The sequence below is a fragment of the Micromonospora sp. NPDC002717 genome (assembly GCF_040295705.1).
GTDB lineage: Bacteria > Actinomycetota > Actinomycetes > Mycobacteriales > Micromonosporaceae > Micromonospora.
In genome coordinates, this window is sequence record NZ_JBEOVW010000031.1 from 1 (window position 1) to 57671 (window position 57671).

44 protein-coding genes (1 of these 44 running past the window's edge) are annotated in these 57671 nt (G+C 74.2%); 15 read left to right on the forward strand and 29 right to left on the reverse strand.

Features of this window, described 5'->3' with window-relative positions:
- The 3 genes from ABT006_RS29685 to ABT006_RS29695 form a co-directional block, all read right to left on the reverse strand.
- The coding region (locus tag ABT006_RS29685; RefSeq protein ID WP_350711721.1) for a hypothetical protein at nucleotides 1-727 on the reverse strand (727 nt) is incomplete at its 3' end.
- Nucleotides 728-736: 9 nt separating this feature from the next.
- Nucleotides 737-1030, reverse strand: a complete 294-nt coding sequence (locus ABT006_RS29690) for a WXG100 family type VII secretion target (RefSeq protein ID WP_350711723.1) — start codon at nucleotides 1028-1030, stop codon at nucleotides 737-739.
- Complete coding sequence (locus ABT006_RS29695; protein ID WP_350711724.1) at nucleotides 1027-1335, reverse strand: hypothetical protein; 309 nt, start codon at nucleotides 1333-1335, stop codon at nucleotides 1027-1029. Before ABT006_RS29695 ends, ABT006_RS29690 begins: the two co-directional genes overlap by 4 nt.
- A gap of 170 nt (nucleotides 1336-1505) precedes the next feature.
- On the opposite strand from ABT006_RS29695, the gene ABT006_RS29700 reads away from it, so the two are divergent.
- Nucleotides 1506-4007 (forward strand): WD40 repeat domain-containing serine/threonine protein kinase, encoded by a 2502-nt coding sequence (locus tag ABT006_RS29700; protein WP_350711726.1) that lies wholly within the window; start codon nucleotides 1506-1508, stop codon nucleotides 4005-4007.
- Nucleotides 4008-4021: 14 nt separating this feature from the next.
- Nucleotides 4022-8311: an FtsK/SpoIIIE domain-containing protein gene (locus ABT006_RS29705; RefSeq protein ID WP_350711727.1), complete on the forward strand. Its 4290-nt coding sequence runs from the start codon at nucleotides 4022-4024 to the stop codon at nucleotides 8309-8311.
- 115 nt (nucleotides 8312-8426) lie between these two features.
- Here the strand turns inward: ABT006_RS29705 and ABT006_RS29710 are convergent, their stop codons facing one another.
- The 6 genes from ABT006_RS29710 to ABT006_RS29735 form a co-directional block, all read right to left on the reverse strand.
- On the reverse strand, nucleotides 8427-10814 hold the full coding sequence (locus tag ABT006_RS29710) for a WD40/YVTN/BNR-like repeat-containing protein (protein ID WP_350711729.1): 2388 nt from the start codon (nucleotides 10812-10814) through the stop codon (nucleotides 8427-8429).
- A 135-nt stretch (nucleotides 10815-10949) separates the two neighbouring features.
- The gene (locus ABT006_RS29715; RefSeq protein WP_350711731.1) at nucleotides 10950-11417 is read right to left on the reverse strand and encodes a hypothetical protein; all 468 of its coding nucleotides are present in this window, start codon (nucleotides 11415-11417) and stop codon (nucleotides 10950-10952) included.
- Between the two features lie 17 nt (nucleotides 11418-11434).
- On the reverse strand, nucleotides 11435-12316 hold the full coding sequence (locus ABT006_RS29720; protein ID WP_350711733.1) for a carbohydrate ABC transporter permease: 882 nt from the start codon (nucleotides 12314-12316) through the stop codon (nucleotides 11435-11437).
- Complete coding sequence (locus ABT006_RS29725) at nucleotides 12313-13323, reverse strand: ABC transporter ATP-binding protein (protein WP_350711734.1); 1011 nt, start codon at nucleotides 13321-13323, stop codon at nucleotides 12313-12315. Before ABT006_RS29725 ends, ABT006_RS29720 begins: the two co-directional genes overlap by 4 nt.
- Entirely contained in the window at nucleotides 13320-14621 is a 1302-nt protein-coding gene (locus tag ABT006_RS29730) for an ABC transporter substrate-binding protein (protein ID WP_350711736.1), read from the reverse strand. Before ABT006_RS29730 ends, ABT006_RS29725 begins: the two co-directional genes overlap by 4 nt.
- Complete coding sequence (locus ABT006_RS29735) at nucleotides 14618-15472, reverse strand: carbohydrate ABC transporter permease (protein WP_350711738.1); 855 nt, start codon at nucleotides 15470-15472, stop codon at nucleotides 14618-14620. The genes ABT006_RS29730 and ABT006_RS29735 overlap by 4 nt, the downstream gene beginning before the upstream one ends.
- 278 nt (nucleotides 15473-15750) lie before the next feature.
- Between ABT006_RS29735 and ABT006_RS29740 the strand changes: the two genes are divergently transcribed.
- A complete protein-coding gene (locus ABT006_RS29740; protein WP_350711740.1) occupies nucleotides 15751-17661 on the forward strand; it encodes a Xaa-Pro dipeptidyl-peptidase in 1911 nt (636 codons plus the stop codon).
- Between the two features lie 167 nt (nucleotides 17662-17828).
- On the opposite strand, the gene ABT006_RS29745 is transcribed toward ABT006_RS29740, so the two are convergent.
- The 4 genes from ABT006_RS29745 to shbA form a co-directional block, all read right to left on the reverse strand.
- Nucleotides 17829-19058 carry a PucR family transcriptional regulator gene (locus tag ABT006_RS29745; RefSeq protein WP_350711742.1) on the reverse strand — a complete coding sequence of 410 codons (1230 nt, stop codon included), beginning with the start codon at nucleotides 19056-19058 and terminating at the stop codon, nucleotides 17829-17831.
- A 346-nt stretch (nucleotides 19059-19404) separates the two neighbouring features.
- Nucleotides 19405-19941, reverse strand: coding sequence for a hypothetical protein (locus ABT006_RS29750; protein ID WP_350711743.1), 537 nt, complete (start codon nucleotides 19939-19941; stop codon nucleotides 19405-19407).
- Between the two features lie 195 nt (nucleotides 19942-20136).
- Nucleotides 20137-20943, reverse strand: coding sequence for an anti-sigma-D factor RsdA (locus ABT006_RS29755; RefSeq protein ID WP_350711745.1), 807 nt, complete (start codon nucleotides 20941-20943; stop codon nucleotides 20137-20139).
- Entirely contained in the window at nucleotides 20940-21518 is a 579-nt protein-coding gene (gene shbA / locus ABT006_RS29760) for an RNA polymerase sigma factor ShbA (protein ID WP_350711747.1), read from the reverse strand. The genes ABT006_RS29755 and shbA overlap by 4 nt, the downstream gene beginning before the upstream one ends.
- A 327-nt stretch (nucleotides 21519-21845) precedes the next feature.
- Between shbA and ABT006_RS29765 the strand changes: the two genes are divergently transcribed.
- Complete coding sequence (locus ABT006_RS29765; RefSeq protein ID WP_350711748.1) at nucleotides 21846-23378, forward strand: pyridoxal phosphate-dependent decarboxylase family protein; 1533 nt, start codon at nucleotides 21846-21848, stop codon at nucleotides 23376-23378.
- 49 nt (nucleotides 23379-23427) lie between these two features.
- On the opposite strand, the gene ABT006_RS29770 is transcribed toward ABT006_RS29765, so the two are convergent.
- The 4 genes from ABT006_RS29770 to ABT006_RS29785 form a co-directional block, all read right to left on the reverse strand.
- Complete coding sequence (locus tag ABT006_RS29770) at nucleotides 23428-23829, reverse strand: DUF2267 domain-containing protein (RefSeq protein ID WP_350711750.1); 402 nt, start codon at nucleotides 23827-23829, stop codon at nucleotides 23428-23430.
- Between the two features lie 141 nt (nucleotides 23830-23970).
- The gene (locus ABT006_RS29775) at nucleotides 23971-27381 is read right to left on the reverse strand and encodes an eCIS core domain-containing protein (protein WP_350711752.1); all 3411 of its coding nucleotides are present in this window, start codon (nucleotides 27379-27381) and stop codon (nucleotides 23971-23973) included.
- A 3-nt stretch (nucleotides 27382-27384) separates the two neighbouring features.
- Entirely contained in the window at nucleotides 27385-28230 is an 846-nt protein-coding gene (locus ABT006_RS29780; protein WP_350711754.1) for a LamG-like jellyroll fold domain-containing protein, read from the reverse strand.
- A 30-nt stretch (nucleotides 28231-28260) separates the two neighbouring features.
- Nucleotides 28261-28659, reverse strand: a complete 399-nt coding sequence (locus tag ABT006_RS29785; RefSeq protein ID WP_350711756.1) for a hypothetical protein — start codon at nucleotides 28657-28659, stop codon at nucleotides 28261-28263.
- Between the two features lie 191 nt (nucleotides 28660-28850).
- Between ABT006_RS29785 and ABT006_RS29790 the strand changes: the two genes are divergently transcribed.
- From ABT006_RS29790 to ABT006_RS29815, 6 genes are read left to right on the forward strand one after another with little or no spacing between them, the layout of a single operon-like run.
- On the forward strand, nucleotides 28851-30386 hold the full coding sequence (locus ABT006_RS29790; RefSeq protein ID WP_350711757.1) for a phage tail sheath family protein: 1536 nt from the start codon (nucleotides 28851-28853) through the stop codon (nucleotides 30384-30386).
- A gap of 9 nt (nucleotides 30387-30395) precedes the next feature.
- Nucleotides 30396-30917 (forward strand): phage tail protein, encoded by a 522-nt coding sequence (locus ABT006_RS29795; protein ID WP_350711759.1) that lies wholly within the window; start codon nucleotides 30396-30398, stop codon nucleotides 30915-30917.
- A gap of 43 nt (nucleotides 30918-30960) precedes the next feature.
- Entirely contained in the window at nucleotides 30961-31680 is a 720-nt protein-coding gene (locus tag ABT006_RS29800; RefSeq protein WP_350711760.1) for a hypothetical protein, read from the forward strand.
- Complete coding sequence (locus ABT006_RS29805; protein ID WP_350711762.1) at nucleotides 31677-33047, forward strand: hypothetical protein; 1371 nt, start codon at nucleotides 31677-31679, stop codon at nucleotides 33045-33047. Before ABT006_RS29800 ends, ABT006_RS29805 begins: the two co-directional genes overlap by 4 nt.
- Entirely contained in the window at nucleotides 33044-34300 is a 1257-nt protein-coding gene (locus tag ABT006_RS29810; protein WP_350711763.1) for a Pvc16 family protein, read from the forward strand. The genes ABT006_RS29805 and ABT006_RS29810 overlap by 4 nt, the downstream gene beginning before the upstream one ends.
- Nucleotides 34297-36174, forward strand: coding sequence for an ATP-binding protein (locus tag ABT006_RS29815; protein ID WP_350711765.1), 1878 nt, complete (start codon nucleotides 34297-34299; stop codon nucleotides 36172-36174). The genes ABT006_RS29810 and ABT006_RS29815 overlap by 4 nt, the downstream gene beginning before the upstream one ends.
- 45 nt (nucleotides 36175-36219) lie before the next feature.
- Here ABT006_RS29815 and ABT006_RS29820 read toward each other — a convergent pair whose 3' ends face one another.
- From ABT006_RS29820 to ABT006_RS29870, 11 genes are all read right to left on the reverse strand, one after another.
- Nucleotides 36220-38133 carry a WD40 repeat domain-containing protein gene (locus ABT006_RS29820; protein WP_350711767.1) on the reverse strand — a complete coding sequence of 638 codons (1914 nt, stop codon included), beginning with the start codon at nucleotides 38131-38133 and terminating at the stop codon, nucleotides 36220-36222.
- 132 nt (nucleotides 38134-38265) lie between these two features.
- Nucleotides 38266-41322 carry a DUF6519 domain-containing protein gene (locus tag ABT006_RS29825; protein ID WP_350711768.1) on the reverse strand — a complete coding sequence of 1019 codons (3057 nt, stop codon included), beginning with the start codon at nucleotides 41320-41322 and terminating at the stop codon, nucleotides 38266-38268.
- 5 nt (nucleotides 41323-41327) lie between these two features.
- Nucleotides 41328-43574 carry a phage tail protein gene (locus tag ABT006_RS29830; RefSeq protein WP_350711770.1) on the reverse strand — a complete coding sequence of 749 codons (2247 nt, stop codon included), beginning with the start codon at nucleotides 43572-43574 and terminating at the stop codon, nucleotides 41328-41330.
- Nucleotides 43571-46063, reverse strand: coding sequence for a hypothetical protein (locus ABT006_RS29835; protein ID WP_350711772.1), 2493 nt, complete (start codon nucleotides 46061-46063; stop codon nucleotides 43571-43573). Before ABT006_RS29835 ends, ABT006_RS29830 begins: the two co-directional genes overlap by 4 nt.
- On the reverse strand, nucleotides 46060-48651 hold the full coding sequence (locus ABT006_RS29840) for a baseplate J/gp47 family protein (RefSeq protein WP_350711773.1): 2592 nt from the start codon (nucleotides 48649-48651) through the stop codon (nucleotides 46060-46062). The genes ABT006_RS29835 and ABT006_RS29840 overlap by 4 nt, the downstream gene beginning before the upstream one ends.
- Nucleotides 48648-49022, reverse strand: a complete 375-nt coding sequence (locus ABT006_RS29845) for a GPW/gp25 family protein (RefSeq protein ID WP_350711775.1) — start codon at nucleotides 49020-49022, stop codon at nucleotides 48648-48650. The genes ABT006_RS29840 and ABT006_RS29845 overlap by 4 nt, the downstream gene beginning before the upstream one ends.
- Nucleotides 49023-49343 carry a hypothetical protein gene (locus tag ABT006_RS29850; protein ID WP_350711777.1) on the reverse strand — a complete coding sequence of 107 codons (321 nt, stop codon included), beginning with the start codon at nucleotides 49341-49343 and terminating at the stop codon, nucleotides 49023-49025.
- On the reverse strand, nucleotides 49340-49837 hold the full coding sequence (locus ABT006_RS29855; protein ID WP_350711778.1) for a phage baseplate assembly protein V: 498 nt from the start codon (nucleotides 49835-49837) through the stop codon (nucleotides 49340-49342). The genes ABT006_RS29850 and ABT006_RS29855 overlap by 4 nt, the downstream gene beginning before the upstream one ends.
- Nucleotides 49838-49877: 40 nt before the next feature.
- The gene (locus ABT006_RS29860) at nucleotides 49878-51011 is read right to left on the reverse strand and encodes a hypothetical protein (RefSeq protein ID WP_350711780.1); all 1134 of its coding nucleotides are present in this window, start codon (nucleotides 51009-51011) and stop codon (nucleotides 49878-49880) included.
- Nucleotide 51012: 1 nt separating this feature from the next.
- A complete protein-coding gene (locus tag ABT006_RS29865) occupies nucleotides 51013-51279 on the reverse strand; it encodes a LysM peptidoglycan-binding domain-containing protein (protein WP_350711782.1) in 267 nt (88 codons plus the stop codon).
- A gap of 43 nt (nucleotides 51280-51322) precedes the next feature.
- Nucleotides 51323-51976: a hypothetical protein gene (locus ABT006_RS29870; protein WP_350711784.1), complete on the reverse strand. Its 654-nt coding sequence runs from the start codon at nucleotides 51974-51976 to the stop codon at nucleotides 51323-51325.
- A 207-nt stretch (nucleotides 51977-52183) separates the two neighbouring features.
- Between ABT006_RS29870 and ABT006_RS29875 the strand changes: the two genes are divergently transcribed.
- Entirely contained in the window at nucleotides 52184-52966 is a 783-nt protein-coding gene (locus ABT006_RS29875; RefSeq protein ID WP_350711786.1) for an AfsR/SARP family transcriptional regulator, read from the forward strand.
- A gap of 33 nt (nucleotides 52967-52999) precedes the next feature.
- Here ABT006_RS29875 and ABT006_RS29880 read toward each other — a convergent pair whose 3' ends face one another.
- Nucleotides 53000-54259, reverse strand: a complete 1260-nt coding sequence (locus ABT006_RS29880) for a Gfo/Idh/MocA family protein (RefSeq protein ID WP_350711788.1) — start codon at nucleotides 54257-54259, stop codon at nucleotides 53000-53002.
- Between the two features lie 149 nt (nucleotides 54260-54408).
- Between ABT006_RS29880 and ABT006_RS29885 the strand changes: the two genes are divergently transcribed.
- The 4 genes from ABT006_RS29885 to ABT006_RS29900 all read left to right on the forward strand — a co-directional run.
- A complete protein-coding gene (locus ABT006_RS29885; RefSeq protein ID WP_350711790.1) occupies nucleotides 54409-55650 on the forward strand; it encodes an ABC transporter substrate-binding protein in 1242 nt (413 codons plus the stop codon).
- 62 nt (nucleotides 55651-55712) lie between these two features.
- Complete coding sequence (locus ABT006_RS29890) at nucleotides 55713-56618, forward strand: carbohydrate ABC transporter permease (RefSeq protein ID WP_350711791.1); 906 nt, start codon at nucleotides 55713-55715, stop codon at nucleotides 56616-56618.
- Nucleotides 56615-57517 carry a carbohydrate ABC transporter permease gene (locus tag ABT006_RS29895; protein WP_350711793.1) on the forward strand — a complete coding sequence of 301 codons (903 nt, stop codon included), beginning with the start codon at nucleotides 56615-56617 and terminating at the stop codon, nucleotides 57515-57517. The genes ABT006_RS29890 and ABT006_RS29895 overlap by 4 nt, the downstream gene beginning before the upstream one ends.
- On the forward strand, nucleotides 57514-57671 hold the 5' end (the start) of the coding sequence (locus ABT006_RS29900; protein WP_350711795.1) for a hydroxyacid dehydrogenase. Its footprint extends 847 nt past the window's final position; only the first 158 of its 1005 coding nucleotides appear in the window; it begins with the start codon at nucleotides 57514-57516; its stop codon lies beyond the right edge, outside the window. Before ABT006_RS29895 ends, ABT006_RS29900 begins: the two co-directional genes overlap by 4 nt.

Consider the following 57671-nt stretch of genomic DNA (forward strand, 5'->3'; position numbering starts at 1 on the left):
CCGCCTTGGCGGTGCGGAACACGTCGGCGTTCTCCAGGTACGCCGAGACGATCTTGGCGCCCTTCGGCTGCGTCTGCCGGGTCGGCGTGGTCCGCCGCGACCGGTGGGCGGGAAGGCGGGGCGCGGCGGCGAGGACGGCCTGGGCGCAGCGGTTCGCGGCGTCCCGGTGGCGGTGGGCGGCCTCCGCCACCGCCCGGCAGGCGGTCTGCCGTTCGAACTCACACATGCCCGCTTCGCGGCCGAGCGCCACGGCCCACTGCCGTTCGGGCTCCCGGAGGCCCTGGCTCAGGTGCGCCGCCGACGCCGCGTCGAGCCCGCGCCAGATGCCGCCACCCTGGAAGGACACGGGCACCACCTGACAGAACCGCTGCAACAGCGCTTGGTAGCGCTCGTGCGCCTGGGTGCCCTGCCGCAGGGCGAGCCGGGACGCCGTCCGGACCTGATCCAACTCCTGGGCGTAGCCGGACAGGGCGGCCGCGCAGGCGTCGTATGCCGTGGTCAGCGTGGCGGCGTCGTCGGGAAGTTCGGCGAGCATGACGTCGAGGACGTCGGCGTAGTCACCCCACAGACGGAGGCGGGCCCGGTCGACGGCCACCCCACGGAGCCGCTGGCCGGCCTTGCGGGACTGGTCGGCCTGCTGCCGCAGTCGATCGGCCAGCGCACGAACCTGTTCCGGTGACCCGGGCGTCGGATCGGTCCGTTGGTCGACGACCAGCCAGTTCTCCATCTGCGGCGGTCAGCCGAGCCCGCCGGCGAGGCGGTTGTCCAGGTCCTGGTATTCCCGGACAACCTCGTTGAGGAACGTCGACATGCCCTCCAGGCCGTCGATCATGTTCTGCGCGCCGGTGGACCACTGCTGGTACGAGTCCTGGAACCGCCCGGAGGCGAGCTGCGTCCGGAACTCGCTGCCCACGAGTTGGTCGATCATGGACTTGAGCGCCTGGAGTCGCTGGGTCATCTCCACCTGCCCGGACCTCAGCTGCGACGCCGCCCGCTGCAGCCCGTCGTAGCCGACATTCACATCCGTCATGTGTCGCTCCTTCTGCTGGTGTGGTCGGGAATCGCCTGGCGGTTCAGCATCTCGTCGAGCGAGACCTGCCCGTCGGCGGCCCGGTCGAGCCACCGCGCCAGGCGTCGCAGCGACTCGTCCAGGTCGTGGTGGGACCGTGCCGCGGCATCGGCGAAGCGCTGCAACGACTCCGCCACCGCGTCGGATCCGGCGAACCCCGGGGCGTCGGGTCGTTGCCAGGTGGCCGCCGCCTCGGACCGGACGGCGTCCAGGCCCCTGGACAGCTGACGCATCCCCTCCGGATCCAGGCTGAAGCGTTCCGCCATCGGTCCTGCCGCCTCCTGACATCCGTCGCCGACCGGCTGTCACCCGGCACCGCCCGATGGTGCCGGATCGGCTGGTGACGCCGGTGCCCCGGCCGTGCTGGGGGCGTTGCCGCCAGGGCCGTCCCGGTACTGTCCACAGTGACTCTACGGGCTGTCGGCAAGGAGTGGGCGTGCAGGATTCCCGGTCGTCTCAGCGGCTGGTGGCGGGGCGGTACCGGCTCGCCGAGGTGCTCGGCCGCGGGGGGATGGGAGTGGTCTGGCGCGCGACCGACGAGCTGATCGGCCGGGCGGTCGCGGTGAAGGAGATACGTGCCGACCCGGCCCTGCCGGCCGAGGAGCGCGCGCTGTTCGGGCAGCGGGCACTGCGCGAGGCGCGGACGGCGGGGCGGATCAGTCACCCGGCCGTGGCCGCCGTCCACGACGTGGTGCCCGCCAACGCCGACGACGAGGCGGTCTACATCGTGTCGGAGCTGGTGGAGGCGCCGAGTCTCGCCGACGTCCTGGAGCATGCCGGGGCGCTGCCGCCGGCCCGGGTGACCACGATGGCCGTGCGGATCCTCGACGCGCTGGCGGCGGCGCACTCGTCCGGTGTCGTCCACCGGGACATCAAGCCCGGCAACATCATGGTGCTGGACGGCGACTACGTGAAGCTCGTCGACTTCGGCATCGCCCAGGCCGACGAGGACAGTCGGCTGACCCGCAACGGCGTGATGGGCTCCACCGGCTATCTCGCGCCGGAGCTGTTCCACAGTGCCGAGCCGACCCCGGCGACGGATCTGTGGTCGGTCGGCGTGACTCTGGTGCAGGCGGTCAACGGCGAGGCTCCGTTCGACCGCGCCTCCACCGCGGCGACGATCCGCGCGGTCCTCCACGACGACCTGCCGGCCGTACGTTGTGATCCGCCGCTGGCCACCGTGATCGCCGGACTGCTCGCCCGGGACCCGGACCGACGGATGACGCTGGAGCAGGCCCGCACGCTGCTCGCCGGCGCCGATGCCGGCGCTGACGCCGCGTCCGTCCGGCCGGCCGGCAGCGGAACCGGCGGGCCCATGGCCGGGGCCGCCGACTGGGAGCAGCAGCCCACCACCCTGCACGGGAGGACCGCCCCCGGGGCAGAGCCACGCGGGCCGGTCCGGCTCGCGCCGCCCGACCCGGACGCCGCCTTCCAGGTGTCGCCGCCGCAGTCGATCCGCCGCGCCAACCTGCTGGCTCTCGTGGTCCTGCTGGCACTGTCCGGATGGGCAGGCTGGATCCTGCTGCACGAAACGCTGAGCATGCCGCTGATCACCGTCATCGTGGCGGTGGCGGCCGCGTGGGCCGTCGGAGCGAGCAGTGTGCACTTCCCGTGGCAGGGCCGGCTGAAGATCACCGAGGAGGCGCTGGTACTCCAGGGCACAGCGGCCCTGACGGCGCAGGGGCGGTCCGATGTCGTCCTGCGCTGGGGCGACGTGAGCGAGCTGATCGTGGCCCCCGCCACGGCAGGGTCCGTGGATCGAACGAGGATCACCGTCGGCTTCGCCACCAAGGCCGCGGCCGCCCCGCTCTCCGTGCCGCCGTTCAAGGGCTACCTGCGGCAGCGGGTCAACGACGGTCCGATCTGGGTCGTGGGGGACGTCGTCGCCGACCCCGAGGAGATGGCGGAGACGGTCGAGGCCGCCGTCCCGGACCACGTCACCGTCGCGGACGAGACGGGCAGCGCCGCCGGCCGGCCCCCGGCGGCCAACCGTCACGTCAACCCGCGCCGGGGTGGCCTGGTCCTGTGGATCCTGCTCGTCCTGGGCCTGATCGGGGGAACCTACTACTACCGTGACCAGGCCCGGGACCTGGTCACCCTCACCGAGGACGCGACGTCGGTGGTGGCGTACGGGCCGGACGGCACTCTGCTCGGCAGCGCCGCCGAGGACACGATCACCGTGTGGAACGTGGCCACCGGGCATGCCGTCGCCATCCTGTCCGGCCACGGCGACGAGGTCACCTCGTTGACCTTCAGCCCGGACGGGAAGTTGCTGCTCAGCGGCGACGACGGTGGGGCCGTCAAGCTGTGGGACGTCAGCACCCAGCGCAACACGGCCACCCTCGCCGTCGACGACAGCGAATTTCGGATCGTCTCGGCGCGTTTCAGTCCCGACGGCACCGCGTTCGCCGTCGCCGACTATGCCGGGAACGTCGCGCTGTGGCGGCTGGCCAACCTGGGCAGGCCAGTTCCGGTCGATGCCGAGGGCATCGACGTCGGCGTCATCCGGTTCAGCGCGGACAGCCGGATCCTGCTCGGCGTCGACGAGGAGAAAGGCGTCCGGCGTTTCTGGCAGACGACCAGCGGCGCCAGCGTCCGCCCTTCCGGCACCTTCGGTCCCATGGCGACCGTGCGGCCCGACAACTCCGTTCTCATCCGGGATGCGGGCTCCGACCGGATCCTGACCACCCTGCGCGGCAACACCAACAGCGTCACCGCCACCGCCTTCGGCCCCGGGGACCTGTTCGCCACGCGCAGCTGGGACGACATCCGGGTGTGGCGGACGACGACCGGGCGCACGGTGCGGGTCCTGGGAACCAACCTCTTCCGGCTCAGCGGTCCCGACTGCGATTCGCTGGCGCTGAGCCCCGACGGCGAGACCCTCGCGTGCGGGGGCGACGACGGGCTCCGGCTGTGGGCGTTCGGGGCAGAGCGGTGACGATGATCCTCCGGGTGACGGTTCGGGACGCCGGGACGGGGCTCTGCACGGACGCCGAGGTGATCGCGGAGCCGGACACGAACGTGGGTGCCCTGCTCTCGGCACTGCCGGTGCCTGTCGACGGCCGACCGTGCTTCGTCGGCGCCGTCCGACTGGACGGCCGCTCGACGGTGGCCGACAGTCCGCTGGTGCCGGGTGCGGTCATCAGCGTGGGCGGGCCCGGTCCCGCCGGTCGCCCGGTCGGCTCCGGCGCCGGCGGCGTGCTGGAGGTGGTGGGCGGCCCGGACGCCGGCCTCGCCGTGGCGCTGCCCCCGGGCCGGCACTCGCTCGCCCGGAGCTCCCGGGCTTCGGTGCCGCTGCGCGATTCCGACGTGTCCCGGCGCGGCCACGCCGAGGTGGTCGTCCACGCCGACGGCACCGCCGAGGTCGTCGACAGCGGTTCCAGCAACGGCACCTTCGTCGACGGGGCGCGGATCGCCGGGCGGACGAGGCTGACCCCGCGCGCCGTGCTGCGGGTCGGAGCCGACGAGCTGCGGTGGAGCCCCGCCAGGGCCGGTGCCCTGCGGGTGGTGCGCGCCCCGGACGGGCGACTCGACTTCGACCGGGCCTTCGACCCGGCCCCGGTCGTGCCGAGTGTCGAGGTGACCCTGCCGGTCCACCAGCCCGCGATGCGGGGTACCGCCACGATGGCCCTGCTCGGCGCGGGGGTGGCCGTGGTGGCGGCGCTCGTCACGCAGCAACCGATGCTGTGGCTGGGCGCGGCCGCGGCCGTCATCGGGTACCTGGTGATGAGCTCGCAGGAGGAGAAGCAGGGCCAGGAGCGGGAGAAGGCCTTCACCGACGCGAAGCAGGCCGTCCAGGACAAGATCACGTTCCAGGTGCGGGAGGAACAGAGGATCCGTCACCTGCTCGCCCCCGGGCCGAGCCGGATCGCCGAGACGGCTACGGGGGAGCGTGCCGACCTGTGGACGCGGCGATCGGATTCGCCGCACGGCCTGACCCTGCGCGTCGGCACCGCCGACCAGCCGGCCTCCGTGACGGTACGCGGGGAGCCCTGGCCCGGCTTCGAGCCCCCGACGGTGCGGGCCGTGCCGGTGACCGTCGACCTGCGGGTCACCGGTGTGCTCGGCGTCGTCGGGGCCGACCAGCCCGTGGCCGACATGCTGCGGTGGCTGCTGATCCAACTGGCCACCCTGCGCGGTCCCGACGACCTGCGCCTGGTCGTGATCACCGCACGGGACTCCGACGGGCTGGGCTGGACGCGATGGTTGCCGCACGTCGACGCCGGGGCGGGGGAGGCCGTGCCGTGCTGGATCGGCAACACCGCGCAGACGCGTGCCGCCCGGGTGGGGGAGCTGCGCCGTCTCGTCGCCGCCCGACGCGCCGACCGGGTCGCCGCGCCCGGCGGTCAGGTCGGCACGGAGGTCGTCGTCGTCCTGGACGGCGCTCTCGCCCTGCGGGAGCTGCCCGGCATGGACGTGGTCCTGCGCGACGGTCCGGCGGTCGGCGTGTACGTGATCTGCGCCGACCGGCACAGCATGAACGAGTGCCGGGGCCTGTGCGAGGTGGGCGAGCGCTCGGTGAAAGTCACCCGCAGTCCGGACGACCCGCCCGTCACCGGCCGGCCGGACGCCCTCGACGACGCGACAGCCGACCGGCTGGCCCGCTCGTTGGCGCCGATGCGTGACCGGGCCACCCTCGCCGCCGCGCAGCACGCCGTCCCGGGCCGGGTCCGCCTGCTCGACCTGCTGGGCCTGGACGTGCCGACGGGCGACGACGTGCTCGCGCTCTGGGGCGACGGTCGAGGGCCACGCACCCGGGTGGTGCTCGGCGCGGACGCCGGCGGGCCGGTGCACGTCGACCTGGCTGAGCAGGGCCCGCACACGATCCTCGGTGGCGCCACCGGCGCCGGCAAGAGCGTCCTGCTGCAGACCCTGGTCACGGCCCTGCTGCTGACCAACCGGCCGGACGAGCTCAACATGGTGCTGGTGGACTTCAAGGGCGGCAGCGCCTTCCTGCCCTTCGAGCGCTGTCCCCACGTGGTCGCGCTCATCCGTTCCACCGGGGAGACCGTCGCCGACGTCTTCGACGACGCGGCCGCGGCGCGGGTGCTGGCGTCGATACGCGCGGAGGTGAGCCGGCGCGAGTCCCTGCTGGCCCGCTACGAGGGGGAGATCGACCGCTACTGGGAGAAACGTCACGCACAGGCGCAACTGCCGCCGTTGCCCAGACTCGTCATGATCTTCGACGAGTTCGCGCGGGTGCTCGACGCCGCTCCGGACTTCGTCCGGGAACTGGTGAACGTCGCCGCCAAGGGACGGTCCCTGGGCATGCACCTCGTGCTGGCCACCCAGTCGTTGCAGGGCAAGCTCTCGCCGGAACTGAAGAACAACGTCTCGCTGCGGATCAGCCTGCGCCAGAACGAGGCCGCCGACAGCACGGAGGTGCTCGGCGTGCCGGACGCCGCCGCGATCCCCGGTGCACTCCGTGGACGCGCGATGATCTTCTGCACCACGGCCGAGACCCGGGTGCCGCAGGAGTTCCAGTCCGGCTACCTCGGCGACCCACCGCGCTCCGGCGTCGTCGTGGCCTCCGTCCGTGCCCTCGAACGGGGCGACCTGGGCGTGCCGCGCGCCGTCGAGAGCACCCGCCCCGGGGACGCCGCGACCGACCAGGACCTGGCGATCGCCGCCGTCGAGGAGGCCGCCCGCACAGCCGGGCTGTCCGCTCCGTTCCGGCCGCTGCTGCCCCCGCTGCCCGCGACCCTGACCCTCGACGACCTGCCCCGCCGGCAGACCGCCGCCCCGCCGGCCACCGCCGTACCGCTCGGCCTGGCGGACGAACCCGGGCTGCAGGCGCAGCCGGCGGAGTTCCTCGACCTCGCCGCCGCCGACCGGCTGATGGTCGCCGGTGGTCCCCAGTCGGGCCGTACGACGTTCGCCCGGACCCTGGTGACGAGCCTCGTCACCCGATTCGCACCCGACCGGGCGCACCTCTACCTCATCGAGCGCCGACCTGGCGGGCTCGCCGACTTCGCCGACCTGCCGCACTGCGGCGGAGTGTTCACCCCGGCGGATGCCGACCGGATCCGCCGCCTGATCATCTGGCTCGACCAGGAGACCAGGCGGCGCGCGGCCCACGGGCCCGGCCCGGACGACAGTCCACGTCCCCACGTCGTGGTCGTCGTCGACGGCTGGGAGCACTTCGAGGACCACGGCGACCCCGACTTCGTGGAGACCCCGCTGCTCGCCACGCTCCGCGGCGTCGTCACCGCGGGAGCCCCCCTCGGTGTGCACGTCATCCCCCTCGGCGGCCAGGACATGCTCAACCACAAGCTGCCGAGCCTGTACAACCGGCGGCTGCTCCTGCCGTTCCCGAAGGAGGACACCCGGCGCGCGCAGCTGAGCTCCGCGATGGCCAGTCCACCCCCGCTGCCCGGCCGCGCCGTCGACGCCGGCAGCGGCCGTCACGTCCAGGTCTGTCAGCCCACGCCGTCCGCCGCGCGTCTCGTGGCCGAAGCCGGTGCTGTCGCCCGGGACGTCGACCCCGCCCGGCTGCCCCGACGGTTCCCCGCGCTGCCCACCCGGATCACCCTCGACGAGTTGGCCCCGCCCGACGCATCCCCGAGCGCCACCTGGATTCCCCTCGGTGTCGGCGGGGCCGACAACACCACCGTCGGCGTCGACCTCTTCGAGGCCGGGCCCCACCTGCTCATGGTCTCGGGGCCGCCGGGGGCCGGTCGCACCACCGCCGCCGCCACCGTTGCCCACGGCCTCCGCCGACGGGGTGTCGGCGTGCTCGCGGTCGCGTCGTCCCGGTCGCCGCTACCGCGACTGGTTCCGGACGATCCGCGGGTACGGGTGCTCACCGGAACGGCCATCGCGGACACCGACCTGCGGGCCGCCGCCGCGGCCTTCGCCGACACCCCCTTCGCCGTGATCGTCGACGACGCCGACCAGGTCTCGGTGCTCCCGACCGAGCAGGGGTTCGCCAGCGCGCCCACCCTGCTGGAGGAGATCGCCCAGCCGGCTGCCCGCGGTGGTCGCGCCCTCGTCCTGACCGGAGACGCCGCACCCGTGCTCACCGGCTTTCCCAGCCCGCTCGCCCGGCTGATCAACACGGTCATGAACACGGGCACCCGCCTGCTGCTCACCCCCGAGAACCGCGCGACGGCGCTCGCGCACAACGTGGCTCTCGAACCGGACCAGTACTTCACCGATCCACCCGGGCGGGGCTACCTGTCGACCGGCCGGTCGCCGGCTCTGCTGCACCTGGCCGTGCCCGCGGCGGACCAGGCCCGGTAGCGGCGGTCGGCAGCGCCACGACCTCGGTCGCCCGGTCCGCGCCACCCGGCCCCGTGACGGGCAGGGGCGGGGGTGGACGGGCTGCCGCCCGTCACCCCCGCCCCTGTTCAGCGGGTCACGCCGCGCGGCACGAGGCGAGCACGCCGACCACGCCGACGCCCGGGTCGCGCAGCGGCAGCCGGGTCGACGCCGCCGGGCACCGCGGCACGGTGAGGTCGTAGACGCCCCGCCCGAACGTCGCCGCGGTGAGCTGCCGGGTCGGCTCGTGGTAGCGCAGGTACATCACGGCCGCCGCCGGCAGTTCCCCGCCGAGGGAGGCCCACTCGCCGCCGTTCCACGCCGACACGAACACCCCGACGTCGGTGCCGACCAGCAACAGGCCGTCGGCGGTCGGCACCACGGAGTTGACCGGCGCGTCGGGCAGCCCCCCGCCGATGTCCGTCCAGGTGCGGCCGCCGTCGCGCGTCATCATGACGTGCGCGCGGTCGCTGCCGGAGCGGAACGCGGAGAACGTGGCGTAGGCGATGTTCGCGTCCGTGGGGTGCGCCGCCACCCGGGTCACCCACGTGCCGGGCAGTTGCGCGGGGTCGACCTGGGTCCAGGTGCCCCCGAGGTCGTCGGTCCACCACAGCCTGCCGTCGTCCGTGCCGACGTAGAGCTTGTCGCCGTCGGTGGGAGCCGCCGCGATCGTGGTGATCGTGCCCCACGGGTAGCCCGACGGGTCGTTCGGCCCGCCGCCGGTGAGGTCCGGGCTGATCGCCGTCCAGGTGCGGCCGTTGTCCGTCGACCGGTTGACGACGTTGCCCGCGTAGTACATGACGTCCGGGTCGCTCGGGTCGAACTGCAGCGGGGTGAGCCAGTTGCGGCGGTCCGAGGTCGTCTGGCCGGGGCCGATGGACTGGCGCGGCGCGGCGCCGGCGTTCTCCGAGCGGTAGCAGGAGCCGTACTGGCTGCAGCCGAAGACGATGTTCGGGTTCTCCGGGTGGATGATCACCTGGAGACCGTCGCCGCAGCCGATGGCGTTCCACGGGCCGCCCACGCCGTTGTAGCCACGGTTGCAGCCGTTGTCCTGGGCGCCGCCGACCTTCAGCGCCGGGTCGGTCTGCGCGACGTCCACGGTGTAGAACTGGGTGTACGGTTCGTACGTGGACTTGACCCAGCCGCTCACCCCGTTGTTGTCGGAGCGGTAGAAGCCGCCGTCGTTGCCGAGGTAGGCCCGGCCCGGCACCTTGGGATCCCAGCGCAGCACGTGCTGGTCGGCGTGCATGCCGCCGACGTTGCCGAAGCTCTGCCCACCGTCGGTGGAGCGGCGCAGGTTGACCCCGGTGAGGAACACGTGGTCGGAGTCGGCCGGGTCGACGAACAGCTTGCCGAACCACCAGCTGAAGGTGGACTGGGACGCCTGGTTGGCGTTGACCGGGGTCTGCGTCCAGGTGTCGCCGCCGTCGTCGGAGCGGTAGAAGGCGCGGAACGGGCCGAGGGCGGTGCCGACGTACGCGTACAACCGGTCCGGGTCGCTCGGGGCGAGGGCGAGACCCCAGCGGCCCTGGTCGGCGTCGGTCGGCAGCCCGGTGGTCATCCGCTCCCACGTCCGTCCGCCGTCGTCGGAGCGCCACAGGCTGGAGCCGGGCCCGCCGTAGGTGCGCTGGTGCGGCTCGCGCAGGTGGTCCCACATCGCCGCGTACACCCGGTTCGGGTTCTCGGGGTCGATGACGACCTCGGTGGCGCCGGTGGTGGCGTTCGGCGGGGCGAGGGCCTGCCGCCAGGTGTCGCCGCCGTCCTCGGAGAGGTAGACGCCCCGCTCGCCGCCCGGCACGAACAGGTTGCCGGCGGCCGCGGCGAAGATCCGGTCCTGGTTGCCCGGGTCGATGGCGAACCGGGCGATGGCGTGGCTGTTCTCCAGGCCGACGCGCTGCCACGTCCGGCCCCGGTCCCGCGACCGGTAGACGCCGTCGCCGCCGAAGGTGATCGAGCCGCCGCCCGGCTGCGCCTCGCCCGTGCCGGCGAAGAGCACACCGTCGGTGGTCATCGCGACCGCGCCCATGCTCTGCATCCCGCCGTCCGGCCAGGCCGGCTCGAAGGTGGCGCCCGCGTCGGCGGAGCGCCAGACGCCGCCGGAGGCGGCGGCGATGAAGATCTGGTTGGCGACCTGCGGATCGACGGCGATGTCGACCACCCGGCCGCCGATGTTGCTCGGGCCGAAGAAGCGCCACTGCTCCCCGGCGAGGTCGCGGTAGGCGCTGCGGGTGCGGGCGGCGAGCTGGTTCGCCTCGCCGCGGGCCTTCGCGTACTTGGCGACGGACAGGTCTGTGCTGCCGTCGCTGAGCCGCTGGGCGGTCATCCACTCGGCGGGCAGCTCCATCGGCCCGGTGGGGCTGCTGGTGGCCAGCGACTCCTCGCCGCGGGCCGACGGTATCGAGGTCGTCAACGCGGCCGCCGTCAGCAGCGCCAGGGCTGCTGCCACCGGCAGGACGCGTCTACCTCGGACGAGGGTGGGACTCATGCGGATCTCCCGTCCGTGTGCAGGTGCGACCGAGATCCGGTCGTGCGTCGCACGGTAGACAGCACGGTGACCGGCGTCACCCGGCAACTGTTGGGATTCCGGTCGTCGGGTTAGGACACCTGTCGAGCGCCGTCACTATCCGCGCTGGAACTCCGGCAGTCCCGCGTCCTCCGAGTCCGGCCCCACCACCGCGGTCAGCGTGGTGCCGTCGGCGCAGAGCGCGCCGGCCCGCAGGTACATCCGCCGCTGCTGCGCCCGCGTCAGCACCTCGGCCTCGAAGACCTCGTCCTCGACGCGCAGCAGCTCGACGTCGGTGCGGCCCTCGTAGTGGGCACGTACGTCCAGCGGGGTCATCCGGACGGTGGCCTCGACCGTCGTCAGGGCCCCCTGCTCCACCACCGAGGTGACCCGTGCGCCGTCGGGCAGTACCAGGCCGGTGACCCGGGCGTCGACCTCCGGCTCGGTGTCCAACGGCACCCGGTCGCAACTGGGCAGGTTCGCCAGCATCCCGGGGCCCCGCCCCGTCGCCTGCGGGGCGTCCGTCCCGCCGCAGGCGACGAGCAGCGGGATCGTGGCGGCGACCGCGAACACCCGGAGTCTCACCGCAGCAGGATGCCACCTCATCGCAGCACCCGCCAGCGGCGCACCATCAGCAGCAGGGCGGTGATGATGACCGCCGTGAGCGCCATCAGCGCCGTCGAGATGAGCGCGCCGTACGCGAAGCCGGAGAACTCGAAGGCCTGGTCGAAGATGTAGACGGGCAGGTAGAGCGTGGCGTTGGCGGGCCGGCCGTCGGTGAGCACGTACGCCGGGACGAAGTTCACCTGGAGGGTGAGGATTGTGTCGCGGACCGCCAGCAGCACCAGCACGGGAGCCAGCAGCGGCAGCGTGAGCCGGCGTAGCTGGCCGAACGGGCCGCAGCCCTCCAGCGCCGCCGCCTCGTAGAGCCGGCCGTCGAGCATCCGGCGGGCGGCGAGGACGACGACGAAGCCCTCGCCGATCGGGAACGCCAGCATCAGCACGACCGCCACGCGGGCGGTGGTCGGGTCCGACAGCCAGGTGAAGCCGGGATGGCCGAACAGCCCGAGCACCTGGTTGAGCGGGCCGTAGAGCGGGTTGAGCACCCACAGGAACAGCACGGCCAGCGCGACGTCGGGAACGACCGTCGGCAGGTAGACCGCGACCCGGAACCACCGCCCGCCCGGCCGGGGCGCGGCGAGCAGCAGCCCGAGCCCCACCGCGGCGAGCAGCCGGACCGGCACGGCCAGCGCCACGTGCGTCAGGGACGCCCGCACGCTGTCGAGCAGGAAACCGTCGGCCAGCATCCGGCGTACGTTGGCCAGGCCCACGAACTGCGGGTCCCGGGTCAGCCCGGTGTGGTCGGTGAACGCGTACCCGACGTTGAGCAGCGCGGGCAGGGCGACCAGCAGCGCGACCGCCACGGCGTACGGGGCGAGGAACACCCAGGCGGTGAGCTGCCGGCCGCCCCGGATCGCCTTCACCGGCGTCGCCCGGTGGCGGTGTCGAAGCGGTGGACACGCTCCGGGTCGGGGCGCAGCCGCACCGGGTCGCCCGGCCGTACGCCCGGCCGCGGGCCGGTCCGCACGACGAGGCGGGTGCCGTCGGGGCACCGGGTCAGCAGGACGGCCTCGCTGCCGAGCGCCTCCACCGCCTCGACGGTCGCCTCGACCGGGCCCTCGGCGTCGAGCGCCAGGTCCTCCGGCCGTACGCCGAGGGTCACGTCGGGCCGGCCGCCCAGCGTGCCGCCGCCGGGCACCAGGTTCATCGGCGGGCTGCCGAGGAAGCCGGCCACGAAGGTGTCGGCGGGCTCGTCGTAGACCTGCTGCGGCAGCCCGACCTGCCGGATCCGGCCGCCGTCGAGGACGACCACCCGGTCGCCGAGGGTCATCGCCTCGGCCTGGTCGTGCGTGACGTGGACGGTGGTGGTGCCGAGTTCACGGTGCAGGGCGAGCAGGTCGGCCCGGGTGGCGAAGCGTAACGGCGCGTCCAGGCTGGCCAGCGGCTCGTCGAGCAGGTAGACGCTGGGCTCGCGCAGCAGGGCGCGGGCCAGGGCGACGCGCTGGCGCTGCCCGCCGGACATCTCGTCGGGGTGCCGGTCGAGCAGGTCGGCGATCCCCAGCCGCTCGGCGGCGGCGTGGGCCCGCCGGTCGGCCTCGGCGCGGGGGACCCGGCGCACCCGCAGGCCGAACGTCAGGTTGCCCAGCGTGGTGAGGTGTGGGTAGAGGGCGTAGTCCTGGAAGACCATCGCCACGGCCCGCCGGTGCGGCGGCACCCGGGCCACGTCCTGGCCGTCCACGAGGACCCGGCCGTGGTCGGGGGTGTCCAGTCCGGCGATCAGCCGCAGGACGGTGGACTTCCCGGAGCCCGACGGCCCGACCAGGGTGATCATCTCGCCGGCCCGCACGTCCAGGTCGATCCCGTCGACGGCGGTCGTCCGCCCGTACGCCTTGGTCAGCGACTCCAGCCGGATCGCCCCGCGTCCGGTCACCCGCCCGCTCCCGTCGGCAGGGCGAACAACGGCCGGCTCTGCTCCTCCAGCCGGCGCAGCCCCTCCTCGCGCCCGACCCGGCCGTAGAACACCTCCGCCAGCAGCGTGCCCGCCTCGCGTTCCACCCGGGACCAGGTGGCGGTGCGCGGCGTGGTGCGCAGGTGCGGCGCGGCGTCGAGGTAGACCCGCGACGACCGCGGCGGCGCGGCCGGGTCGAGGAACGCCGGGGAGTTGGCGACGTCGAGCCGGGACGGCACGGTGCGGCCGGACTCGGCGAGGATCCGCTGGCCGGCCGGGCCCATCGCGAACTCGATGAACCGCCAGGCGTCGCCGTGGTCGGGCAGGCCGGCGCCCATGCAGTAGGCGTCGCTGTGCAGGATCGACGCGGGTACGCCGCCCGGCGCGACCGGCAGCGGCGCCACGTCCCAGGTGAAGCCGTCGATGGTGCGCAGCGTGGGCACGGCCACCCGGCTGTTGAGGTACATGCCCAGGGTGCCGCGCAGGAACCGGGCCTCGCTCGACTCGCTCTGCTCCTCGGCGTCCGGCGGCACGACGTGGTGCCTGAGTTGCAGGTCGAGGAACCAGTCGACGGCCCTGCGGGTGGCCGGGTCCCGGGTGAGGGTCAGGGCGGTGGGGCGGGCCGGGTCGTCGACCAGCTCGCCGCGGTTGGACCAGACGAACGGCGCGAGCCGGGGCACGGACGGCTCCACGCCCACCCCGTAGCGGCCGTCGCGGGTCAGCGCGCGGGCGGCGGCCAGGAAGTCGTCCCAGGACCAGCCGGCCTTCGGCAGCGGCACGCCGGCGGCGGCGAAGAGGTCGGCGTTGTAGTAGACGACCAGGGAGGAGAGGTTCTGCGGCAGGCAGGTCAGGGCCTTGCCGTCGAAGCGGAAGGCGTCCAGGGCCTGCGGGCTGAAGTCGCTCTCCTTGAGCACGGTGCTGCGCTCCAGGTAGGACTGCGCCGGCTCGATCGCCCCCTGCGCGGCGAACTGCCCGTAGCGGCGGTAGTTGAGCAGGAACACGTCCGGCGGCTTGCCCCCGGCGAACGAGGTGGTCAGCCGGGCCATCAGCTCGTCCTGGCTGGCGACGGGGGAGAGGTTGACGTCGACGTCGCGGTGGGCCTCCTCGAACGCGGCCACCATCGTGCGGTAGCCGGCGACCTCCTCGGCGTCGCCGAACAGCACGACGGTGATGCCCGACGCGTCGTCGGCGCGGTCACCGCCGCCGCAGCCCGCGGCGTAGCCGGCCAGCAGGGCGGCCATGACCAGGCCGATCCACCGTCGTGCCCGGGTGTTCGTCACCGGCGTCCTCCAGATCTCAGTGCGGCCAGGGGGTCGTCGTGCAGCAGGATCCGCTGGGCCAGCAGGAACACCAGCACGCACGGGACGGTCGCGACCACGCAGCCGGCCATCAGCAGCGGCCAGTCCGTGGGGTTCAACAGCCGCAGGAACTGCAGGCCGAGCGGATAGGTGTAGCGGTCGCCGCTGTGCAGGTACAACAGCGGGTCGATGAAGTTGGCCCAGTGGAACGTGAAGGCCAGCACGGCCACCGCGAGGGTCGCCGGGCGTACCTGGGGCATCGCGACGCGGCGCCAGACCGTCAGCCACCCGGCGCCCTCCAGGCGGGCAGCCTGGAGTTGGGTCTCCGGCACCCCGCCGAAGCTCCAGGCGTAGAGCAGCACCAGGAACGGGCTGCCGGCCAGCACCGCCGGGGCCAGCAGCGGGACGTACGTGTCGACCACGCCGGCCAGGCGGAACAGCTCGAAGCGGGTCGCCCACACGGCCGTTGCCGGGACGAGCAGCACCGCCAGCAGGCCGAGGACCGCCCGCCGACGGGCCGTCGGCGCGAGCAGCCGCAGCCCGAAACCGGTCAGCGACGCCACGGCGACGGTCAACGGCACGGCGAGCGCGACGACCAGCGCCGAGTTCGCCAGGTAGCGGAACAGCGGGATCAGCTCGGGCAGCCGGGCGTAGGCGGCCACCGTCGGCTCGGGCGGGAGGAGTTCGAGGGTACGCGGCGGGGGCAGGCCGGCGGGGCGCAGCGAGCCGACCACCATGAACCACAGCGGGGCGGCGAACAGCGCCGCGAACAGGGCCGGTACCACGAAACGCCCGATGATCCGCGGGATCGTGGCGCGACCCGACAACCGCACGTCGCCGAACCTATGGCCGGCGCGCCGTCCGGTCATCGGGCACCTGTTGGAATCGCGTGCCGCCGCCTCCTACGCCTGTCGTACGCCGACGGCGGGCGGCGGGGGCCGGGGTGCCTGCGACAGACGTAGGAGCCGGGGGCGCGCACCTGCCACACGTGTCCGATGACCGGCCGCGTGCCCATTCGTACGCTTCGATCACACTGCCGGCCCGGCGACCTCCTGGACCTCCCGCCGGAGCGCGGCGGACCGACGGCGGGTGCCGGAACGGGAGGAGCGCGATGCGAACCACGAGAACCTGGTGGCGGGCGGCGGTGGTGGTCGTGGCGACCGTGGCCGTCGGCCTGCCGGCGGCCACCGCGACGGCGCGGCCCGCCGCGGAGAGCCTCGGGCCGGTCGTCGAGGGCGGGGTCACCCAGCCGGTGTTCGGCTACGGCGACGCGATCCGCGAGCGGGTCTTCGTCACCTCCGACGTCGACACCGACGCCGACGGCGCGCGCGACGTCGTCGCGATGGACATCATCCGGCCCCGGGCCGGCGACGGGCTGCGCGTGCCGGTGGTGATGGACGCCAGCCCCTACTACTCGACGGTGTGCCGGGGCAACGAGGGGGAGTGCAAGGCCGACCTCGACGGCGACGGCCTCAACGACCGCTGGCCGCTGTACTACGACAACTACTTCGTCCCGCGCGGGTACGCGGTGGTGCTGCTGGACATGATCGGCACCAACAACTCGACCGGCTGCCCGGTCACCGGCGGCCGCGCCGACAACGTCAGCGCGCCGACGGCGATCGACTGGCTCAACGGCCGTCGCCCCGGCCGGGACGCCGCCGGCCGCGCCGTCGTCGCCGACTGGCACAACGGTCGGACGGGCATGATCGGCAAGTCGTACGACGGCACGCTGGCCAACGCGGCCGCGGCCAGCGGGGTGGACGGCCTGGCCACCATCGTGCCGATCTCGGCCATCTCCAGCTGGTACGACTACTCGCGCAGCAACGGCCTGGTCACCCGGGCCAACAACTACTCGGGCAGCCTCGCCAACACCGTCACCGACCCCGACCGCAGGGCGCACTGCGCGCCGGTGCGGGACCGGCTCGGCGACGGCGTCGACGACGTCACGGGCGACTACAACGACTTCTGGGCCGAGCGGGACTACGTGCCGCACGCCGGCCAGGTGCGCGCCAGCGTCTTCGTCGTGCACGGCCTCAACGACAACAACGTCCGGCCGGACCACTTCAGCACCTGGTGGAACGCCCTGGCGGCGCACGACGTCCCCCGCAAGCTCTGGCTGACCGGCACCGGCCACGTCGACCCGTTCGACTTCCGTCGCGCCAGGTGGGTGGACACGCTGCACCGGTGGTTCGACTACTGGCTGTACGGCATCGACAACGGCATCATGGCCGAGCCCGCGGTCGACGTCGAGCGCGCACCGGACGTCTGGGAGTCCCACCGCACCTGGCCGCTGCCGGGCGCCCACCCGACCCAGGTGTTCCTGCGGCCCGGTGTCGACGGGGCGGCCGGGGACCTGTCGGTGAGCCCGCACGCCGGCAACGCCTCGGCGACGTTCCAGGACACCCCCTCGATGAGCCAGACCAACGCCATCCGGCACCCGTCGGATCCGCTGGCGAACACGGAGAACCGGCTGGTGTTCCTGTCCGCGCCGCTGCGGGCGCCGCTGCACGTCTCCGGCTCGCCCGTCGTGAAGATCAACGCGTCGGTCGACGGCACGGACACCAGCTTCGCCGGCCTGCTCGTCGACTACGGGACGCGGCCGAGGTTCAGCACCTCCGGCGACGGCATCCGTACGCTGGCCGGGGAGGACTGCTGGGGCGGCGAGGCCACCTGGGGCGGGCACGCCGAGGAGGCCTGTTACCGGCAGACGGAGAAGACCGTGGCCAGCAACCCGCAGGAACTGGTCACCAAGGGCATCCTCGACGGCCTCAACCTGACCTCGCTGACCGCGTCGACACCGCTGGTGCCCGGCGTCAAGACGGCGGTCGACGTGCGGCTGCTCCCCGAGGACTACGTCTTCGACGCCGGTCACCAGATCGGCGTGGTCCTGCTCGGCTCGTACTCGGGCTACAGCAGCCGGGCGAAGCAGAACCGGGCCGACATCACCGTGCACTTCGACCGCAGCCGGATTGAGTTGCCGGTCGTCGGCGGCCGGCCGGCGGCGGTGCGGGCCGGCCTGTAGGAGGCCCGGGGACGGGACGCGCGGTGCGCCGGGCGTCCCGTCCCGCCCGTCGCCACCGGTCCGCGTCCCAACGGGCCGCTCGCCGCTCGGCCTCAGCCCTCCACCCGGCCTCAGCCCTCCGCCCGGCCTTGGCGCGGCCTCAGCCCTCGGCCGGTCTCAGCCCGGCCTCAGCCCTCCGGCCGGTAGCGGCCGGTGAGCCGGCCCAGCTTCAACGCCAGGTGCAGGCAGAGTCGCTCGTTGCCGTCCTTCAGGTCGGTCTCGGCGAGTTCCTCGATCCGCTGCAGCCGGTAGTAGAGGGTGGTGCGGTGCAGCCGCAGATGCTCGGCGGTGGCGTGGGCGTTGCCGGCCAGGTCCAGATAGCGTTCCAGGGTGTCCAACAGGACAGGGTTCGCCTGCTCGCGGAGCAGCCGCTCAAGCCCCGGGTGTACGTCGGCGATGTCGAGGTGCCGGTCGTCCAGCCGCGACAGCACCCGGTAGATGCCCAGGCCGGACCAGGAGACCACGCGGCCCAGGGCGGGCAACCGGACGCCCACCCGGGCGGACTGCAGCGCCTCCGCGTACGACCCGACGGCGTCGGCCAGGCCCGAGCGCGCCTGCCCGACGCCGACGACGGTGCGCTCGACCGAGGCGAGCCCACGGATCGCCTGCTGGAGGTTGTCGTCCAGGAGTTTGGCGGCGACCTCGGGGGAGGGGCGGCCGGCCCCCCGGTCGCCGCAGAGCAGCAGCACGCCGTGGTCGTCGCGCACCACGTGCAGCGCCTCCCGGGTGCCGATCCAGCGCCGGGTGCTGACCAGCGCCTGCTCCAGCGCGAAGCGGGCCGTCTCGTCGGGCGCCTGGCCGCCGGGCGTGACGAGCTGCGCGACGAGGGCGGTCGCCGGCCCGTCCCCGACGATGAGCCCGGCCTCCCGCAGCGCCCGCACCGACCGGTCACGGGTCGTCTCGCTGTCGGACAGCAGCGTGCGCGCCGCCTCCGTCTCGCGTCGGGAGGCCAGCTCCCCGAGCAGGTTCTCCCGGTAGAGCGCCAGCGACAGCTCGCTCACCAGCCCGGTGGCCTCGATGTCCGCGCCGGTCATGGTGCCGTCCGGGTCGATGAACCACACGAAGCCCAGGAGCAGGTCGTGGTGCCGGATGGGCACGCAGACCCGGGGCAGGAGGTCGAGTTCCTTCGACGGCGGCGTACGCACCGGCTCCCGGGCCTCCAGGATGCCGACGTCGCGGAACCAGGCCATCACCTCGGGCGTGGTCTGCCGGCGCAGGATCGACGCCTTGCGGACGTCGTCCATCAACCCGGTGTGTTCGCTGTAGACGACCAGGCGCTGACGCCGGTCCTCGATCAACGCCGGACGCCCGACGTGGGCGGCGAGGGCGTCGACGATTCGCTGCAGCTCACCTTGCATGTGACCCTCCGGTCGCCTGACCTGTGCCACCGGTGCCGCGCACGGCGGTGCGGCCTGTCCGTGATGTCTCCGTGCCGCGAATCGTTTCCTCCTCGACCGGACCCGATCATGATCTGATCAGCTCGTCAATGGATGAGCGCGGTCGGTGGTCCTTCTCGTTACAACGGTCGCTGTGCGGCGTCGCGCCGACGGCGTCCCGTGACGCGGCCGGAGGCCCGCAGGATGCCGTGACGAGCGGATCGGCGTCGGGAGTGCGTTGCCCGGCGGGGCCACCCCGGCCCGCTGTGGACGGAGGTCCGGCGCCCCGCACACCCGTCTCACCGAGGCGGCCGGACGCCCACGTCGATCACCTCGTGCAGGTGGTGCCCCCGGTTCGCGGACCGGCCCGCCGCGTCCGCCGCGTCCGGCCGGCCGCCGAGCAGGACCGCCCGTCGGGGGCCTGCGCCCCGCACGGCCGACCGGGCGCAGGTGCGGGGTGCCAGGAGTCGCGATATCCGCGTACGAACGCCAGCGCGTCGGCCACCGACGTGGTGACAGCCTCCACCCCCTGCCCCACCAGCGCGTGCAGCGGCGCGAACGGCGGACGTGGCCGGCCGGGCGGAGCGTCGGCGACGAAGACCGCGCGCAGTCGGCCCCCGGTGCGGTTCCACGCCGACACCTGGACTACCTCCCGCTGCACGTCCCCCACCAGGAACGGCCCCTCGGACGACACGGTGCAGTCCCAGTCGGCCTCGTCGATCGCGCCGACCACTGCTCGGAACAGGCCGGGAAGTCGGGCGGCGGAGTCAGGGTGCGGGTCAGGCAACAACAGGATCACCCCATCCTCGGGCAGTGCGCACTGGTCGAGGGCCGCCACCGAACCGCAGCGCACCCGTGTTGTCATCGCCGGGGCACCGTGATTCGAAACATTTTTCGGATGTGACGAATCACATAGAAGAATTGCATCCCGGCCCTTGCCGACTCGGGCGATCGCCGTCGCTATGCACGCGCTGACCGGAGCCCGTCGTCCCCTGGCGGTGCCCGGTGCCGAGACCGCCGGCGCGTGGCGGCGGCCCGGCCGCCGCTCGGGTCGCGCTGCCTAGTCGAGGAGCCGGCCTGCGGGGAAGGACGTCTCGGGCAGGGGTGGCAGGCGCGTCGGCGAAGCCGGGTCCGGGCGTAGCCCGGGCTGCTCGGGACGCCCGGGCAGGGGGACGACGATGCCCGGGGCGGGCGATCGGTCAGGTGTGGGCTTCCCGGGCTGCGGCGTGGCGGGCGTGGCGGGTGCCGTCGGCCCGCCGTCACCTGAGGGCGCCGGGGGCGAGGCGCCCGTGGCCGGCGCGCCGGGCGTCGCCACCGTTTCCAGCAGCGCGTTTTGCAGGGAGTCGAGTTCCGCGCCCAGGCGGCGGACGGCCGTCGGGTCGTCGATCGCGGTGAGCTGCGTCCGCGCCTCCTCGGCCAGGGTCCGGGCCTCGTCCAGCCGCCCTGCGGCGGCGGCGGTACGGGCGCGCTGGATGGTGTGTTCGACAAGCCGCACATCCGCCTGTTCCGGATAGAGCACCCTGGTCACGGACCACAGAGGGCTGGTCGGCCCGGCGTGCCTGCTGCCCACTCCGAGCCCGGCGGAGATGACGGCGAGCGCGACGACGGCGGCGGCGAGGCGCAGCACCCGCCGGCCGAGCAGTGCCGACCGGGCCTTCCTCGTCGGCGCGGGCCCGACGGCGGGCCTGAGGGGGTGGTCGTCACCATCGGCGATGTCGACGTCGCCGCGCCAGGCGGCCAGCATCTCGGCGAGGTCGTCGCCCGCCGGCCCCGGCTCGCCGCGGCCGAGCGCGTCGAGCAGCTCGTCGTCCCGGGCGATCGTCGCCAGGTCCCGCTCCTCGCCGCCGTCGCGGGTCTGCTCCCTCATGCCGCCACCTCGTCGAGTGTGTCGCCTGCCAGGGTACGAAGGCGGGCAAGGGCCCTTGACTGCGTTACCCGGACGGCGGCGGCGGACATGCCGACGACGGTGCCGACCTCCTCGGCGGAGAGACCCACCGCCACCCGGAGGACCACGATCTCCCGCTGCACGTCGGGCAGGCGGTTGAGCAGCACCGACAGTCGGCGGGCGAGGTCGGTGGCGACGGCCTGCTGCTCCGGCCCGGGCTCAGTGGCCGGCCGGTCGAGAGGCGTGTCGGCCACGGTGACGGAGGCGGCCCGTACGGCCGCGCGCTGCGCGTCGGCCACCTTGTGCCCCGCGATGGCGTAGACGAACGCCGCGAAGGGCGTGCCCTGCTCCCGGTAGCGGGGCAGCGCCCGCAGCACCGCCAGGCAGATCTCCTGGGCGACGTCGTCGGCGGTCACGTACGCGCCGCCGATCCGGCCCAGTCGCGCGCGGCAGTATCGCACCAGCCCCGGACGGATGTCGCTGAGCAGGGTCGCGACGGCTGCCCGGTCGCCCTGGGTGGCCCGGCGGACGAACTCGGGCTCGATCGTTGTGGTCATCGCGTCGCGGAACACCTTCGTTACCAGCGGATTACGGGGCACGCTATCGAGCCCGGCACCGTTTGCCTAGCGCACGTTCCGTGCCCGCGGCCTTCCGGGTGGTAGTTGTCGCGGTCGGGTTGGTCGCGCCGATGTCTCCAGTAGGGAGTCCGGGGAGGCAAGCGTGGGCGTCGAGGTGGGGCGGCCGGCGACTCCAAGGAGGAGGAGTCCACCCGTGGCCAGTCATGCGTGCCGCCCTCGTGGAGAACAAGCGGGGTCGGGGTCGGCGTCGTGGCGGGGCCACCGCACCGGAATTGGCCGGCGCGGCCGCCGGCGTCGGGTGGCAGGGTGGGGCCACCCGAGGTGCGCGGCCCGTGCCGGGCGACGACCGGCCGGGCGACGACCGGTGAGGAGGCCACCACCGTGACCGATCCGCTGCGCGACGGCGACGCCGACGCCGTGCTGCGTCAGGTGTACGAAGCCGCCGCCCCCTACCTGTCGTCCCTGCCGGACCGGCTGGTGCACGATCCGGGCACCGAGTCGCTGCTGCGGGAGCTGTGGCAGCCGGCCGGCGACGGAAGGATGCCGGAGCGGGGCGAGGGCGCCGCCGCCGCGGTGCGCCGGCTGCTGCGGGTCGGCACGGACGCCGCCACGCACTCGGCCGGGCCGCGGTTCTTCCACTTCATCATCGGCGGGGCGACCCCGGCGGCGCTGGCCGGCGACTGGACCGCCGCGCTGCTGGACCAGAACGCCGCGTTCCGCGCCTCGTCCCCGCTCGCCGCCGAGACGGAGACGATCGCGCTGACCTGGCTGCGGGAGCTGTTCGGCCTGCCGGAGCGGTTCGGCGGTGCGCTGGTCGCCAGCGCCACCTTCGCCAACGTCACCGGGCTCGCCGCCGCCACCCACTGGTGGGCCGAACGGCACGGGGTGGACGTGGCGGCGCGGGGGCTGGCCGGGCTGCCACGGATGCCGGTGCTCTCCGGCGGGTACGTGCACGCCAGCGACCGCAAGGCCCTGCAACTGCTCGGGCACGGGCGGGACTCGGTCGAGGTCCTCGCCCGCGACGGCGTGGGCCGGGTCGACCTCGCCGCGCTGGAGCGCCGGCTCGCCGAGATCGACGCCCCGGCGGTGCTGATCGCCAGCGCGGGCGAGGTGAACGCCGGTGACTTCGACCCGGTGGCGGAACTGGCCGACATCGCCGAGCGGCACGGCGCGTGGCTGCACGTCGACGGCGCGTTCGGCATCTTCGCCGCCCTGTCCCCGCGCACCCGTCACCTGGCGGAGGGGATCGAGCGGGCCGACTCGATCGCCGGCGACGGCCACAAGTGGCTCAACGTGCCCTACGAGAGCGGGTTCGCCTTCCTGAAGGACCCGGCGCGGCTGCCGGCGGCGTTCGGCATGCCAGGCGCGGCGTACCTGCCGGGGGAGGGCAGCGCGCTGCCGTCACCGTCCGGCGGGCCGGACTACGCACTGCTCGGGCCGGAGTCGTCGCGCCGGGCCCGGTCGCTGCCGATCTGGGCGACCCTGGCCGCGTACGGCCGGGACGGGCACCGGGCGATGGTCGAGCGGCACCTCGACCTGGCGCAGCGGTTGGCCGGGCTGGTCGACGAGGCGCCGGAGCTGGAGCGGCTCGCCGACGTGCCGCTGAACATCGTCTGCTTCCGCGCCAACCCGCCCGGCATGCCCGGGGAGGCTCTCGACGACCTCAACCGGCGGCTGGGCGCCGCGCTGCTGGCGGACGGCCGGGTCTACGCCGGCACCACCCTGTACGACGGGCGGGTGGCGCTGCGGCCGGCGATCGTCAACTGGCGCACCACCGAGGGCGACATCGACCTGCTCGTCGACGTGGTCCGTGAGCTGACGGCCAAGCTGACCGGTTGACGGGGGCCGTGGGCCGGTTCGCCGCGCTCGTGGTCGACCCGGTTCGCCGCTAACGGCCGCGCCCGCCGTCGTATCTCCCCGCCGAGTCGGTGAGTTCCCAGAACTCGGCGGGGAGATGGGTGATGACGTCGTCGTAGTCGCCGGGCGGGATGGCCCCGCGGAGGGTGTCGAACACCGCCCGCATGCCGGCCTTCGCGGTCGTCCCGTCGACGTCGGCCCGTCCGCTGACCTGCTGGACGAACGCGTCGACCCCGAAGCGCTGTGCCTTGTCCCTGGGCGCGAACGCGTAGGCCCGCAACTCGTCGGGTAGCCGGGCGGAGAGGTCGCGCGCCTCGCCCCCGTCGATCCGCTCCGCCAGGGTCGTGAGCGTGGCGCGCGTGATGGCGGTGGCCTGCTCGGGCGACGTGCGCAGGCGTTTCGCCACCGAGTCGATGAACTCGCTGTTGTCCACCTTCCGGGCCTCCCTCTCCGACGGGTAGCAGCGTCTACCCGGGTGCCGGCGCGGCAAACGGCCGGGCCCGGCGCGCCGCCGAACGAGCCGCCCGGCGTGGCCGGGGTCCACCGAATCCCGGTCGGCGGGCCGGCCGGCTCCTCAGCGCCCGCGGACGGTCGCCTCGATCCAATTCTGGATCGTCCTGGTCAACGTCGCGTCCCGGGCCGTCCAGGTGGCGACGACGTCGGGACCGTAGAAGGTCGACGACTGCCGCCACGCCGCCCAGCTACGCTCACCCTTGGAGCTGTTCGCGGAGGCGTCCATGACGACGAGGTTGTCCCTGCGTACGGCCAGGGCGGCGCGTTCGGTGGCCCTGAGCTTGTCGAAGCCCGTCATCTGGGAGATCCGGTTCAGCGAGACGACGTGGTCCACCTCGAGTCCCTGGGGCGGCGTCCGCAGGGGGCCGACCTGGTCGGTCTTCACCTTCGCCAGCATGTCGGCGCGTTCCCTCGACGCGCCGAAGACCTGCCGCATGCGGATGGTCGGGTCCAGCCGCGCCTGTTCGGCCAGGCGCTCGGCCTTGCCGAGCGCCTCCTCGGCCCGCCGGATCAGGCCCTCGCCGGCCGGCCGGCCGGTCCGCAGGTCGAGGCCGTCGTACTCCGCGAGTTCCTGGTCGATCTCGCGGATCCGTGCCGTGTCCCGGCTGCCCGCCGCCTCCTGGCGCAGGGCAGCCCGCTCGGCCTCCAGTTCTGCTCTCGTCCGCCGCAGCGAGGCGAGCTGCCCGCTGGCGGCCGTGAGGCTGGTTTCGGCCAGGACCTGCTCCTGGGTGGGCGGTCGCCACGCCCTCATGTCCTTCAGCAGCGCCGCGAACGCCTCCTCGTCGGGCCGCTCGGCGGCGAGCCGGTCGACGTACCGCAGGATCGTCGCCTCGTCCATCCGGCGCCGCTCACCGGTGCTGATGATCCGCCGCACCCGGCGGAACGCGGCGGTGATCTCGGCGCGGCCGGCGCGGGTCACCTTCGTCACGTCGCCCATGAGTTCGAGCATCCGGGCGTCCCGGCGCAGGTCGGCGACCGTCTGTACGCCTCTGCGCGCGGCGTAGTACATGACCTTGACCAGCGGCCACGGGTCGGCGAGGCCGCCGGAACCCAGCAACCGGCCGGCGGCCTCGCCGACCGCCCTGCGGAAGCCGAGTTCCGCCGCCGCGCGCGCCTTGAGCGCGTCCTTGAGTTCCCGGTTCAACCCCTCGGCCGCCTCGATCTTCGCGGTGAGCGTCCTGAGCCGGGCGGCGGCCGACTCCGTGTCGGACGCGGCGGCGAACTCGCGCAGCGGCGCTTCGAGCGACGAGAGGCCCTTCGCCGACATCCTGAGCAGCGTGGCCGTCGTCACGCCCAACTCGAAGGCCGCGGAGGCGACCGCGATGCCGACCCAGACCAGCGACGGTTCCTCCTGGATGAACGACAGCCGGTACTCGACGGCCTGCCGCTGGTACTCCCGGACCGCCTCCAGGGCCTGGTACGCACTGAGCGTGGTGCCCCCGATCAGCGCTGCCGCGGCGACCCACCCGCCGCCGGGCACGAGGGCGGCGAGCACGAGGGCGATGACGCCGAGGACGACCGTGGAGAACAGGTGCGCCGACTGCGTCGCCGCGACGGTGTCCCGGACGATCCAGGCATGGATCGTGCCGTCGCCGATCCCCTGGCTCTTCTTCGTGGCCTCGACCAGATCGGGCAGGCTGAAGATCCGCTCGGGGTCGGCGGTGAACTCTCCGCGGGCCTTCGCCGTGTCGGCCAGCCGTTCCTCGACGACGTCGAGCAGGTACTGCCGCGCGGCGGGGGCGTCGAGCCCCGCGAGCCTCTCCCGGTCGGTGCCCCGGCCCAGCTTCTCGGGGTCGACGAGCGGGTCCCCGCCGGAGCCGGCGACCACCGCCGTGCTGGCCGACGCCCGCAGCGTCCGGGCCTCCGCCTCGTACCGCTCCGCCTCCGGCCGGGCCCGGTTCCGTTCGGCGGCGGACTCCGCACCGGCCCGGGTCGTCCGGGCCAGCGACTCCTTGGCGGCCGCGGCGCGGTAGTCGGTGCGCGCCGTCGTCCTGGCGATGCCGGCGACCATCGTCTGGACGTAGCCGGTGCTCCGCAGCTTCCGGCGTTCCTCGTGGAGCTGATGGTCGTACCGGGCCAGCACGTCCAGCGCGATGGCGACCGCCTCCGCCCGGAACCGCACCCGGTAGGTCTCCACGGCGGCGGCGAACTCCGCCTCGTCGGCGAAGCCGTGCCGGGCCAGGGCGGCGTCGAACTCCACGTTGAGCCTGTCCAGTTCGGCGATCGGCCCGCTCTGGTGCGCGGCGCCGGCCGACGCCTGGATGACCCTCCTGCGCTGGTCGTTGCGGCGTTCCCGGAGCCGGTACAGGTCCTCGCACCCGAAGAGGGTGGCCTCGGCGGCCTCGGTCCGCGCCGTCTCGGTCTCGCGGACCTGCTGGTCGAGCAGGTACCGCTCGATGGAGGCGTCGAGTTCCGCCCAGGTCGTCGCCGCGGCGGCCGTGCTCCGGTAGTCCGCCCGTTGCGCCGTCGTCAGGCCGCTCAGCTTGTGCGCCAGCGCGAGGACCGTGGCGTAGTCCTCCGGGGCCAGCGGCCGGTCGCCGGAGAGGAGGATCTGCCGGACGTCCTCGGGCAGCTCGGCGAACTGGCGGCGCTGCTCGCGCTCCCGTACGACGTCGGCCCGCACCCCCAGCCACCGCCGGCGCAGGACGGCGTCGCCCGGGCCGGTGCCGAGCTTCGTGCCGGGCGCGATCTCGTTCTCCCGCCAGAACCGCACGTCCGTCTCCGTGTCGACCTCGGCCCGTTCGGCCTCGGAGAGCTGTTCCATCGCCGCCTGCGTCACGTCGACCACGGAGAGCACGATGACGCCACGGCGGACGTCCTCGGCGGTCGCCGCCCGCCCACCGGCGGTGTCGAAGTGCCACAGCGGAAGGCGCCGGTCGACCTCCTGCTCGTTGCTGGTGCCGTAGTACTGCCGGACGAACTCGCGGAGCAGTTCCGGCGGCGACATGACCCGGGTCACCCGGAGCCGGAACGGACGCGCGGTGTGTCGACCGGCCGGTTGCGGCGTCTCGGGCTTGAGGTGGAGCCGGCCCCGGCCGTCGCCCCGGGCCTGCTGCGCCACGTGCGCCAACTCGTGCGCGAGGAGGCGCCGCCCGGCGTCCGACCCGGGCGGCGCCCCGTCGCCGAGGACGACGTGCCGACCTGCGGTGTACGCCGCGGCGCCCAGCGCCGCCGCCGACGCGGCCGCCTCCCGCCCGGCGTGCACCCGGACCTGGCCCAGGTCCCAGCCCAGCCGGGGTTCCATCGTCGCCCGCGTCGCGGCGTCCAGCGCGGCGCCGGTGGAACCGAGCGGGACCGCCGGCCCGTCGAGGTGCCGCATCGGGCGGACCGGGCCGGCGGCGCCGGTGGAGCGCCGGTCGGCAAACCGGTCGGCCTCCGACTCCAGGCCCGGGTCGGGTGTCACGGCCGGCGGGACGGGACGGCGCCGCACTGTCGGTGCCTCGGTGCGGTCGGGGCCGTCGTGCGTGCGCATCCGTCAGGCATCCCCGGTGCGGTCGGCCGCCTCGGTCCGGGCCGGCACGGTGGCGGACGCCGACGTCCGGGAGACCATGGCGCGGTGGTGCGCCATGATCCGGGCGTCCGGCAGCGCGCCGTAGACGGCCAGCTTTCCGATCGCGCCCCGGAAGTACGACCGGTGGTCCCTGGTCGCGATCCGCAGCGGGGCGGGGCCGCCGCTGGGGATGACGCGGTACGGGGGCCCGAGGGTGTCGCCGTCCACGGGTACCCCGTTGCGGTAGAGGCGGACGGTGCCCCAGCCGTCCCGGCCCACGTCGACGGTGTCGATCTTCAGGACGTAGTGGAACCAGTCGCCGGCCCGCAGCGGCGGGACGGTCCCGCCGACGGTCCGCATCCCGCCCTGCCAGTACGAACCGGCGCCGAGCCCGCCGGCGGAGTTGAAGACGTATCCCGAGACGCGGTTCGGGCGCGCCGCCGAGGACCGTGAGTACATCCGGGCGGCGTACTCGTGGCGGCCGGCGGTGCCCTTGCCGATGAAGTGGACGTACGGGCCGTCGGGGGAGGGTTGCGCCCCGGGCTGCTCGAGCGCGTCCGGCCGGACCCAGGCCTCGAGGACCAGGATGCCGCCGAGACCGGGCACGGAGAGGTCGTCGGCGTCGGCGATCTCGGCGTACTGCGCCACGCCGTCGAACACGGTCACGGTGTCGCCGTTGGGCAGGGCGCCGGTGGCGGGCGCACCGACGTAGCGGAGCGTGTGGCCCCGGCCGGCGAGGTCGGTGCCCGAAACGCCGTCGACGCCGACGTAGACGACGGGGTCGTCGGCGAGGACCGCCTCGTCGTACGCGGAGCGGGCGCCGGATGCCATCCGATGGACGGTGTCGGGGTGGGCCGGGGCTCAGGTCGACGGCTGGTCGAGGCAGGCCAGCATCTCGACCAGCACGCTCCGCTCTCCCCGGTTGGCCAACGCGAGCGTGCGGGGTCCCCCGTCGACCAGGGCGTCGAGGGCGGTGGCGTTGGCGACCAGCAGGTGACCGGAGACGGAGAGCTTGTCCCCGCTGGCTTCGCCGCTCTTGGGCGTGACCTCGACGACGGCGCTCTTGCCGGCCCCGTCGACGGCCCGGACGGCCAGCAGCAGGGGTGTCCCGCCCGCCGGCAGCAGTGCGACCTCCTGGCTGTCGCCGGGCTCCAGGTCCACCGTGGCGAAGGCGTACGACGCCGGGTCCACCGTCGTCGCGACGGACACCGCGGGCCCGCCACGGACCTGCACCGACGTCGACACCGCCACCTTGACCATCCGGGAACCCCTCGACTCGATCCGACCTCGTACGACCACCGTGGCGTGTCCCCATCACCCGGGCGTCACCGCGCGGTCACCGTGGCGGTCGCCGGCCCCCGGCCCGGTCCCTGACGAGCCGTTGACGACGTGGTGACGGTGTCCGGGCAGCGTGTCGGGCGACAGCGTTCGTCGAGGCGAAGGAGCGGGCCATGCTGTTGCCGGCCATGCCGTACCCCGGGGTGCACCTGGTCGAGCTGCCCGGCGGCAGCCGCACCATCACCGGGGTCGCGACGGCGATCACCGCCTTCGTCGGCAGCGCCGACCGGGGGCCGGTCGACGAGCCGGTGCTGGTGCAGAGCTGGTCCGAGTTCGAGCGGACGTTCGGCGGCATCCGGCGCCATCGCGGCCTGGGGTACGCGGTTCGCGACTTCTTCCGCAACGGCGGCGGCAACGCCCTGGTGGTGCGCCTCGCCGGCGGCGCCCGACCGGCGCTCGTCCGGGCCGACACCCTGGTGCTGGCGGCGTACGGGCCCGGTGCATGGGGCAACGACCTGACGGTCGAGATCACGCATCCGGACCCGGCCGACGCCCAGGACGTGGCCGCCGGCCAGGGGGTCGAGCCCGGCGACCTGTTCCACCTGACGATCCGGGAGGTACGGGCGGGCACCGAACGGGCCGTGGAGCGCTTCCTCAACGTGACGACGACCGACGGCCCGCGTCAGGTCGGCCTGGTCCTCGAGGGGTCCCGGTTGATGCGGGCGGGCACGCCGCTGCCGGCGGATCGACCGGCGCCCGGCACGTACGAGGTGGAGGCGGCCGACCAGGGTGCGGACAGCGGGACCCTGACGGCGGACGACTACCTCCCCGGCCCGGACGACGCCGGGTCGGGCATCTACGCGTTGCAGGCGGCGGACCTGTTCAACCTGCTGTGTCTGCCACCTCCGACGCCGGCCGGGTCGCTGCCCCCTCGGGTCTGGGCCGACGCGCTCGCGTTCTGCGTCGAACGGGACGCGGTGCTGCTGGTGGACCCGCCCGCGGACAGGACCGTCGACACGGTGGCCGACTGGGCATCCGCCGCGCTCCCGCAGGGCGTGCAGAACCGCAACGCCGCGCTGTACTTCCCGCGGCTGCGGCAGCCCGATCCGGCCCGGGGCGGCACGGTCGCGGAGTTCGCCGCGTGCGGTGCGGTCGCCGGGGTGATGGCCCGCACCGACGCCACCCGGGGCGTGTGGAAGGCGCCGGCGGGCATCGACGCCAGCCTGGCGGCGAGCGGGCTGGCCGTGCCGCTGACCGACGGGGAGAACGGCCGGCTCAACCCGCTCGGGGTCAACTGCCTGCGGAGCTTCCGGGACGTCGGCACGGTGGTGTGGGGGGCGCGGACGATGCGCGGCGCGGACGCCCTGGCCGACGAGTACCGCTACCTGCCGGTGCGACGGCTGGCGCTGTTCCTGAAAGCCAGCCTGTACCGGGGCACGCAGTGGGTCGTGTTCGAGCCGAACGACGCGCCGTTGTGGGGGCAGATCCGGATGTCCGTCGGCGCCTTCATGCAGGACCTGTTCCGGCAGGGCGCGTTCCAGGGCGGCAGCCCGCGGGACGCGTACTTCGTCAAGTGCGACGCGGAAACCACCACGCAGTACGACATCGACCGCGGGATGGTCAACATCCTGGTCGGGTTCGCGCCGGTGAAGCCGGCGGAGTTCGTGATCATCGGTCTTCAGCAGAAGACGTCGGACGCGGCGGCCTAGGAGGAGAAGATGGCCGAGTTCACGGTCAACCCCACCCGCTTCGACCCGTACAAGAACTTCAAGTTCCGGGTGCGCTGGGAGGGGCGGTATGTGGCCGGGGTGAGCAAGGTGGGCGCCCTCAAACGCACGACGGAGGTCGTGCGCCACCGCCACGGGGGCGACCCCAGCAGCAGCCGCAAGTCGCCCGGCCGCACCGAGTACGAGGCGATCGTGCTCGAGCGGGGCGTCACGCACGACACCGACTTCGAGCAGTGGGCGAACAAGGTCTGGAACTGGGGCTCCGGGCCGGGCTCCGAGACGTCCCTCAAGGACTTCCGCCGCGACATGATCATCGAGGTCTACAACGAGGCCGGACAGCTGGCGATCGCCTACAAGGTGTACCGCTGCTGGGTCTCGGAGTTCCAGGCCCTGCCCGACCTGGACGCCAACGCCAACGCGGTGGCCATTCAGACGATCCGGCTGGAGAACGAGGGCTGGGAACGTGACCAGGCCGTCAGCGAACCCGTCGAGCCGACCCTCGCCGTGTCGTGACGGGCCCCGCGGGCTGCCGACCCTGTCGGGCGAGGGAGGTGTGGTGCGGGTCCTCGCCGAGCCGGCGGTCCTGCTGACCGCGTGGGAGGAGGCGGTCGCCGTCCCGGCCGCCGCGCGTGCCGCCGTACTCGTCCACCGGGCCGGGCTCGCCCCGGACCTGGACGCCGCGCTGGATCTCAGCATCGGGCAGTGCGCCGCCCTGGCGCTGGCCGCCCACGCGGCGGCCTTCGGTCGGGACGTGGACGTCGTGTTTCCCTGCACGTCCTGTGGGGCGCGGCTGGAGGCCGAGCTCCACCTCCCGGATCCGGCCGAGACGGACCCTCGGGCACTCGTCGGCGTCGTCCACCCCGACCGGGTGGACGACCTCACCGTGCACCCCCTGACCATCCGCGACCTGCTCGCCGCCGCCACCGGCGCCGACGGCCGCGCCCTGCTGTTCTCCCGGTGCGTCCGGCGCGCCGACGGCACCTCCGCCGTGCCGACCGAGCTGTCGCCCGCGCAGCGGGAGGCCGTCGACGCCGCCGCCGACCGGCTGGCCGGCTTCGCGGCGCTCGCGCTGCGCATGACATGCCCATCGTGCGGGGACGACGTCCGGGTCGCACTCGATCCGGACGCGCTGCTGTGGGACCAGGTCGACGCCGCCGCGCCCGCGCTGCTGGACGAGGTGGCCACCCTCGCCCGCGCCTTCGGCTGGGACGAGGCCACCGTGCTGGCCCTCTCCCCGGCCCGGCGCGGGGCCTACCTGGAGCGCGCGGCGCGATGAGCGGGTTCTTCGACCGGATGGCCGCCCGGGCCCGGGGCCACGAACCACGGGTGTCGCTGCGCCGCCGGTCCCGGTTCGAAGGCCCCGACACCGCCACCGGGGTCGACTGGCTGTCGCCGGCCGTGGCGGAGACCTCGACGGCCGGCCCCGGACCGGCCGGCCCCGCCCGGCCCGCGCCCGCCGGGGAGCACGTCCCGCGGGTGACGCCACCGCCATCTCCGGTCGACCGGCCGGACCCCGTGACCCCGTACCCGGCGGTCGATTCGCGCAGCACGGCCGACGCGGTGCCGGCTCCGGCCGACCCGGCGGCGGGGCAGGCCGCCGAACGGCCCGGGTTGCCGCCGCCCGCCGCGCCGGCCCCGGCCGTGGTGGGCGAGGAGGCGGCGGCCGTGGCGCCGCCACCGGCCCGGCCCGGCCCCCGACGACCGGCACCCCGGTCACCGGCACCGCGGGTCGCGGCGGACGGACCGACCGGCCCCCCGGCAGACCCGACCCCTGCCGGGAACGCGACCGGCATCGCCGCCGACGCCACGGACGAGCGTGACGACCACCGTCCGCAGGCGGGCACCGTCCGCGCGGTCGGCACCCCGCTCGCCCCGGTTCCCGAGCCGCCGCTTCCCGCCGGCGGGTCGCCGGGCGGTCCGCCCCGGCGGGGGTCGCCGGGGGACGCGGCGACCCCGGTGGTCGTGCGCCCGGCGGCCACGCCGCCCGCCGGCACCGGTCGGCCGGTCCCCGCCGCACCGGCCGCACCGGCCGGTCCCGCCCTGGTGCCCGGTGACACACCGGCGGCCGGCGCCACCTTCCGGCCTGGCCGGCGCACCTCCCCGGGACCGGCCGGCCCCGGCGGGAGGGACGACGCCGCCCCGGTCGGTCCGGGTCGACCGCCGGCGCGCCGCGACCCGTCGGCGACCAACGGCACCCCGACCGCGGGCGCGTCGCGGGACGACACCGTCCCGGACCTGCTCGACCTCGTCCGTGACCACGTCGTGCCGGCACTGCGCGAGCAGGGCGTCGTCGCCGCCGGCGAACGCGTCGACGTCCGGGCCGCCCACCAGCCCGGGACGACGCCGCCCCCGCCGGGCCGGGTGCAGGTCGTGGTGGACCGCCGCCGGGTCACTTCCGCCGCTCCCGCGCCGCCCCCCGACGCGGGGGCCGGCACCGCCGGGGCGGGGGTCGCGGGCGTCCCGGACGGCGCGGAGAGCCACCGCCAGGCGTACGGCGACGGCCGGGCTGCCCGCCGCGACGTCCACGTGCACATCGACCGGGTGGAGGTGATCCGGTCCGCGCCAGCAATCCCGCCCACGCCCCCCGCCACCCCCCGCGCCGACCTCGACAGGTATCTCGCCCGCCGCCGGGAGGACCGATGAGCAACGCCCTGGCGATCGCCGCCGTCACCTCGACCCTGCGGTACGTCCTCGACCGCGCGCTGCAACGCCCGCATCCCGGGCCGGTCGGCGGGGCCAGGGTCACCACCCTGCGGCCGGACCGCCTCGGCAGCTCCGCGCTCGTCCAGCCCAAGGGCATCAACCTCTTCCTGTTCCAGGTGACGCCGAACCCCGCCGGCGCTGTCGCGAACCTGCCCACCCGGCGTGCCGACGGGTCGCCGCACCGCCGTCCCGTGTCCGCGCTGAACCTGCACTACCTGGTCACCTGCCACGGGGAGGACCCGTCCCTGGACGGACAGCGGCTGCTCGGCACGGCCGTCACGGCACTCTCCCTGACCCCGGTCCTGACCCGGGAGATCATCAGGGCAGCGGTCGACGCCTACGACGGCGCCGACGAGACGGCCTTCCTCGTGGACACCGACCTCGCCGACCAGATCGAGCCGGTGAAGGTGTCGCCCGCGCCGCTCAGCACGGAGGAGATGTCCCGGCTGTGGTCGGTCTTCCCCCAGACGCCCTACCTGCTGTCCGTGGCCTACCAGGCGACCGTCGTCCTGCTGGAGGCGGTGGCGACGCCGCGCACCGCGCTGCCGGTGGACCGGCGCACCGTGTCCCTGTCCGCCGGGGGCTCACCGCGTCTGGTCACCGTCGGCCCCGAGGTGCCGGGCAGCGCGGTGACCACCGGCAGCGGCGTGGTCCTGCGCGGCGTACGCCTGTTGGGCCCGACCACCCAGGTCCGGATCGGGCCGGCCCGGCTCGCCCCGGCGGACGGCGCCACGCCCTCGGCGCTGCGGGTGGTGCTGGACCGGACCGTACCCGCCGGGCGGCACGCCGTGCGGGTGCTGCACCTGACCCGGCCCGACACGTCGGGCGAGCCGTCCCGGGTCGTCGCGTCCTCCAACGCCGGACCGGTCACGGTGGTGCCGGTCGTACGGAACGTCACGGTCGACGCCGAGCGGATCACCCTCGCGGTCGATCCGCCGCTGGTCGCCGGGCAGCGCGCGGCGGTGTCGTTGTCGCGCCTGGTGGGTGCCCCCGCATCCGCCCCGGACACGGTGAGCGTCGCGCTGCCGCCGGTCGCCGCGGACGCGGCACCCGTCGCCCGGCTGGACGTGCCCCGGCGGGACGTCCCGGACGGACAGTGGCTGGTGCGCGTCCGGGTGGACGACGTCGAGAGCCTGCCGGAACGCGTCGACGGCGTCTACCGCGCGCCCTCGATCACCCTGCCGGTCCCGTGAGCGCACCCGACGGCGGGTGGGTGGACGCCAACCGCGACCACCTGGTCGCCGAACTCGACGTGCTGCGACTGGCGGTACGCCCCGACGCCACCCCGGCCGACCACCGGCGGGCCGAGGAGAGGCTGGCCGAGGCGGGCCGGCGGCTGGCCGGACCCGGCACGCTGGACCAGGTGGCGGTCGGGTTCGGCCTGACGCCGTTCGAGCGCGCGGTCCTGCTGCTGGCCGCCGGTCCGGAGCTGGTCTCGGCGGTCGCCGACGAACTCACCACGGCCTGCGGCCGGCCGGCGTTGACCTTCGGCGCGGCGCTGTCCCGGCTGCCCCAGCCGCACTGGAGCGCACTGGTGCCCTCCGCGCCGTTGCGGGCGTGGGGGCTGCTGCGGCTCGCCGACCCCTCGTCGCCGACCCGCAGCCCGCTGGTGGTCGACGAACGGATCCTGCACCACCTGGCCGGCGCCGGTGACCTCGACGCCGAACTCGCCCGGGTGGCCCGCACCGTCGAGGCCCACCCGGAGCTGCCGGGCCCGTGGCAGGCCGTCGTCGAGCGCCTCGTCGGCGCCTGGGGCCGACGCCGGTCGGTGCTGTTGTGCGGCCCGCAACCGGCGAACCTACGGGTGGTGGCCGCGGTGGCGGCCGAGCGCGCCGGGTCGCGGCTGCTGCTGGTGCCCGCCGTCGACCTGCCGGTGGAGGCGGCCGAGCGGTGGCGGACGCTGCGGCTGATGGCGCGCGAGACGGTGCTGACCGGCTGTGCCTGGGCCGTCGACCTCACCGACGCCGGCCTCCCGGCGGGGGAGGACGCCGTCCGCGTGCTGCCGGGACTGGGCGCGCCGGTCGTGCTGCTCGCCGGTGAGGAGACGGTGTTGCCCGACCACGACCTCGTCCGGTTGACCCTCGCCCGGCTGGACGTCGCCGACCGCCGCCGCGTGTTCGCCGCCGCGCTGCGTCGGGTCGGCGCGCCGGCCGGGGCGGCGGCCGAGGCGGCCGGCGTCTTCGACCTCTCCCTGGCCGACGTCGACACCGCGGCGTCCGACGCCGCCCGGGGCACCCCGCTGTGGCAGGCGTGCCGGGCCCGGGTACGACCGTCCTTCGGCGTGCTGACCCACCTCCGCCAGCCGCGGGCCACCTGGGACGACCTGGTGCTACCGCCGACCCAGCTCGCGCAGTTGCGGGCGCTGACCGCGTCGGTCAGGTTCCGCACCCTGGTCTTCGACGACTGGGGCTTCGCGCGGCGGACGGCCCGGGATCTGGGCACGACCGCGCTCTTCGTCGGCCCGAGCGGGACGGGGAAGAGCCTGGCGGCCGAGGTGGTCGCGGGCGACCTCGGGCTCGACCTGGTCACCGTGGACCTCAGCCAGGTGGTCAGCAAGTACGTCGGCGAGACCGAGAAGAACCTGCGGCGGCTCTTCGCCGCCGCGGAGGACAGCGCGGCGGTCCTGCTCTTCGACGAGGCCGACACGCTCTTCGGCAAGCGCACCGAGGTACGCGACAGCCACGACCGGTACGCCAACCTGGAGGTCGGCTACCTGCTGCACCGGCTGGAGTCCTTCCGGGGACTGGCTGTCCTGACCAGCAACGCCCGTTCCGCGATCGACCACGCGTTCGTCCGGCGGCTCAGGACCGTGGTGACCTTCCCGTACCCGGACGCCGGCATGCGGGAGGCGTTGTGGCGTGCCGCGTTTCCCACGGCGACCCCGGTGGCCGACCTCGATCCGGCGGACCTGGCGCGCGCGGACCTGACCGGCGGCGGCATCGCGGCCGTCGCCCTGTCCGCCGCCTACCTCGCGGCGGGCGAGCAGAGCGCGGTCACGGCCGCACACGTGCGCCTGGCCACCCGATGGGAGTTGGCCAAGTCGGGCCGGTCCGCCGTCGACGGATGACGGATTTCCCGACGGGTCGGTGTCGGGCCCGGGGGCGATCCCCGGTCAGCCGAACTGGACGGCGTCGAGATCGTAGACCCGGGTAGCCTCACCGGAGCCCGTCTGGTTGTTGGCGGTGCACCGGGCCGCGAGATGACGCCCGTCCGCACTCCACGACACCGCGAGCGCGGGTGCCGCGCCGAGCCGGAAACGGCGGGCACCCGTCGCGGCCTCGACAACCTGCACCTCCCTGTGCACCACTGCCAGCCATCTGCCGTCGGGGCTGAACACCGCGGGGCCGGACGACTCCACCCGGTACCGCTCGCTGCCGGTGGCGGCGTCGAACACCAAGCCTCCGATGGCGATCAACCGCGAGTCGTGGCTCCACGCGGCGTGGGAGGCGGGGTTGCCCTCGAGCAGCGCGCTGACCTGGTTTCCGGTGCCGGCGTCGAACAGGTACGCACCGTTGTCGGTGCCCACCAGCATCCGCTCGCCGTTTGGGCTCAGCGCGGACGCCCGGACGTTGAACACCTCGGCGGCGCGGGATCGGACGTCACCCGTGCGGCCGTCGTGGACCGACAGGCCGTGCGCCAGCCACCGGTCATCGGCACTCCAGTCGAGACGGCGGTACCAGGGGGCGGGGCAGCCCCAGCGCACCTCCCCGTCCTTGGCGCTGCGGACGCTGATGGACGCGTACTCGTAGCCGCCCGGCGTCCGTATGTACGTCATCAACGCGACCCACTGGCTGCTCGGGCTCCAGGCGTAGGTCACGACGCCGGCACCGAGATCGGTGAATCGGCAGCGTTCGGACCCGTCATCGACACTGACGACAACCGTGCCGTCGGTGAGCCACCGCCCGTTGGGGGAGAACGTCCCGCGGGGCAACCGGCACCGGTTGCCGGTGAACGTCTCATAGACCGCTGCGTCGCTCCACGAACCGGTCGCCACCCACTGCCCGTCGGGGCTGAGGTTGAGCAGTTCCGCTTCGGTGCCGACCTCGTGCAGGCCGATGTGGCAGACCTCCCGCACGGTTTCCATGCTGTAGACGCACACCTGTCCACCGTCACCGGCGGCGACGATCTGTGATCCGACCCGGCTGAACACCACCTCCCGTACCGGCTTGTGCTGCTCGAGTTCGCAGCGTTCGGTGCCGGTCGCGGGGTCGAACATCACCGCCCGGTCGGCGCCCGTGGCCACCCACTTTCCGTCCCTGCTCCAGGCCACGGCGAAGGCCGGTCCACCGTGGGTGTATCCGAACAGCCCGGCGCCGGTGGCCGTCTGGAACACCTGGGTGGTGCCGTCCTCGCCGGCGGTGGCCACCCACTGCCCGTCGGGGCTGAAGGCGACGGCGTTGACGGGGCCGGCGTGGGTGGCGCGGCTGACCTCGTGGCCGTCCGCCATGTCGAAGACCCTGGCTGTCGCGTCGTCACCGCCGGTCGCCAGCCACCTGCCGTCCTCGCTCCAGACGACCATGTTCACCGCGTCGTCAAGCGTCAGGCGGTGCCGCTCGGCTCCGGTCGACGCGTCGTGCACCCGCACGGTGCCGTCGTCGCCGGCGGTGGCGATCCACCGATCGTCGAGACTGAGGGCGACGTCGGCGACCGGGCCGTTGTGCGTGACCCGGAAGCGCTCGGCACCCGTCGCCACCTCGAAGACCCGGGCGGTCTCGTCCTCGCTGGCGGTGGCCATCCACCGGCCGTCGCGGCTGACGACGACGGCGTTCACCGCCTTGTCGTGCCTGACCTGGCCGCGTCGGTCACCCGACGCCGCATCGAACACCTCTGCCGCACCGCGACCGGCCAGGGCGACGAATCTGCCGTCACCGCTCACCGCCACGTCGTTCACCGTGGCGATCGCCGTCCCCGCGCGATCGAGACGCGTGAGTGTCCGTCCCGTCCCGACGTCGACGATGTCCGTGAACCCACCCTCGTGGGCCGCGACGAACCAGCGCCCGTCCGGGCTGCACGCCACGGCACTCACCGGGAAACCCGTTTCGTGTACCGCCACCGTCCTGGCAAACCATTTCATCGAACAAGCTCCTGATCTCTGCTGTCGGGCGGTCGTCGTCTGCGCACACGTCTCGCCAGGCCACTGCGGACACGACGCGGCGGGTCACTTCGTCACCATGAACCACTGGGAGTACTGCTGGCCGTTGTTGACGCGTCGAACCGGACCACCCGCGTTGGTGATCGCCCAGCCCTCGACGACCAGCCTTCCCGGGAGCTTGGCGGGACCGGAGGCCGAGCTCAGCTTGCTCGGCAGCTCGTTCGTCAGCCAGGTGCGCAGCTGCGTGTCGGGGGACCACTGGATCACCCTGGAGGTGGCGGTGGTGATGGTCGCCGCCGTCGTGATCTCGAGGGGCCGCCAGAAGCGCAGATTGGCTACGGTGATCCATGGATGCTGCTCGCCGGGGACGGGGAACGGCAGGTCGAAGTAGATGTGGCAGACGGGGTTTCCCACGACGGTGGCGGTGTCGATGTCGGCGTCGAGTTGGATGTGGATGCCCTTGGCGAATTTCGCCGCTGGCACGTCCTGCCCGTTCCGAAGCCCCTCCGGCGTCTCTCCGGCTCCCGCGATGAACGACACGCCGGTGATGGCGATACCGGGCAGGGTCTTCTGCGCGGTGACGGTGACCGGGGCGCGGGTGTCGCCGGGCATGGCCAGGTTCAGGGTGTCGGTGGCCTTGGCGGGGTCGGGTTGCCACCAGAATTCCGCCGCTCCCTGGTCGGAGGTGGTGGCGGTGTCGGTGGCGCCGGGGAAGGTCGCGGGTGGGGTGGTGCCGGTCTTGCGGGCGACGAGGGCGCCGCCGGTGGCGGTGGCGGTGACCTGTTGGTTGGCGACGGGTCCGCAGGGGCTGTCGACGATGACGCGGACGGGTTGGGGGAGGACCTTCTCGCCGGGAGGCAGGTGTTGGCCGTCGCCGCCGAGCAGGCGTAGTTCCTTCCGCTGGGACAGGCGGTTCAGTGCCTCCTTGACGGTGGTGACGCCGTCGAGGGGCGGGCACTGCGCCGGCGGCGTCCACGTGATCGATCCCGCGTCGGTCGCACCTGGCGGCGGGGTGGGCAGGCGTTGCGCGGTGACGGTGACCGGGGCGCGGGTGTCGCCGGGCATGGCCAGGTTCAGGGTGTCGGTGGCCTTGGCGGGGTCGGGTTGCCACCAGAATTCGGCTGCGCCCTTGTCGCTGGTGGTGGCGGTGTCGGTGGCGCCGGGGAAGGTCGCGGGTGGGGTGGTGCCGGTCTTGCGGGCGACGAGGGCGCCGCCGGTGGCGGTGGCGGTGACCTGTTGGTTGGCGACGGGTCCGCAGGGGCTGTCGACGATGACGCGGACGGGTTGGGGGAGGATCTTGTCCTCGGGGCGGAGGTGTTGGCCGTCGCCGCCGAGCAGGCGTAGTTCCTTCCGCTGGGACAGGCGGTCCAGCGCGTCCTTCACCGTGGCGACACCGTCGAGGGTGCCGCAGCTTCCACCTGGTGCCCACCCGACCTCGGACGCCACACTGAGGCGTCCCGTCGCCACGACGGCGGGCGGGGCGGCGGTGGCGACGTCCGGGTCGAGGGCCGCCGTGAGGGTCTGCGTCGTCGCGCCCTGCCGGTCGAGCTTCCAGGTGACCGCGGCGATCCCGTCCCGGTCGGTGGGCACCGACCCCGACACCGCCGTGCCGTCGGGGGTGGCGAGGACCCCGCCGCCCGCGTCGAAGCGCACCCGGGCGCCCTGCACCGGCTGCCCGCTGTTGCGCACCACCACCCGTACCGGTGCGGGAAGCCGCTCACCCGGTCGCGCCTCCTGGCCGTCCCCACCCGCCAGGTCGAGGGTGACCACGTCCCGCGCGACCAGGCTGGAGGTGGGCGGGAAGAGCCGACGGCAGTCGGCGTCGAGGGTCCACCCGTCGGCGGCCCTGGTGAGGACGGCCAGCGCCGCGACGTGGCGGGTCGGGCCGGCCGGCGGGCACGCCTGCGGTGATCCGTCGGCTCCGGTCGGCCAGGTGATGGTGCCGGCGAGGGGGGTCGTCCCGTACACGTGGCGGGCGGTCCGCGCGGGGATCAGCCAATGGTCCCCCGTACGGTAGGTGCCGCCGCCGGGAAAGCGCACGACGATGCCGCCCTCCAGGTCCAGCGGTTCGCTGTCGACCGGGCGCGCCGGCCCCTCCCACCGGCGGACCAGGGGTGCCCGGCCGAGCGCGGCGAGCGACTCGGGTCCGGCGGCGGCGAACCGGACCTGGAGCCGCAACCCCTGCGCCGTCGTCACGGTGGCCAGGAATCCGGGGTGGCCGGCGAGTTCCCGCTCGGCGCTGGTGACCTCGATGGTGTCCTCCCGGCGGATCGACAGCTCCTCGTCGCGGCCCTCCCGGTCGAGGACGAGTTCCGCCGACGTGCCGTCGCCGAGCCAGGTGAGCGCGGTGAGCCCGGCGACGACGCTGCCGTTCTCCCGGGACCACAGGAACGTCGGCCGCGCCGGCGACCCGTCGTGGATCTGCACCCGGTAGAGCTGGTTGTCCAACCGGCGGTACGTGCCGTCGGGAACGTGCGGATCCGGGTCCTGGTCGGACTGGCTGTTCCGCAGTGCCGCCGACATCGTGCCCCGGGCCTCCGTGAACCGTCCCGGTCGGCGGACGTCGTCGCAGCCCTCGCCGATCCCGATGTCGGTCAGCCGCACCCGCCAGGCGGTCTGGGCGCGGGTGGTGGTGTCCAGGCCGCCCAGCGCCGGTTCGCGTAGCGACGGTTCCTCGTCGGCGGTGACGTGGTGGGTCCACGTGTCGAGCAGGGCGGCGTACCGCCCGTCGCCCGTCGGTTCCGGTTGCGCGCCGGCCGGACCCCGGGCGTACGGCTGGGCGTCGAGCGGCCAGCCCACGGTGGCGGCACCGCCCGACGGCGGTGGGACCGGCGACTCGACCAGCACGCCGTCGACGTAGTACCGGCCGGGGGTGATCCGCAGGTCCGCCCACGGGGTCGCCTTGGGGTCGGCGCCAGCCCGGTCGACCACGGCGAACCCGGCCCCGTCGGCCGGGCCGGCGCTGGGACCGACGACGTCGCGGGTGCGGATCTCGTCGTGGTAGGCGGTGATCTCCGCCTGCTCGTTCCAGTCGGCGTCGAGCAGGACGCGCCCCTGTTGCAACAGCACCGAGCGGTAGGCGCGCCGCGGCGCGAAGGTCCAGCGGGTGAAATCTCCCTGCATGTGGTTCAGCTCCCGAAGACTCCGAGGTCCAGTCCGGCCGGTGCGTGCGGCGCGAGGTGCTGTCGGGCCGCTGCGCGCCGCAGCGGCCGGCCCAGGTGGTGGTGCACACCCATCTCGGATCCGTCCTCACCACCTTCGGCGAGGACGGTCGGGCAGTCGCGGGCCAGTGCCAGGTACATGGGCGAACCCGGGTCCAACGCGGCGTACACCGGCGGGCCGGCCGTGCCGGTGTCGTCCGGCGGGTGGCAACGGAACCGCTGCGGACCGCGGGAGCCCGGGCCGGCGTAGCAGTAGCGCAGGCAGCCGACCTGCCGGTGCTCGGTGGTGAGGCGCCCGTCGAACAGGCAGTTGCCGGCGTCGACCGACCGCACCGACGCCGTGCCGCGGATGGTGCTGCCCTCGATCGACAGATGCGCGCCGACCGCGGAGAGCGCCACGCCGTCCCCGGTGCCGGTCGCGTCCGCGACGCACTCGCTCACTGCCAGCAACGGCACGACGGGCGCCAGCCGGACCGACCCGACGACGCTGCGGACCAGGCTCACCCGCAGGTCGCGGTGGCCGCCGGCCGGGTCGTCGGCCACCGTGAGGCGCCCGGTGAGGGTGCACTGGGAGACGGTCAGCGCGGTGAGCGCGCCGGGTGCGACGGTGACGTCACCCTCGACCAGGAAACCGTCCAACACCAGGCTGCTGCCGGCACCGCCGGTCACCCGCAGGCCGCCGCGCAGGTGCGGGCGCAGGCCGTCGGGCACGTAGACGCCCGGCGTCGGGTGCGGCACGCCCTCCGACCGTCCGCTGTCCGGCCATGCCGCCGCGACCAGCACCAGCCGGGTGGCGGCCGGGATCCGGACGTCCAGGTCGCCGGGGTAGGTGGCGTTGTCCCCGACCGACACCACGTACGTCGCGCCCACCGCCTGACCGGCGTCGGTGCTCCACGCCTGCTCCGCGCGGGCCAGCGCGTCGGTGACCGCCGGGACGGCCAGCACGGAGGCGGTGGCGTCCGAGCACACGGCGACCTGGCCGGCGACCTCCCGGCGACCCCGGTACGGATCGGCGGCGAGCACCCGTGCGTGCACGTCCGAACGTTCGTAGGTGCCCGCGCCGATGTCGGCCAGTCCCCCGTGGTGGTAGCGGACGAAGACCTCGTCGGGCGCCGCCGCCTGCCCGTCCCGGTAGACCCGCAGCCGGCCCTCGACGGCGTCCACACTCACCTGCGTACCGGCCACCGGGGCCAGCTCCTCCAGGCCGGCGACCCGTAGCCGCTCGGGTGGCAGCGGGTCACCGGTGCGCCCGACCCGCACCCCGATCGGCAGGGTCTCCGGGCCGCCGGCCCCGCCGCGGGCCGCGGTCAGCATGGCCAACAGCCGGCGGGGCCGCAGCGGCACCGGCAGGTGTTCCTCCCGCGTGAGGCGGTCCGCCCCGTCGCCGGCCGGCGACGCGGCGAACAACGGGGTTCGGCGGCCGAGCGGGTCGATCCGGTACTCGTCCCCGACGAGCCGGGCCTGCGACCAGAGCGACGGTCGGGTGCTCCGGTCGGGGTCGCCGGAGCCACCGGCAGGGTCACCGCCGCCCGCCGGGGGACCGACGCGGTAGGTGCGCAGCGGGAAGAGGAACACCCCGACGCGGGCGAGGCCGTGCCGGCCCCGGCCGCCGGCGGTGTCGCGCACCTGCGGGGTACGGGCCAGCGGGTCGAGCGCCCCGCCGGTCGGGTCGATCAGCTCCGGGGCGGGTGGTGTCCGGTCGCGCCGCAGATCGTGCCGGGCACCGACGAGGTCCAACCGGGCCGCGCCGCGCAGCGAGGCGACCGCGGGGCGGTCCGGCCGGACGTCGGCGAGGTGGGCGGTCGTGGTCAGCAGCCGGAAGTACTCGACGGCGACGGCCGGCCAGCCGGAGGCGTCCCGGGCGACCTGCTCCAGCACTGTGAGGGTGCCCTTGCGCCGGTGCCGGGAGACGGCGTTGGCGACCAGGGCCCTGCGGTTGCCGTCGACGCCGGGGCCGGCCGGCAGCGGCTCCGCCAGGCCCACCAGGTCGGCGAGGTGGGGCAACGTCCGGGCGGTGCAGGTCTCCGCGAACCAGTCGTCGTAGAGGTCCGCCAGGTCGCCTTCCAGCACGTCCAGGTCGACGGCGACCGCGGACAGCAGCGCCCGCAGGACGCCTCCCGCCTGCTCGTCCAGGCCGCGCAGGTGGTCGGGGAGCAGGGCCAGCAACCGCTCGGTCGTCCCGGTGGCCTCGGGGGCTCCGATGGGTACGTTCACCGCGCCATCGCCTCGATCCGTACCTCTTCCGGAACCAGGTGCGGCAGCTGGGCCGGCCGGATCTGCCGGCCGTCCCAGTGGGCCGGCAGCGGCACCAGCACGTCGTCAGCGGTGCCGGTCGGGTTCGCTGGGCCGACCGGCACCAGACGCGGCATCGTGCACGCGACGACGCCGGCGACGGCGCGGACGACCATCAGCACCGCCGACGCCGTGACCGGGGCGTCGAAGTCGGTCTGCGCGGCGCCGAACCGCCGTCGCAGCGCCGCGGCCACCTCGTCACGGACCACGGGCCACCGGTGGCCGGGGTCGGGCTGCACCTCGACGCGCACCCCGAACCGCACCACGTCCGCGCAGCGCAGGAGCAGCGGCGGCTCCGGCGGGCGGCGCCCGGCCAGCGCGGCGGCGAGGTCGGCCAGCAGACCGTCGCTGACGGGGGCCGCCCCGACCCCGACCAGCGAGAGGACGATCCGGTCCCGGTGGCCGTCCGAAACCAGGTCGGCGCGGGCACCACCGACTCCGGCGAAGCCGCGCGCCAGGTCGGCGTGGTCGGCCACGGACACGGCCCGGTCGAGCACGCGGGTCCGCACCGGGACGGTGCGCCGGGTGTCGGCGAGCGACTCCGGTGGCCCCCAGTCGTGGGAGGGAGCCGGGTTGGTCACCTCGCGGATGCCGAGCGGTCGCCGCAACAGCAGGCTGACCTGGCCGGCGTCCACCGCGCCGTCGGCTCCCATCCCCACCCGGTAGGTCGCGACGAGGTTCTCGACCCCGGTCGGCGGTCGCGCCCCCTTGACCCCGTCGCCGAAGACCACGACGGCCGTGCCGTCGGCGTTCTCCCGCACCAGGTAGACCCGATCCTGCGGCCCCGCCGTGGCCAGCGACGGCACCTGCGTCCACGCCACGCCGTTCACCTCGAGGGTGAACGTGCTGACCGCGCCCTGCGCCGTGGGTGCCCGTACGTGGGTGAGCGGGCCCCGCCGGGTGGCCACCTGGGCGAACGGGCTCTGCCCGTCCCCGCTGCCGAGCACCTGGGTGACGGTCTCGCCGTGGTCGGCGGTGACCACGTTGCCCAGGACCCGCACGCTGTCCGGGGCGTACGTGCCGACGAGTTCGCGGTCGAACACGACGCTCATCCGCCGGCCGTCGGGCCGGACCTCGCAGCCGAGGATCGTGGCGGTTTCGACCCGTTCGGTGCCGGTGGCCAGGTCGAAGCCCCGCAGCTGGACGAGGCGACCGGGGGGCGGCGTCGGGTCGGTGGGCACGAGGTCCACCTCCCGGCCGGCGACCGGAACGGTCCGGGGGCGCCACCGGGCGGGCAGTTCCACCGGCAGGTAGTGCACCAGGGTCCTGCGGCGGTCGAACGGCGGCGGCGGTCGGTCGTCGGTGGTGATCCGCACCCGGGTGATCCGACCGCTGATGCCGTACCCGGTGGCGGCGGAGGGGACCACGGACACCGCGCGGTAGACCGCGCGGAGCCCGGGCTGCTCCAGCAGCAGCAGGGAGCCGGGCAGCAGCCGAGGGTGGTCGCCGTCGAGTTCGAGCACGTCGGCGGCGTCCGCGAACACGTCCGAGTCGTCCCGCCGGCCGTTGCCGGCGTCCGCCGGCGCACCGCCGAGCAGGGCCGCGTCCGGCGCGTTCCAGCCGAAGAGCGGGCTGTTCTCGGTGAGGACGTGCACCGTGGCCTCCCCGGCGGGGGCGGGATCGTCGGGGGCCGGATCGTCGGGGTCGTCGCGCGGCTCCTCGCGTGGGAGCAGCTCCAGCCGGGTCCAGCCCGGGTGGCCGTCGGGATCGGTGGCGACGGCGGCCACCACCCGGACCTCGTGCTGCGGGGGGTCGGCGTCCGCCGCCGGCCGCCCGCCGTCCGTGACCGGTGGGTCGGCGACGAGCAGCACCGGGTCGCCCGGGCGTACGTCCGCAGCGGCGCCGGAAACCCACAGCTCGGTCGCTCCGAAGGACGGCCGTTGCGGCTCGGTCGCCACAGCGGGTATCTCGTTCCACACCGTCTGGGCATCGAGCGTGCTGTCCGTCTCGAAGACCTGGGGCTGCTGACCCTGGCGTGGAACGGTCTGCACGGGGGTGCCCGGCGGCACCGTGACGACGGCCGGCACGCCCGGGGCGTCCTCCACGTCGAATGCCAGCTCGACCTGCGCGGACACGCCGGGCGCCAGTTCGTGCCCGAAGGCCCGGGCCAGTTCCCGCACCGACCGGGGCTCGGTCGCGGTACGCAGAAATCCCTCCCGCGCGATGCGGGCGGTGTAGAAGGCGACAGTGTCCGAGACCACCGCCCAGCTGTCCAGCAACGCGATCAGCGGGTCCTCGGCGGGTCGTCGGGCCAGCGCGCGTACCGGTGCGGGCTGCGACTCGTCCGCCAGCTTGGCCCGCATCCGCGCCAGGGCCGCGGCGTGGCTGGACGAGGGCTGGCGGAGTTCGACCGGGTCGGGCCCTCCGGAGCCCGGCGGGCAGGTGGCCCCGGCCCCGCGCGTTCCGGTCACGAGCCACCCCGCAGCACCACGTCGAGGCAGCCCCCGTCCGGTGTGTCCGGGGTGCTGCCGCAGCGCAGCACCTCCCCGCCGTCGGCGTCGAGGCGGCCCCGGGCGATCGCCGCGAGCATCTCGGCGTCGCCGGCACCGCGCCGGCCGAACCGCTCGACCCGCACCGAGGTGACCGCGGGGACGGACATGGCCGCGGCGACCAGGTCGCTCAGGAACAGGGTCCGCGTCACCGACAGGTTCTCCGGGTGCAGCGGACCGCGACCGCCGTCGGGGAGCAGTCGGGCGGTCAGCATCTCCCGTACCTGCCGTTCGGTCGCCGACCGGGGCTGTCCGGGCGCCAGGCAGCACACCAGACGGATGTCGAGCGGCACCGTCACGACCGGCGCGAGCGCGACGTCCACGCCGGCCATCCGTCTCGTCTCCAGCCTGCGGGCCACCCGGGCGAGGACCGCGCGGTCCGCCGCCGCGGTCGGGGCGGGTTGCACGGTGACCTGCTCGACGTACCACGAGCCCACCCATCGCCGTCGGGCCACCGCCCGCCGCACCGCGCGGTCCTCGACCGCGCAGGCCGCGTGGTCCGCGGACGTCACGGCGCGGAGCTGCCGGCCGATGGCGTACGGCGCCAGCTCCCGGACCTCCGCCAGGGGTTGCGGGTCCGTACCGCCGGCGGCCGGCAGGGGATTGGTGACGACCGCCGGCGGCCCCGACCCGGCGCCGGGTGTCTGGCGGAGTTTGCGTAGGACGTCGACTCCCACGTTGCCGCGGGTGCCACCACCGAGGCGGTACCGGGCGGCGAAGGCGGTCCCGGGGTGGGGACGCAGCCCGCCGGGGCGGCCGCCGAAGCGCAGCACGGTCCATCCGTCCGGTTCCGGTTCCACCACGAACACCGGGGCGGTCGGCCCACTGCTGAGCAGGTCGGCGCGCGGCCACCACGCCCGTACGCCGTCGTGCAGGCTCACCTGGGCCACGGCGCGGGTCGGATCGGGGCGCAGCGCGGCCGTGGCGCTCTCCCAGCCGGCGGTGTCGCCGCTGCCGTCGACGGGGACGGGGCCGGTCGGGTCGGCCCAGGCGAGGCCGGGGTGCGGCAGCTGCGGCCGGTAGTCGCCGCGCGGCGGCACCCGGGGCGGATCGAGGTCGGCGTGGGTGGTCAGCCCGTGGTCGGCGAGTACGACGTTGGCCAGGGCGACCGCCGTCACCTCCGACCCGGCCGGGCCGGGCCGGGAGACCCGCAGCGGCCCGGGCAGCGCGTCGTCGGTGTGCCAGCGCAGCTCCAGCACGCTCGGGCAGGCGGCGAGGCGATCGGTGTGCCGTACCGGGTCGGCGTTCAGGCGTACCGCGTACCGCCGGGTGGGGTCGGCTGCGGTCAGGCCGGCCAGCGGGTCGGCGGTCAGGTCGGCGGCCGGGTCGGACTCGGCGAGGACGACGACGTCGCCGGCGCGCAGCTCCGGCTCGACGCCGACTGGCACGCGGACGAAGGCCGAGGTGGCGCCGGCCGGCAGGTGGTGCCCGGGGGTCCCCCAGTCGTGCAGGTCCAGACGGTTGCGGGCCGGTGTGAGGCGGATCGGCGAGCAGGTCTCGAAGACGACCGGTTCGTCGTCGGGCGACTGCCCGGCGGCCGGGTCGACCGCGCTGCCGGCAGCCGCGCTGGCGTCCGTGACGGCGGTGCCGGCCGGCAGCAGGACGGTCGTGCCGGTGGCGAACGCGAGCCAGGTGCGGGCGGCGCATCCTTCGTGCACGCGGTAGTCGATGAGTCGCGCGTGCCGGCGCACCGAGGTGCGTCGCCGTGCGGTGCCCAGGTACGCCTCGCCGGCGATGGCGTCCTGCCGGTAGGCCAGCCGGTCCCCGAGGTAGGCGAACAGCTCCAGCAGGGTGACGCCGATGTCGGCCGGGGAACGGTCGGTCCAGGCGGGCAGCAGCACCGCCATCCGGTCCAGCAGTCTGGTCCGCAGCGCCTGGTAGTCCCGGGCGAGGTAGTCCGGCAGGGGAGACCCGGCGGGTGCCGGCGGGTCGGCGTCGGCGGGTGGGCGGCAGTCGACCGTGGCCGGGCCGTCGACGGCGAACCGGAAGGACACCCGCGTGAGCGGTTCGTCGAACTCCGCGGTGGCCGGGCCGAGCAGCCGCAGCACGTACGCCGAGTCGTCACCGCCGGTCGAGGTGCGCACGACGAGGACCCTGGATCGGGACGCCTCCGGTATCGCGGCGCCCACCAGCGCCCGGTCGCCCCGCGTGACGCCGGGGGGCGGGTCGTCCTGTGCCGAGGCGCCGACGACGGCGGTGGCCGGGTACGCCCACTCGACCGGCACGGGGTCGGCACGCACCCCGCCCGTGATCACCACCTGAGGGTCGCCCGGCCCGGTGCCCAGCCCCTCGGGGACCGACCCCCGGAGCAGGTGCACCGCGAGGGTCCGGCGCTGGGGGGCGTCGGGAACGTGGTCGGGCGCGTCCGCCCGGTTCGCCAGCACCTCGACGAAGTCGATGCCGTCGAGGGCCGGCGCGTCCCGGCTTGCCACCAGGGCCAGCCGGATGTCGCGGTCGATCCGGATGTCGGGCGGGTCGGTCGTCGCCAGTGGCTCGTGCGTGGTGGTCATCCCGCCTCCGGCCGGGTGAGGCGGACGACCCGGGGCTCGCCGACGGCGGTCCCGTGGCGCAGCGGGGCGTAGACGATCAGCACCGTCAGGACGGCGTCGACGGTCTCGACCGTGACCTGTTCGACCCGGATGAGGTCGCCGAGCCACCGTTGCAGCGCGGCCTGCACCAGGGCGTGCGTGGTACGCGCCAGTTCGTCGCCGCCGGGGGCGAAGACCAGCCGGTCCACGCCGGCGCCGAAGTCGGGCCGGTTCACCCGTTCCCCGTACCGGGTGAACAGCACCGTCTCGACCAGGCCCCGCAGGTACTCGTCGTCGTCGACGGCGCTCAGCCGGCCGTGCCGGTCGAGGCGCAGGGGGAAGCCCAGGTGCACTCAGACCACCCGGACCCGGTTCTGCGTCGTCAGGACCAGCAGCGGCGCGCCGGTGGGGACGCAGGTCGCGGTGCCTCCCTGCACGACCAGTGGCCGGCCGAGGCTGAACACCCGGGCGCTGCCCGTCGTCCACGCGGCGGCGACGCACGGGCCGCCGGCGCTGGCGGGCAGGGGACAACCAGCGACCGTCCAGGTTCCGGTCAGGGCGTAGGTGACCCGGCCGGACACGGTGACCCTGGGGTTCGGGGCCGTCGACAGTGCCTCGCCGCCGTGCGCGCAGCGGACCGTGGCCCCCTGTTGAACGACGAATCGGGACGTCACTTCACCTCCAGTGCGCCGTTGTTCACCGAGACCGAGGCGGGGGTCAACTTCACGCTGGCGGCGCCGATCGACAGCTCGATGCCCGCCGCCGTGCAGGAGATCCTCATGGTCGTGGTGGTCACCGGCCGGCCGACCTCGATCGTCAGGCCGCCTAGCCTCGGCACGTCGCTCAGCGTGATCGAGACCCCCTCGGTCTTCCAGGTCCTGACGAGAGGATTGGCGGGGGCGACCGGCGCTTCCCCGACCGCCCAGAAGCATCCGGCGAGAATCGGCAGGTCCGGGTCGCCGGCCTCGAACTCGACCCAGACGTGCGCCCCGACCGGCGGCACCGCGAACAGGCCGACGCCCCGGCCGGCGTACGGGACGCAAGGCTCCGCCCAGCAGTGGCGGGTCTCGCCCAGCACCGCCGGCACGCTGACCTGGACACGCCCGCGACCCAGCGGGTCCTGGTTCGCGGTGACCCGTCCGCGGTACTTGCCGTAGAACGGGGTCATCGCCGCCCCGCCCACTCGGCCCGGCCCGGTGCCCCGGCGGTCACGGGCGCACCGCCGGAGCCAGCGACCCGTAGCCGTCGCGGGCCAGCGTGAACCGTTGCGTGTAGAAGCCCGGCCCCAACTCGTGGTCGACCCGGCGGACGTACCACAGGCCGTCGTGGGACCAGCCCGCGCCGCGTACCCCCACCACGGCTCGCGGGCGCAGCACGTCGCCGTAGCGCGCCCCGTCCAGCTCGCCCTCGGCGGTGACCGCGTCGACGCCGCGGTCGACCTCCGCCTGGGCGCGGCCCAGGCCGGCGACCGGGCTGACGCCGCTGAGCCGGATTCGGCGCCGCCGGATCGAGCCCTGGTGCGCGGCCCACAACGGGCGGGCGGCCAGCGGCGGGCGGGTGCTGACGGCGGCGGCCAGTGGCAGTCGCGTTCCGCTGCGGGGTTCCTGGAGGTCGCCGTCCATCGCCACCACCGACAGCGCGTCGGTCCGGAACCGCAGGGACCGTACGTTCGCCTCGGAGCCGGGCCCGGCGGTCAGGGCACGCTGCGGTGCTCCGGAATGTACCGGTCCCCAGTAGAAGGTGCTCGTGCCCGGCACCGGTCCGGGGCGGACGTGCGCGACGTAGCCGTGCTGGCGGGCCAGCGCCGTCAGGTGCGCGAGGTCGGTGCCGTGCTGGGTCGGCACCCGCTCGACGGGCAGCGGCGGGTCGGCGGTGCGTGGTGGCACCACGTCGGCGGCGATGCCGTCGACGGCGTAGCGGGCGAGGATCGCGTGCACCTGCTGGTAGTGGTCGAGCCCCGGATGGTCGGTGTCGACCTCCTCCCGGTCGAGCAGGTAGGAGACGTCCTCGCCGAGGACGGTGAGGGTGGTGGCGGCCGTCTCCGCGCCGGGGGTGAAGTCGACGGAGGTCACGATCCCGTCGACCAGCACCCGCGACACGGCCCCGAACGTCACGACCACGCTCACCCGGGCGAACGGCGTGATCGGCGCCCGTTGCAGCACGGGCGTGTCCAGGGCGGCGCCCGGGCCGGACCGTCCGGCGTCGAAGGTGAGCGTGAAGCCGGAGCGGTCGTTCTCGCGTTCGCTGACCACGACCGAACGCAGGCGGGAGGTGAGTTCCGGCGGCAGCGGTACGGGCAGGACGGGTCCGGCGAAGACCCGCAGCAGAGTCGATGCCGGCATGTCACATCCCCGGCATGGGGATGACCAGCAGGCGGCCTTCGGCGCCCGGGGCGACCAGCTCGTCGGGATCGAGCGCGGCGTTGGCGTCGGCGATCTGCCAGAACGCCAACGGATCGCCGAGGTGCCGGTGGCTGAGCAGGTCGAGCCGGTCGCCGGAGACCACCTGGTGCACCGCGACGGCGCGGGCGGCCGGCAGGACCGGCAGGAGCCGGGTGCGCAGGCACGCGACGGCGCGCCGACCGCCGACGTCGTCCAGCATCGTGGTCACGGTCGTCTCCACGTCGTCGTACCGACCCGTTCCGCCCAGCACGTCAGGCCCCCGGCAGACCACTCGACGCCGCCGCGGCGCCCGTGCGGCCCACGCCCGCCATGAGTTCCTTCGCCACCTGGTGCACGAGGAAGAGCGCGTAGCCGGGGTCTGTCACCGGCAGGTCGTGGTACGAGAGCACCCGGGCGGACAGGTCGACGGAGGCTCTCGTGGGGAACAGTTCGGGGTCGAACGCCTGCTCGACGATGCTGATGCCCTCGATCCGCACCGGGAGGGCCCGGCCCGGACCCCAGACCAGCAAAGTCAGCGGGCCCTGCGCCGGCAGGATCTCTATCGCGCCGGTGAGCAGCAGCGCCGCGTTCTCGATCATCCGGCTGCTGGGAGGATAGAGCAGCAGCTCCAGTGCGGCGAGGTGCGGCATGACGCCCATCGCCGCGGCGACCTCGTCGCCGTTGGCGAGCTGGTCCGCCGCGTCGACCTCGAGGGTCAGTGAGATGGTCTCCACCGGGGCCCCGGAGAGACGGTGCGGGTCGGCCGGGCCGGCGGCGGGCGAGTCGGGGCCGCCGCGCGGGCGGACCGTCCGCGTGACCTGGTCAGGGTTGTACTGGAAGACGATGGGCCGGGTTGCCGGGGCGCCCAGGTCGACCGCGACGACGGCACCGTGCAGGGTGCGCGGACTCCCCGGGAAGCTGGTCATGGGCGCCAGCATGAGCCCCGGTCATCAACCGCTCGTCACGACCGCGTCACACCGGCGGGTGGAGGCCGGGTGTCGCCCGTGGCGCGTGGCGCCGCCGGGTGGCCCGGTCGAGGTTCCGGGTAACCGCCGACCGAGGGGACACTTGTCGGATATAAAGTGCGTTATCTCCGGTTTGGCCGGAAATTATCCGAGTTGAGGAGTTGGCGCATGCCGCACAGCCTGGTCGATCGCGCCGTCGGCGGGCCGGGCGCACGGCGGAGCGCCGGGGCCGTTCCGCCGTCGCCGGTCTCGGTCACCCTGTTCGGCTGTTTCCGCCTGGTTGTCGGGGGCGAGGACGTCGCGCTGCCCCTCGGGGTGCAACGGCTGGTCGCGCTGCTCGCCCTGCGCGGGCGGGCGGGCCGCAGCCGGCTGGCAGGCCAGCTCTGGCCCGATACCGAGGAGGACCGGGCGCTGGCGAGCCTGCGGACCGCCATGTGGCGCGCCAACCGGGCCGTTCCCGGTCTCGTGGCGGGCGTCGGGCCGTCCCTGGACCTCGGCCCCGCCGTGACCGTGGACGTCCGTGACCTGGTGCGCGTGGCCCGACGGCTGACCGAGGGGGGCCGGCCGGGGCCCGAGGCGATGACCTGCCTGCCGGACAACGACGCCGAACTCCTCCCCGACTGGGACGACGAGTGGCTCGTCGACGAGCGGGAGCGGATGCGGCAACTGTGCCTGCACGTCCAGGAGGCCTTCGCCGACCACCTGGCTGCCGAAGGGCACTTCGGTCTGGCGCTGGAGGTGGCGTTCGCCGTGCTCCGCCACGACGCCCTGCGGGAGAGCGCCCACCGGTCGGTGATCCGGATCCATCTGGCCGAGGGCAACGTCAGCGAGGCGCGACGGGCGTACGCCACCTGCCAACGGGTGCTGCGGCAGGAACTGGGCATCCCGCCGAGCCCGGCGACAGCGCGCATGCTGGCGCTGCCGCCGGACCGTGGCGTGCTCAGGGCGTAGGAGGAGGCGCCGGGGGCGTGCGGCGCCCCCGGGTCAGCCGGCGGGCGCGAGTGCCACCGGGGCGCCGCCGGCGAGCCGGCTGCGTTCGGCGGCGAACGCCATCCGGTGGCTGTCCAGGGACTCCTGCGGACCCGAGCGCATCCGGGACCGGTCGCCGGTGGCCACCGCCTCCACGAAGGCCGCCATCAGCGCCATGTCGCCGCCGCCGTGACCGGAGCCGGCGTCCGCCCCGCCGCCCCGGGTGTCGGTGGTGACGGTCTCGCCCGTGACGAAGTCGGTGACGGCGACCTGTTCGCCGTCGCCCTCCAGGTAGCCGTGGGTGCCCATGATCCGGGTGCGCCGGTGCCCGCCGGGGGTGAAGGCGCTCATGGTGAGGGTGGCGGTCGCGCCGCCGGCGAACGAGACGGTCACGCTCTGGTGGTCGGCGACGTCGTTCCCGCCGCCGTAGACGCACCGGCCGTACGGTCCGTCGCGGAGCGCGGCGGCCACACCCTCCTCGGTCAGGTCGCGGGTCACCACCGCCAGCGGCCACTCGTGCCGGTCGGAATCCGCGAGACAGGCGCGGTAGAAGCGGGCGGCCGAGTACGGGCAGGTCGACTCGACCCGGCAGTCGAGGCAGCGGTCGGCGGCGCCGCGCGGCCGGTTGCCGGGGTGGAAGTGGTGCAGCGCGCCGACGCTGCTGACCCGCGTCGGGGTGTCGTCGACGACGTAGCGCAGCCAGTCCAGGTCGTGGCAGCACTTGGCGAGCAGGCTGCTGGAGGATTCCTCGGCGCGGCGCCAGTTGCCGCGGACGTAGGAGTGCGCGAAGTGCCACCAGCCGACCGGCTCCAGGTGCTCCACGCCGACGATCCGGCCCAGCGCCCCGCTGTCGACGTACCGCTTCACCGCGTCGGTGTAGCGGGTGTAGCGCAGCACGTGGCAGACGGCGAGCAGCACGCCGGTGCGCTCGGCCGCCGCGGCGACGGCCTGGCACTCGGCCTCGCTGGGTGCGATCGGCTTCTCCAGCAGGACGTGGTAGCCGAGGTCGGCGAGGCGGACGGCCGGTTCGGCGTGCTCCCGGTCCGGGGTGGCGAGGACGACGGCGTCGGCCAGTCGGGGTTGCGCGGCGAGGTCCTGCCATGATTCGAACGACGCGGACGCCGCGACGCCGTGGGCGTCGGCGAGCGCGGTGCGGTGGGCGAGCCGCGGGTCGGCGACCGCGACGACGCGGGCCCGCTCGGGGTGGCGCAGTGCGTATCCGGCGTACGTGCTGCCGCGGTTGCCGGCGCCGACGACGGCGAGGGTGACGGTCATCGGAGTCCTTCGCTATTACGGTTCTGGATCGATCTGTCCAGGTATTCACACGAACAGTAACGATGTGACCTCGGTGCATACGGGCTCTAGTATCGGCCCGGACCGTAAGTTAATGTACTGCGAACCTGACTCCCCCGGAAGGATGCGAGATGCGTGTTCGGAAGAGCCTGTCGGCCGTGGCGGTGGCGACCGTCGCCGCGCTCGCGGCTACGGGCTGTGGCGGTTCCGGCTCCGGTGACTCCGGTAAGGCGACCGTGACAATGTGGACATATCCGGCTATCTTCGACGAGGCGAAGCACCGCGCGCACTGGGACGAGACCATCAAGGCGTTCCAGGCGACCAACCCCGATATCAACGTCAAGGTCGAGATCTTCCCCTGGGCCAACCGCGACCAGGCGCTCGCCACCGCGATCGCGGGCAACAAGGGGCCGGACGTCGTCTACCTGATCCCCGACCAGCTGCCCAAGTACGCCCGCAACATCGAGCCCGTCGACAAGTACCTCGACGAGGCGACCAAGAGCGACCTGCACGCGAACGTGGTGCAGTCGGTGACCATCGACGGCAAGATGATGGGCGCCCCGATCCTCACCAGCGCCTCCACGCCGATCTGCAACAAGAAGGTCTTCGCGGCCGTCGGCGAGACGAACTACCCGACGAGCTGGAACGACCTGCTCACCCTGGCCCCGAAGTTCAAGGCCAAGGGCTACGACATCATCACGTACGCCGGTGACGCCAAGCAGACCCTGAACCAGACCTTCTACCCGCTGCTCTGGCAGGCCGGCGGCGACGTGTTCAGCCCGGACGGCAAGTCGGTCGCCTTCAACAGCGACGCCGGCAAGAAGGCGCTGAACTTCCTCAAGCAGCTCGTCGACGGCGGCTACGTCGACAAGTCCATGCTCACCACCGTCCCGCCGATCGAGCAGACCCGCGTCGCGCAGAACAAGGTCGCCTGCAGCTGGTACACGCCGGTCGCCGAGATCGAGAAGTTCTGGGGCAAGGAGAACATCCAGGTCATCCCGCACCTCACCGAGACCAAGCAGATCGGCTACGGCACCGTCGGCTCGCTGTCGATGCTGAAGACCTCCAAGGACAAGGAGGCGGCCGGCAAGTGGCTGGCCTTCGCCACCAACGCCGAGAACACCAAGAAGTACGACATCGGTGCCAGCCTCTTCTCTCCCCGGAAGTCCAGCGGTCCGCTGTACGCCAGTGACCCCGTCCTCGGGGAGCAGGAGAAGCACGTGGCCACCAGCACGGTCGGCCCGCTGCACGAGAAGGCCCGCGACGTCCAGGGCGTCCTCTCCCCGGAGATCCAGGCCGCCCTGCTCGGCAAGAAGTCCGTGGACCAGGCGCTCGAGGACGCGGCGAAGGCCGCCACTCCGCTGCTCGGCTAGTGCCGGCGCGGCTCGCGGTGGGCGCACCCCGCCCACCGCGAGCCGCCGAGAAAGGTTGTCAGATGGTTGCACTACCGGGGACCCGCCGCCCGCGCATACGCGTGCGCCGCCCCTCCGCCCGCGAGGCCGGCACGGCGCTGCTGTTCGTCCTGCCGTTCCTGCTGCTCTTCGTCGTCTTCCGGTTCGGGCCGGCGATCGCCGGGGTGGCCCTGGGCTTCACCGACTACACCATCGGTGGCGAGACGAGCTTTGTCGGGCTGGAGAACTTCCGCCGGCTCGTCGACGATCCCACGTTCTGGACGGCGCTGCGCGTCACGGTCCTGTTCACCGTGCTGTCCGTGCCGCTGTCGATGCTGGCCTCCCTCGGCATGGCGCTGCTGACCCGCCGCGCCTTCCGCGGCGCGAAGCTCTTCCGGTCCATCTTCTTCCTGCCGGTGGTGACCAGCCTGGTCCTCGCCGGCGTGGTCTTCGCCTGGGTCTTCGCCGAGGACGGGCCGTGGTCGCGGGCCATGGGCGTGATCGGCCTGCCGGCCGGCTCCTGGCTCGCCGACAGCGTGCTGGTGGTCCCCGCGCTGGTGCTGGTCTCGGTCTGGTCCCGCTTCGGCTACGGCATGCTGATCCTGCTCGCCCGGATGCAGGACATCCCGGCGGAGCTGGAGGAGGCGGCGCTGACCGACGGCGCGTCGGCGTGGCAGCGCTTCCGGTACGTGACGCTGCCCCAGCTGCGGCCCGCCCTGTTCTTCGTCGCCATCATCGAGACCACCGTGTCGTTCCAGGTCTTCGACCTGGTCTACGTGATGACCGGCGGCGGCCCCGTGCGGTCCAGCTACAGCCTGGTCTACCTGCTCTACGACCAGGGCTTCAAGTACTTCGACCTGGGCTACGCCAGCGCCGTCGGGGTCGCGCTGTTCGTGCTGACGATCATCGTGGCGCTGATCCAGCGGCTGACCCTCGGGAGGGAAGAATGACGGACACGATCACGCCACCGGCAACCGCCGTCCCCACCCCGCCGGCGTCGCCCAAGGGCGCCCGGCGGGCGTACCGGCCCGGCCGCGCCGGCAAGGGCTGGGTGGTCGGCCGCACCACGCTGCTGGTGGTCGGCGCGGCGGTCACGCTCTTCCCCTTCTACGCGATGGTCGTGCTGTCGTTCAAGCCGACCGGGCCGGTCACGTTCCCGGACAGCCTGCTGCCCTGGCCGTTCTCCACCGAGGCGTACGACCAGGTGGTCGGCGCCAAGAGCGTGCTGCGCTGGATGTGGAACACCATCATCTACTCGGTGGTGTCGGTGGTCGGCGTGCTGCTGTTCGCCTCGATGGCCGGCTACGCCTTCGCCAAGAAGCGGTTCCCGGGCAAGGAGACCATGTTCTGGTCGTTCCTGGCGATGCTGATGGTGCCGTTCCACGTCACGATGATCCCGACGTTCATCATCATCTCCGAGATGAACGGCGTGGACACGTACTGGGGCATGATCGTGCCGACCCTGGCCAACGCCCAGGCGGTGTTCCTGATGCGGCAGTTCATCGCCTCGCTGCCCGACTCGCTGTTCGAGGCGGCCCGCCTCGACGGCTGCTCCGAGTGGCGGGTGTACGTCTCGATCGTGCTGCCGCTGATCAAGCCGATCCTCGCCACGCTCGGCGTCTTCGTCTTCCTGTGGCACTGGAACGACTTCCTGTGGCCGCTCATCGTCGGGCAGAGCCTCGACATGCGTACCCTCACCACCGGCATCGCCTCGCTCCAGCAGGAGAACGTGGCGTTGAACATGCTCCTCGCCGGGTCGGTCGTGGCGTTCGTGCCGATCTTCATGGCGTACCTGATCGGACAGCGCTACTTCCAGGAGGGCGTCGCCACGACGGGCATCAAGGGATGAGCGTCATCGCGGTGGCAGCCTCGCCGGAGGTCCGCGAGCTGTTCTTCGACGCCGGCGCCTGGGCGGCGCTGGGCCGGCTGGGGGAGGTGCGGCTGCCGGCCGACGGCGCCGACGTCGGCGACGAGACCACGCTCGCCCGGCTGCTCGCCGACGC

What these genes read in the sequence shown, in the direction of transcription:
- ABT006_RS29695 (WP_350711724.1), bottom strand. Translation starts at nt 1,335, where the DNA reads ATGGCGGAACGCTTCAGCCTGGATCCGGAGGGGATGCGTCAGCTGTCC.
- ABT006_RS29880 (WP_350711788.1), bottom strand. Translation starts at nt 54,259, where the DNA reads ATGACCGTCACCCTCGCCGTCGTCGGCGCCGGCAACCGCGGCAGCACG.
- shbA (WP_350711747.1), bottom strand. Translation starts at nt 21,518, where the DNA reads ATGACCACAACGATCGAGCCCGAGTTCGTCCGCCGGGCCACCCAGGGC.
- ABT006_RS29795 (WP_350711759.1), top strand. Translation starts at nt 30,396, where the DNA reads ATGGCCGAGTTCACGGTCAACCCCACCCGCTTCGACCCGTACAAGAAC.
- ABT006_RS29840 (WP_350711773.1), bottom strand. Translation starts at nt 48,651, where the DNA reads ATGACCACCACGCACGAGCCACTGGCGACGACCGACCCGCCCGACATC.
- ABT006_RS29875 (WP_350711786.1), top strand. Translation starts at nt 52,184, where the DNA reads ATGCCGCACAGCCTGGTCGATCGCGCCGTCGGCGGGCCGGGCGCACGG.
- ABT006_RS29810 (WP_350711763.1), top strand. Translation starts at nt 33,044, where the DNA reads ATGAGCAACGCCCTGGCGATCGCCGCCGTCACCTCGACCCTGCGGTAC.
- ABT006_RS29750 (WP_350711743.1), bottom strand. Translation starts at nt 19,941, where the DNA reads ATGACAACACGGGTGCGCTGCGGTTCGGTGGCGGCCCTCGACCAGTGC.
- ABT006_RS29860 (WP_350711780.1), bottom strand. Translation starts at nt 51,011, where the DNA reads ATGCCGGCATCGACTCTGCTGCGGGTCTTCGCCGGACCCGTCCTGCCC.
- ABT006_RS29805 (WP_350711762.1), top strand. Translation starts at nt 31,677, where the DNA reads ATGAGCGGGTTCTTCGACCGGATGGCCGCCCGGGCCCGGGGCCACGAA.
- ABT006_RS29785 (WP_350711756.1), bottom strand. Translation starts at nt 28,659, where the DNA reads ATGGTCAAGGTGGCGGTGTCGACGTCGGTGCAGGTCCGTGGCGGGCCC.
- ABT006_RS29740 (WP_350711740.1), top strand. Translation starts at nt 15,751, where the DNA reads ATGCGAACCACGAGAACCTGGTGGCGGGCGGCGGTGGTGGTCGTGGCG.
- ABT006_RS29895 (WP_350711793.1), top strand. Translation starts at nt 56,615, where the DNA reads ATGACGGACACGATCACGCCACCGGCAACCGCCGTCCCCACCCCGCCG.
- ABT006_RS29690 (WP_350711723.1), bottom strand. Translation starts at nt 1,030, where the DNA reads ATGACGGATGTGAATGTCGGCTACGACGGGCTGCAGCGGGCGGCGTCG.
- ABT006_RS29870 (WP_350711784.1), bottom strand. Translation starts at nt 51,976, where the DNA reads ATGACCAGCTTCCCGGGGAGTCCGCGCACCCTGCACGGTGCCGTCGTC.
- ABT006_RS29745 (WP_350711742.1), bottom strand. Translation starts at nt 19,058, where the DNA reads ATGCAAGGTGAGCTGCAGCGAATCGTCGACGCCCTCGCCGCCCACGTC.
- ABT006_RS29780 (WP_350711754.1), bottom strand. Translation starts at nt 28,230, where the DNA reads ATGGCATCCGGCGCCCGCTCCGCGTACGACGAGGCGGTCCTCGCCGAC.
- ABT006_RS29825 (WP_350711768.1), bottom strand. Translation starts at nt 41,322, where the DNA reads ATGCAGGGAGATTTCACCCGCTGGACCTTCGCGCCGCGGCGCGCCTAC.
- ABT006_RS29710 (WP_350711729.1), bottom strand. Translation starts at nt 10,814, where the DNA reads ATGAGTCCCACCCTCGTCCGAGGTAGACGCGTCCTGCCGGTGGCAGCA.
- ABT006_RS29855 (WP_350711778.1), bottom strand. Translation starts at nt 49,837, where the DNA reads ATGACCCCGTTCTACGGCAAGTACCGCGGACGGGTCACCGCGAACCAG.
- ABT006_RS29755 (WP_350711745.1), bottom strand. Translation starts at nt 20,943, where the DNA reads ATGAGGGAGCAGACCCGCGACGGCGGCGAGGAGCGGGACCTGGCGACG.
- ABT006_RS29885 (WP_350711790.1), top strand. Translation starts at nt 54,409, where the DNA reads ATGCGTGTTCGGAAGAGCCTGTCGGCCGTGGCGGTGGCGACCGTCGCC.
- ABT006_RS29890 (WP_350711791.1), top strand. Translation starts at nt 55,713, where the DNA reads ATGGTTGCACTACCGGGGACCCGCCGCCCGCGCATACGCGTGCGCCGC.
- ABT006_RS29775 (WP_350711752.1), bottom strand. Translation starts at nt 27,381, where the DNA reads ATGCGCACGCACGACGGCCCCGACCGCACCGAGGCACCGACAGTGCGG.
- ABT006_RS29790 (WP_350711757.1), top strand. Translation starts at nt 28,851, where the DNA reads ATGCTGTTGCCGGCCATGCCGTACCCCGGGGTGCACCTGGTCGAGCTG.